General features: G+C 70.8%; 52 protein-coding genes, 1 tRNA gene and 1 pseudogene. 24 read left to right on the forward strand and 30 right to left on the reverse strand.

The features are described from left to right. Positions 1 to 284 precede the first annotated feature (284 nt). Together rsmA and QYS60_RS07290 are read right to left on the reverse strand one after the other, a co-directional pair. On the reverse strand, positions 285 to 1127 hold the full coding sequence (gene rsmA / locus QYS60_RS07285) for a 16S rRNA (adenine(1518)-N(6)/adenine(1519)-N(6))-dimethyltransferase RsmA (RefSeq protein ID WP_371382818.1): 843 nt from the start codon (positions 1125 to 1127) through the stop codon (positions 285 to 287). Positions 1128 to 1543: 416 nt separating this feature from the next. After that, a complete protein-coding gene (locus QYS60_RS07290) occupies positions 1544 to 2671 on the reverse strand; it encodes a resuscitation-promoting factor (protein ID WP_289377344.1) in 1128 nt (375 codons plus the stop codon). A gap of 285 nt (positions 2672 to 2956) precedes the next feature. On the opposite strand from QYS60_RS07290, the gene QYS60_RS07295 reads away from it, so the two are divergent. Both QYS60_RS07295 and QYS60_RS07300 read left to right on the forward strand, forming a co-directional pair. Further along, complete coding sequence (locus tag QYS60_RS07295) at positions 2957 to 4357, forward strand: amino acid ABC transporter substrate-binding protein/permease (protein ID WP_289377376.1); 1401 nt, start codon at positions 2957 to 2959, stop codon at positions 4355 to 4357. Beyond that, complete coding sequence (locus QYS60_RS07300) at positions 4354 to 5124, forward strand: amino acid ABC transporter ATP-binding protein (RefSeq protein WP_371382803.1); 771 nt, start codon at positions 4354 to 4356, stop codon at positions 5122 to 5124. Before QYS60_RS07295 ends, QYS60_RS07300 begins: the two co-directional genes overlap by 4 nt. A gap of 40 nt (positions 5125 to 5164) precedes the next feature. Here QYS60_RS07300 and QYS60_RS07305 read toward each other — a convergent pair whose 3' ends face one another. Continuing rightward, positions 5165 to 5590, reverse strand: a complete 426-nt coding sequence (locus QYS60_RS07305) for a DoxX family protein (RefSeq protein ID WP_289377346.1) — start codon at positions 5588 to 5590, stop codon at positions 5165 to 5167. A 191-nt stretch (positions 5591 to 5781) separates the two neighbouring features. Between QYS60_RS07305 and QYS60_RS07310 the strand changes: the two genes are divergently transcribed. Together QYS60_RS07310 and QYS60_RS07315 are read left to right on the forward strand one after the other, a co-directional pair. Then, complete coding sequence (locus QYS60_RS07310; RefSeq protein WP_289377347.1) at positions 5782 to 6291, forward strand: VOC family protein; 510 nt, start codon at positions 5782 to 5784, stop codon at positions 6289 to 6291. Continuing rightward, positions 6292 to 7269, forward strand: a complete 978-nt coding sequence (locus QYS60_RS07315) for a pirin family protein (RefSeq protein ID WP_289377348.1) — start codon at positions 6292 to 6294, stop codon at positions 7267 to 7269. Between the two features lie 58 nt (positions 7270 to 7327). Here QYS60_RS07315 and QYS60_RS07320 read toward each other — a convergent pair whose 3' ends face one another. Further along, positions 7328 to 8395: a maleylacetate reductase gene (locus QYS60_RS07320; RefSeq protein ID WP_328517599.1), complete on the reverse strand. Its 1068-nt coding sequence runs from the start codon at positions 8393 to 8395 to the stop codon at positions 7328 to 7330. A 43-nt stretch (positions 8396 to 8438) separates the two neighbouring features. Continuing rightward, on the reverse strand, positions 8439 to 9269 hold the full coding sequence (locus QYS60_RS07325) for a TatD family hydrolase (protein WP_289377350.1): 831 nt from the start codon (positions 9267 to 9269) through the stop codon (positions 8439 to 8441). 36 nt (positions 9270 to 9305) lie between these two features. Between QYS60_RS07325 and metG the strand changes: the two genes are divergently transcribed. The 5 genes from metG to QYS60_RS07350 all read left to right on the forward strand — a co-directional run bounded on the left by metG (position 9306) and on the right by QYS60_RS07350 (position 15588). Then, complete coding sequence (gene metG, locus QYS60_RS07330; protein ID WP_054371892.1) at positions 9306 to 10853, forward strand: methionine--tRNA ligase; 1548 nt, start codon at positions 9306 to 9308, stop codon at positions 10851 to 10853. A 42-nt stretch (positions 10854 to 10895) separates the two neighbouring features. Further along, positions 10896 to 12074 carry a DUF2786 domain-containing protein gene (locus QYS60_RS07335; protein ID WP_371382804.1) on the forward strand — a complete coding sequence of 393 codons (1179 nt, stop codon included), beginning with the start codon at positions 10896 to 10898 and terminating at the stop codon, positions 12072 to 12074. Between the two features lie 87 nt (positions 12075 to 12161). Next, positions 12162 to 13307: an NAD(P)/FAD-dependent oxidoreductase gene (locus QYS60_RS07340; protein ID WP_289377352.1), complete on the forward strand. Its 1146-nt coding sequence runs from the start codon at positions 12162 to 12164 to the stop codon at positions 13305 to 13307. Further along, complete coding sequence (locus QYS60_RS07345; RefSeq protein WP_371382805.1) at positions 13304 to 14224, forward strand: RNA polymerase sigma-70 factor; 921 nt, start codon at positions 13304 to 13306, stop codon at positions 14222 to 14224. Before QYS60_RS07340 ends, QYS60_RS07345 begins: the two co-directional genes overlap by 4 nt. Positions 14225 to 14274: 50 nt before the next feature. Beyond that, a complete protein-coding gene (locus tag QYS60_RS07350; RefSeq protein ID WP_371382806.1) occupies positions 14275 to 15588 on the forward strand; it encodes an aminodeoxychorismate synthase component I in 1314 nt (437 codons plus the stop codon). Here QYS60_RS07350 and QYS60_RS07355 read toward each other — a convergent pair. The 3 genes from QYS60_RS07355 to rsmI form a co-directional block, all read right to left on the reverse strand. Then, positions 15527 to 19510, reverse strand: a complete 3984-nt coding sequence (locus QYS60_RS07355; protein WP_371382807.1) for an AAA family ATPase — start codon at positions 19508 to 19510, stop codon at positions 15527 to 15529. The two genes, QYS60_RS07350 and QYS60_RS07355, sit on opposite strands and share 62 nt — an antisense overlap. Positions 19511 to 19882: 372 nt before the next feature. Beyond that, positions 19883 to 21277 carry a sodium:alanine symporter family protein gene (locus tag QYS60_RS07360; protein ID WP_054371896.1) on the reverse strand — a complete coding sequence of 465 codons (1395 nt, stop codon included), beginning with the start codon at positions 21275 to 21277 and terminating at the stop codon, positions 19883 to 19885. A 33-nt stretch (positions 21278 to 21310) separates the two neighbouring features. Then, positions 21311 to 22171, reverse strand: coding sequence for a 16S rRNA (cytidine(1402)-2'-O)-methyltransferase (gene rsmI / locus QYS60_RS07365; protein WP_371382808.1), 861 nt, complete (start codon positions 22169 to 22171; stop codon positions 21311 to 21313). A 71-nt stretch (positions 22172 to 22242) separates the two neighbouring features. Here rsmI and QYS60_RS07370 point away from each other — a divergent pair, with 71 nt between their 5' ends. Next, positions 22243 to 23751 carry a dolichyl-phosphate-mannose--protein mannosyltransferase gene (locus QYS60_RS07370; RefSeq protein ID WP_289377377.1) on the forward strand — a complete coding sequence of 503 codons (1509 nt, stop codon included), beginning with the start codon at positions 22243 to 22245 and terminating at the stop codon, positions 23749 to 23751. Here QYS60_RS07370 and QYS60_RS07375 read toward each other — a convergent pair. Next, on the reverse strand, positions 23702 to 24262 hold the full coding sequence (locus QYS60_RS07375; RefSeq protein ID WP_235157438.1) for a class I SAM-dependent methyltransferase: 561 nt from the start codon (positions 24260 to 24262) through the stop codon (positions 23702 to 23704). The two genes, QYS60_RS07370 and QYS60_RS07375, sit on opposite strands and share 50 nt — an antisense overlap. Before the next feature lie 26 nt (positions 24263 to 24288). Further along, positions 24289 to 24651: a GntR family transcriptional regulator gene (locus tag QYS60_RS07380; protein WP_003937811.1), complete on the reverse strand. Its 363-nt coding sequence runs from the start codon at positions 24649 to 24651 to the stop codon at positions 24289 to 24291. A gap of 115 nt (positions 24652 to 24766) precedes the next feature. Between QYS60_RS07380 and arsC the strand changes: the two genes are divergently transcribed. Continuing rightward, the gene (gene arsC, locus QYS60_RS07385) at positions 24767 to 25114 is read left to right on the forward strand and encodes an arsenate reductase (glutaredoxin) (RefSeq protein ID WP_371382809.1); all 348 of its coding nucleotides are present in this window, start codon (positions 24767 to 24769) and stop codon (positions 25112 to 25114) included. Between the two features lie 23 nt (positions 25115 to 25137). Here arsC and QYS60_RS07390 read toward each other — a convergent pair whose 3' ends face one another. Further along, the gene (locus QYS60_RS07390; protein ID WP_371382810.1) at positions 25138 to 26343 is read right to left on the reverse strand and encodes an arginine deiminase; all 1206 of its coding nucleotides are present in this window, start codon (positions 26341 to 26343) and stop codon (positions 25138 to 25140) included. 114 nt (positions 26344 to 26457) lie between these two features. Between QYS60_RS07390 and QYS60_RS07395 the strand changes: the two genes are divergently transcribed. Further along, entirely contained in the window at positions 26458 to 26925 is a 468-nt protein-coding gene (locus tag QYS60_RS07395) for an FABP family protein (protein ID WP_003937808.1), read from the forward strand. 3 nt (positions 26926 to 26928) lie between these two features. Here the strand turns inward: QYS60_RS07395 and QYS60_RS07400 are convergent, their stop codons facing one another. Continuing rightward, a complete protein-coding gene (locus QYS60_RS07400; protein WP_003937807.1) occupies positions 26929 to 27546 on the reverse strand; it encodes a response regulator transcription factor in 618 nt (205 codons plus the stop codon). Then, the gene (locus QYS60_RS07405) at positions 27543 to 28724 is read right to left on the reverse strand and encodes a sensor histidine kinase (protein ID WP_371382811.1); all 1182 of its coding nucleotides are present in this window, start codon (positions 28722 to 28724) and stop codon (positions 27543 to 27545) included. The genes QYS60_RS07400 and QYS60_RS07405 overlap by 4 nt, the downstream gene beginning before the upstream one ends. Positions 28725 to 28836: 112 nt before the next feature. Between QYS60_RS07405 and QYS60_RS07410 the strand changes: the two genes are divergently transcribed. Together QYS60_RS07410 and QYS60_RS07415 are read left to right on the forward strand one after the other, a co-directional pair. Next, complete coding sequence (locus QYS60_RS07410) at positions 28837 to 29907, forward strand: FtsX-like permease family protein (protein WP_371382812.1); 1071 nt, start codon at positions 28837 to 28839, stop codon at positions 29905 to 29907. Between the two features lie 56 nt (positions 29908 to 29963). Next, positions 29964 to 30626 (forward strand): ABC transporter ATP-binding protein, encoded by a 663-nt coding sequence (locus tag QYS60_RS07415; protein ID WP_371382813.1) that lies wholly within the window; start codon positions 29964 to 29966, stop codon positions 30624 to 30626. Positions 30627 to 30629: 3 nt separating this feature from the next. Here QYS60_RS07415 and QYS60_RS07420 read toward each other — a convergent pair whose 3' ends face one another. From QYS60_RS07420 to QYS60_RS07430, 3 genes are all read right to left on the reverse strand, one after another. Next, on the reverse strand, positions 30630 to 31490 hold the full coding sequence (locus tag QYS60_RS07420) for an SDR family oxidoreductase (protein ID WP_371382814.1): 861 nt from the start codon (positions 31488 to 31490) through the stop codon (positions 30630 to 30632). A 111-nt stretch (positions 31491 to 31601) separates the two neighbouring features. Then, positions 31602 to 31745, reverse strand: a complete 144-nt coding sequence (locus QYS60_RS07425; protein ID WP_155621893.1) for a hypothetical protein — start codon at positions 31743 to 31745, stop codon at positions 31602 to 31604. Positions 31746 to 31854: 109 nt separating this feature from the next. Next, a tRNA-Ala gene (locus QYS60_RS07430) sits at positions 31855 to 31930 on the reverse strand. A gap of 99 nt (positions 31931 to 32029) precedes the next feature. Between QYS60_RS07430 and QYS60_RS07435 the strand changes: the two genes are divergently transcribed. Beyond that, positions 32030 to 33679 carry a LuxR family transcriptional regulator gene (locus QYS60_RS07435; protein WP_289377365.1) on the forward strand — a complete coding sequence of 550 codons (1650 nt, stop codon included), beginning with the start codon at positions 32030 to 32032 and terminating at the stop codon, positions 33677 to 33679. After that, positions 33676 to 34467, forward strand: a complete 792-nt coding sequence (locus tag QYS60_RS07440; protein WP_289377366.1) for a class I SAM-dependent methyltransferase — start codon at positions 33676 to 33678, stop codon at positions 34465 to 34467. Before QYS60_RS07435 ends, QYS60_RS07440 begins: the two co-directional genes overlap by 4 nt. Before the next feature lie 30 nt (positions 34468 to 34497). Here the strand turns inward: QYS60_RS07440 and glpR are convergent, their stop codons facing one another. The 4 genes from glpR to QYS60_RS07460 form a co-directional block, all read right to left on the reverse strand. Then, positions 34498 to 35346 carry a gephyrin-like molybdotransferase receptor GlpR gene (gene glpR, locus QYS60_RS07445; RefSeq protein ID WP_289377367.1) on the reverse strand — a complete coding sequence of 283 codons (849 nt, stop codon included), beginning with the start codon at positions 35344 to 35346 and terminating at the stop codon, positions 34498 to 34500. A 225-nt stretch (positions 35347 to 35571) separates the two neighbouring features. Further along, a complete protein-coding gene (locus QYS60_RS07450) occupies positions 35572 to 36207 on the reverse strand; it encodes a GNAT family N-acetyltransferase (protein ID WP_003937799.1) in 636 nt (211 codons plus the stop codon). Further along, positions 36207 to 37466, reverse strand: coding sequence for a gephyrin-like molybdotransferase Glp (gene glp / locus QYS60_RS07455; RefSeq protein ID WP_003937798.1), 1260 nt, complete (start codon positions 37464 to 37466; stop codon positions 36207 to 36209). Before glp ends, QYS60_RS07450 begins: the two co-directional genes overlap by 1 nt. A 32-nt stretch (positions 37467 to 37498) precedes the next feature. Beyond that, the gene (locus tag QYS60_RS07460; RefSeq protein ID WP_003937797.1) at positions 37499 to 38410 is read right to left on the reverse strand and encodes a UTP--glucose-1-phosphate uridylyltransferase; all 912 of its coding nucleotides are present in this window, start codon (positions 38408 to 38410) and stop codon (positions 37499 to 37501) included. A 61-nt stretch (positions 38411 to 38471) separates the two neighbouring features. On the opposite strand from QYS60_RS07460, the gene QYS60_RS07465 reads away from it, so the two are divergent. From QYS60_RS07465 to mscL, 4 genes are all read left to right on the forward strand, one after another. Further along, positions 38472 to 39077, forward strand: a complete 606-nt coding sequence (locus tag QYS60_RS07465; RefSeq protein ID WP_289377368.1) for a 5-formyltetrahydrofolate cyclo-ligase — start codon at positions 38472 to 38474, stop codon at positions 39075 to 39077. A 69-nt stretch (positions 39078 to 39146) separates the two neighbouring features. Further along, on the forward strand, positions 39147 to 39455 hold the full coding sequence (locus QYS60_RS07470; RefSeq protein WP_289377369.1) for an FmdB family zinc ribbon protein: 309 nt from the start codon (positions 39147 to 39149) through the stop codon (positions 39453 to 39455). Positions 39456 to 39552: 97 nt separating this feature from the next. Then, positions 39553 to 40242 (forward strand): RcpC/CpaB family pilus assembly protein, encoded by a 690-nt coding sequence (locus QYS60_RS07475; protein WP_371382815.1) that lies wholly within the window; start codon positions 39553 to 39555, stop codon positions 40240 to 40242. Between the two features lie 97 nt (positions 40243 to 40339). Then, positions 40340 to 40771, forward strand: a complete 432-nt coding sequence (gene mscL, locus QYS60_RS07480; protein WP_140188363.1) for a large-conductance mechanosensitive channel protein MscL — start codon at positions 40340 to 40342, stop codon at positions 40769 to 40771. Positions 40772 to 40862: 91 nt separating this feature from the next. Here the strand turns inward: mscL and QYS60_RS07485 are convergent, their stop codons facing one another. From QYS60_RS07485 to mrf, 9 genes are all read right to left on the reverse strand, one after another. Beyond that, a complete protein-coding gene (locus QYS60_RS07485) occupies positions 40863 to 41501 on the reverse strand; it encodes an MspA family porin (protein ID WP_010593010.1) in 639 nt (212 codons plus the stop codon). A 52-nt stretch (positions 41502 to 41553) separates the two neighbouring features. Beyond that, complete coding sequence (locus tag QYS60_RS07490; RefSeq protein ID WP_371382816.1) at positions 41554 to 42315, reverse strand: MspA family porin; 762 nt, start codon at positions 42313 to 42315, stop codon at positions 41554 to 41556. Positions 42316 to 43101: 786 nt separating this feature from the next. After that, positions 43102 to 43599: a molybdenum cofactor biosynthesis protein B gene (locus QYS60_RS07495; RefSeq protein WP_026137469.1), complete on the reverse strand. Its 498-nt coding sequence runs from the start codon at positions 43597 to 43599 to the stop codon at positions 43102 to 43104. Positions 43600 to 43673: 74 nt separating this feature from the next. Next, complete coding sequence (locus tag QYS60_RS07500) at positions 43674 to 44921, reverse strand: trypsin-like peptidase domain-containing protein (protein ID WP_371382817.1); 1248 nt, start codon at positions 44919 to 44921, stop codon at positions 43674 to 43676. 102 nt (positions 44922 to 45023) lie between these two features. After that, the gene (locus QYS60_RS07505) at positions 45024 to 46412 is read right to left on the reverse strand and encodes a HAMP domain-containing sensor histidine kinase (protein WP_235157445.1); all 1389 of its coding nucleotides are present in this window, start codon (positions 46410 to 46412) and stop codon (positions 45024 to 45026) included. 38 nt (positions 46413 to 46450) lie between these two features. After that, positions 46451 to 47137 (reverse strand): response regulator transcription factor, encoded by a 687-nt coding sequence (locus QYS60_RS07510; protein ID WP_003937786.1) that lies wholly within the window; start codon positions 47135 to 47137, stop codon positions 46451 to 46453. Positions 47138 to 47234: 97 nt separating this feature from the next. Further along, complete coding sequence (gene rpmF, locus QYS60_RS07515; RefSeq protein ID WP_003937785.1) at positions 47235 to 47408, reverse strand: 50S ribosomal protein L32; 174 nt, start codon at positions 47406 to 47408, stop codon at positions 47235 to 47237. A 23-nt stretch (positions 47409 to 47431) separates the two neighbouring features. After that, on the reverse strand, positions 47432 to 47686 hold the full coding sequence (locus QYS60_RS07520) for a type B 50S ribosomal protein L31 (RefSeq protein WP_289379372.1): 255 nt from the start codon (positions 47684 to 47686) through the stop codon (positions 47432 to 47434). Beyond that, entirely contained in the window at positions 47683 to 48897 is a 1215-nt protein-coding gene (gene mrf, locus QYS60_RS07525) for a ribosome hibernation factor-recruiting GTPase MRF (protein ID WP_010593016.1), read from the reverse strand. Before mrf ends, QYS60_RS07520 begins: the two co-directional genes overlap by 4 nt. A 117-nt stretch (positions 48898 to 49014) precedes the next feature. Between mrf and rpmB the strand changes: the two genes are divergently transcribed. From rpmB to rpsR, 4 genes are read left to right on the forward strand one after another with little or no spacing between them, the layout of a single operon-like run. Beyond that, positions 49015 to 49251 carry a 50S ribosomal protein L28 gene (rpmB, locus tag QYS60_RS07530; protein ID WP_003937782.1) on the forward strand — a complete coding sequence of 79 codons (237 nt, stop codon included), beginning with the start codon at positions 49015 to 49017 and terminating at the stop codon, positions 49249 to 49251. Continuing rightward, the gene (gene rpmG, locus QYS60_RS07535) at positions 49251 to 49415 is read left to right on the forward strand and encodes a 50S ribosomal protein L33 (RefSeq protein WP_003937781.1); all 165 of its coding nucleotides are present in this window, start codon (positions 49251 to 49253) and stop codon (positions 49413 to 49415) included. Before rpmB ends, rpmG begins: the two co-directional genes overlap by 1 nt. A 3-nt stretch (positions 49416 to 49418) precedes the next feature. Next, positions 49419 to 49724, forward strand: coding sequence for a 30S ribosomal protein S14 (gene rpsN, locus QYS60_RS07540; RefSeq protein WP_003937780.1), 306 nt, complete (start codon positions 49419 to 49421; stop codon positions 49722 to 49724). 10 nt (positions 49725 to 49734) lie between these two features. Continuing rightward, positions 49735 to 49995 carry a 30S ribosomal protein S18 gene (rpsR, locus tag QYS60_RS07545; protein WP_003937779.1) on the forward strand — a complete coding sequence of 87 codons (261 nt, stop codon included), beginning with the start codon at positions 49735 to 49737 and terminating at the stop codon, positions 49993 to 49995. Positions 49996 to 50059: 64 nt separating this feature from the next. Here the strand turns inward: rpsR and QYS60_RS07550 are convergent. Further along, positions 50060 to 50159 (reverse strand): annotated as a pseudogene (locus tag QYS60_RS07550) (30S ribosomal protein S18); the annotation flags it as partial.

Here is a 50159-nt window from a genome sequence, read left to right on the forward strand (position 1 = left end):
GAAGCCCTTCTCGCCGTTGAACCACTTCACGGTACCTTCAACCATTTTCAACCTCATACATCTCGGAAAGCCTCGAGGCCTTCACGTTTCGTCGAACGACACGACGTCGCCCGGGCCTGTCACTCGACGGCTGAGAAGGATTCCGTGGGAATTTCGCATCCGCTCGCAACTAGAAAATGTGCGAGGGGTAAACCACGAACACACTACCTAACGACCGTGTACCAGTAGAGCACAGATCCGCCCGTCTGCCAAGCGTTGCGTGGGAACCGGTTTGCGCAGCGCCGTCACGACGTGCCGGCAATCCGCACGAAGGCGGCGGCGTCGAGCTTCTCGCCCCGCGTCGACGGATCGATCCCGGCGGCGAGCAGGCGACGTTCGGCTTCGGCAGCCGAGCCGGCCCAGCCGCTCAGGGCTGCGCGCAGTGTCTTGCGACGCTGCGCGAAGGCGGCATCGACGACGGCGAACACCTTGCGGCGGTGCGCTTCGTCCGTGGGCCACGGCGGCTCGGTGTAGCGGTCGATGCGCACCAGTCCCGATTCCACCTGGGGCACCGGCCAGAACACGGCCCGGCCGACCGAGCCGGCACGACGGACGTCGCCGAAGAACCCGGCTTTGACGCTGGGCACGCCGTATACGCGGCTGCCGGGCCGGGCGGCGAGCCGGTCGGCCACCTCGGCCTGCACCATCACCAGAGCGGTACGCAACGAGTCGAATTCGGCGAACAGGTGCAGCAGGACGGGGACCGCGACGTTGTAGGGCAGGTTCGCGACGAGCGCAGTCGGGGCGACCGGCAGGTCGGCGGGCTGCACCCGCATGGCGTCCTTCAGGACGACGTCGAGTCGGTCGGCGAGATCGGGTGCGCGGTCGGCGACCGTGGCGGGCAGCCGCTCGGCGAGCCTGGGATCGATCTCGACGGCGACGACGCGGTCGACCACGTCGAGCAGGGCGAGCGTCAGCGAGCCGAGGCCCGGGCCCACTTCGAGGACCACGTCGTCGCGGCCGACACCGGCGACGGAGACGATGCGGCGCACCGTGTTGGCATCGTGCACGAAATTCTGGCCGAGTTGTTTCGTCGGCCGGACGCCGAACTCCTCCGCGAGCGCGCGCACCTCGGCGGGGCCGAGCAGGGCGGCACGACCGCGAGCGGTCCCGTCGGAACCGTCGCGAGCGGTCGCGTCGGAACCGTCGCGAGCGGTCGCGTCGGAACCGTCGCGAGCGGTCACATCGGAACCGTCGCGAGCGGTCACATCGGAACCGTCGCGAGCGGTCACGTCGGAACCCTCGCGAGGGGCCGAGCCGGGATCGCCGGATGAGTGGTCTGGCACGTGCCGAACCTAGCGCACGCCGGGGCGGACGAGTAGGACGGCCACGCTCCCCGGCCCTGGGTGTGCCGTTCCCCGTCGATCGTCACGGTCTCGCGCCGGACGAGCGTCGTCGCGGCACTCCCGGCGACGAATGTCACCGGAAGCGCCGCGACGACGACGTGCGACAGCACGGAACGTGAGTCGTCGATCCTCGTCACCGAGGACACGAGCCGGAATTCCTACCGCAAGCCCATCTTGCTGGTGCACGACGGCCAGGCTCCCCAGCCCTGCGCGGCCTGGACCTTTTCGGCGACGGCGATCTGCTGCTCGCGACTGGCCAGGTCGGCGCGCGGCGCGTACTCGGTGCCGCCGAACGCGGCCCAGGTCTGCTGGGTGAACTGCAGGCCGCCGTAGAAACCGTTACCGGTGTTGATGGCCCAGTTGCCGGTGGCCTCGCACTGCGCGAGGGCGTCCCAGGTGGAGGCGCGGCCGGAAGCGGGCACGGCCGGCGCGGGCTTGGTGCCGACGCGGACGACTGCCGGGGCCGGCTCGCGGAGGGTCGTCGACGCCTTCTCGGTGCGGCCGACCTCGACCCCGTCGATCGTGTGCACATCGAGGGTCACGGTGCGCTCACCGGGAGCACCCGGGGTGTCGACGGCGGTCTCGCCCTGGGGCATGTTCGGGTCGTCGACGCGCTGCTCGGGGGCCGGCACCGGCTGGTTCTCGATGCGGGTCTCGATGCGGTCGCGGGTGACGCGGATATCGAGCCCCTCGGTCAGCGCCGCGTCGACCGGGGGCACCACCGAATCGGCCTGCTCGAGCGCCACGCCGTGCGCGGACAGGAACTCCCCGACCGTCGGTGCCGCCATCCGCACCTCCACGGCCGGAGCGCCACCGTCGAGCAACCGCACCGTCTTCGGGCTCACCACGTCGAGCTCGGCACCTTCGAGCGGCAACCGGTGCGACCGCGACGCCGAGGTGTACACGTCCGCGGCCAGCTCGAACTGTGCCAGCGCCTCGTCCACCGTCGACGCCGTCGTCCACACCGTGCGCTCGACACCGTCGACACTCAACGCCACCTCACGGGCCCGCCGCAGCACCACCGTGTCCCCGTCCGAGACCTCGGCGTCGACGGCCGGGGCCACCACGTCGTGCTCGCCGACCGGGTAGCCGGCGCCGGCGAGAACGTCACCGACCTCGGAGCTCATGGTGCTGAGCGCGATGTGCTCACCGTCCACGTCGAGGGTGAGTTCCTTGTGCTGGATCAGCGCGGCGATTCCGCCGGCCGCCAGGGTGAGAAAGAGCGCGGCGACGACCACGTACAGCGTCGGCGATTTCGCTCTGTTGATCTTGGTGAAAGGTGACACGGTAATTCCTGGACTGTCGACAACTTCGATCACGGCACGGTAACGAATCGGCATTGATACGGCAACTGCACCGTTTCTAACTGCAGTTTCTCGGTAACGAGACAGGTGACGATTCGTAATTTTCGATCAATAGCGGGCCGCGACCGAAGGTGCGGGCTAGCGTCGATTCGACGCTCGGGAAGACGTGCCGCACGACGCGCGAATTACAGAGGTGGGATTACTTTGGGTGACCGAATTCACCGTCCTCCGGCGCGGCGGAGTGCGGCGCTGCTGACCCTGCTCGGCATGCTCGGCGCGCTGCTGCTCGCTGCCACCCCGGCGGCCCTGGCGCAGTCCCCCGCCGCCGGCCGCACCTACGTCATCGCCACCGACGTGACCTTTGCACCCTTCGAATTCCAGAACGAGCAGGGCGACTTCGTCGGCATCGACATGGACCTGATCCGGGAGATCGCGGAGGACCAGGGCTTCACCGTGGAGGTTCGTCCGCTGGGCTTCGATGCCGCGCTGCAGGCGGTGCAGGCCGACCAGGCCGACGGCGTGATCGCGGGCATGTCGATCACGGAGGAGCGCAAGCAGGTCTTCGACTTCTCGGATCCCTACTTCGAGTCCGGCGTGCAGATGGCGGTCCTCGCCGGCAACGACGAGGTCGCGTCGTACGCCGATCTGGCAGGCAAGCGCGTCGCGGTCAAGAACGGCACCGAGGGCGCCGCGTTCGCCGAGTCCATCAAGGACGAGTACGGGTTCACCACGGTCTACTTCGCCGACTCGGCGAGCATGTACGACGAGGTCCGCACCGGGAACTCGGTCGCGGTCTTCGACGACTACCCGGTGCTGGCGTACGGCATCGCCCAGGGCAACGGGCTGAAGACGGTCACGGAGAAGGAGGCCGGTGCGAACTACGGGTTCGCGGTGAACAAGGGCCGCAATCCCGAGCTGCTCACCGCGTTCAACGCGGGCCTGCAGAATCTGCGGGACAACGGCCGCTACGACGAGATCGTGGAGAGTTACCTCGGCGAGGGCGCCGTGCAGGCCGACAACTCCATCCCCGGCCTGCTCCGCAGCACCTGGCAACTGCTGCTCGAGGGGCTGTGGCTGACCCTCGTGCTGTCGGTCGTCTCGATCGCGATCGCGCTGGTGCTCGGCGCGCTGTTCGGCCTCATGCGGGTCTCACGCAACATCGTTCTGCGCGGGATCGGCACCGCCTACGTCGACGTCTTCCGCGGCACCCCGCTGCTGGTGCAGGCCTTCTTCATCTACTTCGGCATCCCGGCCGCGGCCGGATTCCAGATGTCGGCGTTCACCGCGGGCATCATCACGCTCTCGCTCAATGCGGGCGCGTACATGGCCGAGATCGTGCGTGGCGGCATCCTGTCCGTGGACAAGGGGCAGATGGAGGCCGCCCGCAGCCTCGGCATCGGCTACCTGCCCGCGATGCGCAAGGTGGTCATGCCCCAGGCGGTGCGCACCATGATCCCGTCGTACATCAATCAGTTCGTGATCACGCTGAAGGACACCTCGATCCTGTCGGTGATCGGCATCGCCGAGCTCACCCAGACCGGGCGGATCATCATCGCCCGCAACTTCCAGTCGTTCCAGATGTGGCTGATCATCGGGGTGATCTACTTCGTCGTCATCATGGCGCTGACCAAATTGTCGGACCGACTCGAGAAAAGGATCAACCGTTGACCGAGGCAGCCGCGGCCCAGCCGCTCGAGGACGGTCGCGAGGTGAAGATCCGCGTGCGCGGCCTGAAGAAGTCGTTCGGCGAGAACGAGGTGCTCAAGGGCATCGATGTGGACATCCTCGCCGGCGAGGTGGTGTGCGTGATCGGCCCCTCCGGTTCGGGCAAGTCGACGTTCCTGCGGTGCCTGAACCGGCTCGAGGACATCAGCACCGGTTCGGTGGTGGTGCACGGGTTCGACCTTGCCGACCGGAAGATCGACATCGACCGGGTGCGCCGCCATATCGGGATGGTGTTCCAGCACTTCAATCTCTTCCCGCACATGACGGCCCTCGAGAACATCGTGCTCGCGCCGGTGCTGACGAAGCGGGCGACCAAGGAGGAGGCACGGGCACGGGGGCTCGCCCTGCTCGACCGGGTGGGGCTGAGTGAGAAGGCCGACGCGAAGCCGGCCAACCTGTCCGGCGGGCAGAAGCAGCGCGTCGCGATTGCACGGGCGCTGGCCATGAATCCGGACATCATGCTGTTCGACGAGGCGACCAGCGCCCTCGACCCGGAGATGGTGGGCGAGGTGCTGCAGGTGCTGCGCGACCTGGCGGCCGAGGGCATGACCATGGTCGTGGTCACGCACGAGATGGGTTTCGCCCGGGAGGTTGCCGACTGGGTGCTGTTCATGGCCGACGGGTACGTCCTCGAGGAGGGCACGCCGAAGGAACTGTTCGGGAGCCCCCGCCAGGAACGGACCCGCGACTTCCTCGCGAAGGTGCTCTGAGGCCGGCGCCCGGTTCCCGGGCGCCGGGCCTCACCCACGGCTACGCGGTCTGCAGGAACCGCACCCGGCGGCCGAGCAGGGCGTCGATGCTGTACGCGCCGGCACCGACGACGGCGAGCACCAACGCTCCCGCGCCGAGCGCCCCGACGAGCTCCCATCCGCCGTCGGTGACGTAGATGCCGTTGCCGATGTGGACGAAGAAGAACGCACCGAGCATGTTCACCAGCAGCAGGACGCCGAAGACCGGCACGAGCAGGCCGATGATCAGGGCGATGCCGCCGAGTGTCTCCACCCAGGTGGCGTAGAAGGCGGACAGTGCGGGCACGGGCACGTCCATGCCCTCGAATCCAGCCTTGGTGGCGGAGTATCCCTGGTTCACCTTCTGCAGCCCGTGGGCGAGGAAGACGATGCCGATGACCACTCGGGCGACGAGCAGCCCGACGTTGCGCAGGACGGGGTTGTTCATGGGGGACCTTTCGGTGCGGGCGGTGGGGGCTCGTCCTTCGATCGAAGCCGCCCCTACGGTAGCGGCACAAGGTTGAAGGTTCAACCTAGCCGGACGCGGAGAGCGCGATGCCCCGAAAAGTAGTTGATTGATCAATCACATGGAGTATGCTTCTCACCGAAGGCGCAACCACCGGTCGAAGGAGCCCCATCGTGAGCACCAGCGTGGAAGAGGAACGCAGCCGCCGCTCCGCGACGCTGCGGGAAGAACTCCGCACCCGATACCTCCGGCCCGTCGGCGAACGACCCACGTCGTCGGCGCGCGGGTTGCACCACACCGCACTCGTCAGCAGCGACGTCGAGCGCACGGTGCGCTTCTACCAGGACGTGCTCGAGTTCCCGCTCACCGAGTTGATCGAGAACCGCGACTACCCCGGTTCGTCGCACTTCTTCTTCGACATCGGAAACGGAAACCTGCTGGCCTTCTTCGACTTTCCCGGGCTCGACGTCGGCCCCTACCAGGAGGTCCTCGGCGGGCTGCACCACATCGCGATCAGCGTCGAGCCGGGCCGCTGGGAACACTTGCGCACCAAACTGACCGAGGCCGGCGTCGACCTCGTCGAACACAGCGAGGTCTCCCTGTACTTCCGCGACCCCGACGGTGCCCGCATCGAACTCATCGCCGATCCCCTCGGCGAGATGTACGGAAGCAAGGTCTTGTAGATGAGCAACGTCGACGCCGAGCCCGCCGAGATCGTCTGCGAGTCCGAGCCGGCACCCACCCGCGTGCAGATCATCACCTCCCGTGAGGTTCCGCTCGGCGGCCCGCGCGCGATGCCGGTCCGCCGCACGCTGCCGCAGCGAGCCCGGTCTCTCGTCGGAGCCTGGTGCTTCGCCGACCACTACGGGCCCGACGACGTCGCCGCCACCGGCGGAATGGACGTCGCGCCGCACCCGCACACCGGCCTGCAGACGGTGAGCTGGCTGTTCGCCGGCGAGATCGAGCACCGCGACAGCCTCGGCAAGCACGCGTTCGTCCGTCCCGGCGAACTCAATCTCATGACGGGCGGCCACGGCATCGCCCATTCGGAGGTCTCCACGTCCGCCACGACGGTCCTGCACGGCGTCCAGCTGTGGGTGGCCTTGCCCGACGCGCACCGCGACGCCCCTCGTGACTTCCGGCACTACGTGCCCGAACCGGTCCGGATCGCGGGCGCGACCGTCGCCGTCTTCCTCGGCTCCCTCGCCGGATCCACGTCGCCCGTGCCCACCTTCACCCCTCTGCTCGGCGCCGAGATCACCCTCGACCCGGGCGCGAGCGTCGAACTGGCCGTCGATCCCGAGTTCGAGCACGGCCTGCTCGTCGACACCGGCAGCGTCCGGCTCGCCGGCACCGTCCTGACCCGTTCCGCGCTCGGCTACGTCGGCACCGGGGTCTCTACGCTCGCGCTGACGAATCTCACCGACGAACCCGCACGCGCCGTGTTGCTCGGCGGTACGCCGTTCGGGGAGGAGATCGTCATGTGGTGGAACTTCGTCGGTCGCAGCCACGACGAGATCGCCGCGTTCCGCGACGAGTGGCAGCGCGAGGGAGAACGCTTCGGCCGGGTCGAGGGCTACACCGGGAAGGTGGCGCGGCTACCCGCACCGGCGCTGCCCAACGCCCGGATCCGGCCACGCCGCAATCCCCCCACCCACTGAGGAAGCGCCTGGACAGGGCCCCGAGGGGCACCCTCACCGATGCCACCGAGGGGCACCCTCACTCGGGGCGGATCCCGGCATAGGCATCGCCCAGCAGGCGCCGCACCCCCACCCGGGTCACCTCGCGCGGGTTGGGGTACTGCCGTTCGGTGGCCAGGTGTGCCGCCTCGTCCAGGTCCCCCTCGGACATCCCCAGTTCGGCCAGTGTCGTCGGGCCACCCGCGGCCGCCACCAGGTCGAAGACCCCGGCCGGAGCGGTGGGCGTGCCGAGGGCATCGGCGATGCGGCTCATCACGGCCGGCACCGACGGCGCGTTGAACGCCATCACGTGCGGCAGCACCACGGTGTGCGTCGCCGCGTGCGGCAGGTCGAAACTGCCGCCCAGGACGTGGCACAGCTTGTGGTGCAAGCCCATTCCCCCCGCGCTCAGGCACGTGCCGGCCAGCCACGCCGCGAGCAGCAGGTCCGAGCGTCCCTCCCGGTCCGCGGCGTCGGCACCCAGGACCGGCACACCCCGGGCGATCGCGCGGATCGCCTCGAGCGCCAGCGTGTCGATGATCGGGTTGGCGTGCTCGGCGTACAACGCCTCCACGGCATGCGCCATCGCGTTGATCGCGCTGGTCAGTGCCATCGGGATCGGCATCGACAGGGTGAACTCGACGTCGTAGATGACGGTCTCGGGCAGGATGGCCGGCGACGAGTGCGTGGTCTTCACACCGTCCGCGGTCTCCCCGAGGACGGGAGTCACCTCGGATCCGGCGTAGGTGGTCGGCAGGATCAGCTGGTCGACGCCGGTGCGCACTGCGATCGCCTTCGACAGCCCCGTCGTCGACCCTCCGCCCACGGCGACGACGGCGTCGATGTCGTGTTCGGAGACCAGGCCCAGCACCTTCTCGGTGACCGCCACGGGGGTGTGCATGACGGCCCCGTCGAACCGGGCGACCTGTAGGCTCCCGAGGGCCTTCTCGACCAGCTCGGCCTGCGGACGGACGTGTTCGCCGCCGAGCAGCAGGACCCGCGAGCGATCGAGGCGGCGCACCTCGTCGGCGACCCGCGCCGCGGTTCCCGGACCGAAGACCACCCGTGACGGCTGAGCGTTGTAGACGAAACTGTGCATGCCACCCATTGTCCCGGCCACCTGCTCCGGGCGCCTCGGAACGGGGACACCGTTACGAAAGTCCGTAGACCCGTTCGGCATTCGCGGTGGTCGTAGCGGCCAGCTCGGCCGGGTCCGCACCGCGCACCTCCGCCAGCGCCCGCACCGTGTAGGGCAGGCAGTACGGCTCGTTGGGGGCCCCGCGGAACGGATGGGGCGTCAGGAAGGGAGCGTCGGTCTCCACGAGTACCAACTCGGGCGGCACCAACGGGGCTGCGGCACGCAGCGCCTTCGCGTTCTTGAAGCTCACCGTCCCGGAAAAGCTGAGCAGGTAGCCGGCGTCGACGCAGGCCCGCGCCATGTCCGCGTCCGACGAGAAGCAGTGGAAGATCACCGTCTCCGGCGCGCCCTCGTCGTGCAGCACGCGCAGCAACTCGGCATCGGCGTCACGATTGTGGATCATCAGGGTCTTGCCGAGCCGTTTGGCCAGGTCGATGTGCCAGCGGAACGCGTCCTCCTGCTCGAGCGGGTCGGCGCAGCCGTCGAGCTTGCCGGGCCAGTACAGGTCGAGGCCGGTCTCCCCCACCGCGACGACGCGCGGGTCGGCGGCGAGCTTCTCGATCTCGGTGCGCGTGGCGTCGTCGAGCGCGTTCGCCCGGGTGGGGTGGAGCGCCACGGCGGCGTAGACCCGTGCGTCCCAGTGCGCGGCGTCGACGGCGAAGCGGGCTGCGGCGATGTCGTCGGCGACGGTGACGACGCGTCCGACGCCCACCGCCGCCGCCCGGTCGAGGACGGCCGCCACCGACTCGGCATCGCGGGCGCCGCACGCGTCGAGGTGCGTGTGGGCGTCGACGAGCGGCGAGAGCGGCTGCGGAGGCTCGGGCGCGGGACGGGTTCGGCTCACGGCCCATACACTATCTACCTATAAAGTGGACGCACCATGACTGCTCCTGCCGCCTCCCGCCCGCCGTTCTATCTGACGACCGCGATCGCTTATCCGAACGGCGCACCGCACATCGGCCACGCCTACGAGTACATCTCCTCGGACGCGATCGCCCGGTTCAAGCGCCTCGACGGCTTCGACGTGTACTTCCTGACCGGCACCGACGAGCACGGTCTGAAGATGCAGCAGACGGCGGCGAAGGAGGGCCTGGACGTGCGGGACCTCGCGGCCCGCAACTCCGGCGTGTTCGAGGCCATGGACAAGTCGCTGAACATCTCCTTCGACCGGTTCATCCGCACCACGGACGCCGACCACCTCGAGGCGAGCAAGGCGATCTGGCAGCGGATGGCCGACAACGGCGACATCTACCTCGACACCTACTCGGGGTGGTACTCCGTTCGCGACGAGGCGTTCTACGCGGAGGCCGAGACGACCGCGCTCGAGGACGGCTCGCGTATCGCGACCGAGTCCGGGACCCCTGTGGAGTGGACGGAGGAGTCGACGTACTTCTTCCGGCTCTCGGCGTATCAGGACAAGCTGCTGAAGCTGTACGAGGAACGGCCGGACTTCATCGCGCCTGCCACCCGGCGCAACGAGATCGTCAGCTTCGTCTCGGGCGGACTGAAGGATCTGTCGATCTCCCGCACCACCTTCGATTGGGGCGTGCCTGTGCCGGACCATCCCGAGCACGTGATGTACGTGTGGGTCGACGCGCTCACCAACTACCTGACCGGTGCGGGTTTCCCCGACACCGGGTCGGAGTCGTTCCGCCGCTACTGGCCTGCGAACCTGCACATCATCGGTAAGGACATCACCCGCTTCCACACCGTGTACTGGCCGGCGTTCTTGATGTCGGCCGGGATCGAGCTGCCCGAGCGGGTGTTCGTGCACGGCTTCCTGTTCAACAAGGGCGAGAAGATGTCCAAGTCGGTCGGCAACGTCGTCGACCCGCTCGAGATGGTCGAACAGTACGGCCTCGATCCGCTGCGCTTCTTCCTGCTGCGGGAGATCTCCTACGGCCAGGACGGCAGCTACAGCCACGAGGCGATCGTGACCCGCATCAACGCGGACCTGGCGAACGAACTCGGCAACCTGGCGCAGCGCTCGCTGACGATGGTCGCCAAGAACCTCGACGGTGTGGTGCCGGACCCCGGTGAGTTCACCGAAGACGACCGAGCGCTCCTCGCGCAGGCGGACGCGCTGCTCGACAAGGTCCGCGCCGAGTTCGACGTGCAGGCGTTGCACCTGGCCCTCGAGTCGATCTGGCACGTCCTCGGCGAGACGAACCGGTACTTCTCCGCCCAGGCGCCGTGGGTGCTGCGCAAGACCGACCCGGCCCGGATGGCCACGGTGCTGTACGTGACGCTCGAGGTCGTGCGGATCGTCGGCCTGCTCGTGCAGCCGGTGATGCCGGACTCCGCCGCGAAGATCCTGGATCTGGTGGGGCAGGATCCGCAGGCGCGGCAGTTCGCGGACATCGCCACGCGCCTCGCGCCGGGCACGCAGTTGCCGGCTCCGGCCCCGGTGTTCCCGCGGTACGAGTAGCGCGTCACGCCGCCTGTCGGTGGCCTCGTGCACACTCCGCGCATGGGGCGAGATAGAACATACTTTCGACAGGCGGCTGGCGGGTCCGGCGCATCCGAGGAGGCCTTCCACCTCGGGATCCGGCCGCTTCTCGACGAACTGGGCGCCGCGTACGAGCGCGGCTGGCAACCGGTCGACGTGCTGCACGTGACGGCCCGTTCCGGTGACACCACGGACGTTCCGCTGGCGGCCGCGGCGGTGCTGTTCGACGCCCGCCGCAGTGACGCGGCCGAGCGGGCACCCCTCGACTGGGTGCGCCAACTCGGCGCGGTCGCGCAGCGCTGCCCCTCGGCCGCGCGGATCGCCGACCGGGTGCCACCCGATGCACCCGCACGACGGTTGGGCGCGGAACTGCTGCGCGAGCTGCCCGGCCTGTCCCGCTTCCAGGTGATGGGGCTGGCGTTCGCCTGGAAGTACCTGCCGCAGTTCGCCCCACTCCTGCCGCTGCCCTCGCAGTGGCCGCCGCTGCGACCGGCGCCTGCGGCCGGCGAGGCCGCGACCCCGGATCCGAGGGTGCTCGCACGGATCCGCGGCCTCCTGGCGAAGGCCGAGTCCACGGACTATCCGGAGGAGGCCGAGACCCTCACCGCCAAGGCCCAGGAACTGATGACCCGGTACGCGATCGGCACGGCCCTGGTCACCCGCGCCGGCGCGGACACCACGCGCGGGCGCCGCGTGCACGTCGACAATCCGTACGCGAAGGAGAAGGTGCTGCTGCTCACCGCGATCGGGAACGCGAACCGCACGCGCACGGTGTGGTTCACCAAGGTCGGAATCGCCACGATCGTCGGGGCCGAGGTCGACCTGCAGCAGGTCGAAGTGCTGTTCGCGTCGCTGTCGGTGCAGGCCGCCCGGGCCGTACGCGCCGCCGGACCAGAGGGCCGCACCGGCGGTGCGGCGACGGCGTTCCGCCGTGCCTTCCTGACCGGGTACGCATACCGGATCGGCGAACGGTTACGGCAGGCCGACGCAGGTGCCACCGCGGCCGCCGCGGCCGACGCGAGTATGTCCGTCACGCAACTCGCGCCGCTGCTGGCCCGTCGCTCCGAGGCCGTGGACGCGGAGTTCCGCCGGCTGTTCCCGACGACCCGGTCGACCCGCACGCGCAGCGTCGATGCCGAGGGGTGGTTCGCCGGCCGCGACGCCGCCGAGACCGCCTTCCTCGCGCCCCCGCCCGGGTGAGCACCGCCACCGCCTGTCACGTTCCCGGGCCGGCCGGTGTCCCATCTACGACCGCGGACATCGTCGACAACAGAAGGGGTGGTCAGGATGGCAACCGACGTGGTGGTACTCGGAGCCGGGTACGCGGGAGTGATGGCAGCGAACCGTCTGCTCGCCGCGCATCCGGAGGTATCGGTGACGGTCGTCGCGCCGCGACCGGTGTTCGTCGAGAGGGTGCGGCTGCATCAGCTCGCGGCCGGCTCCGGCGGTGCCACGCACGGCCTCGCCGACGTGCTGCATCCGGCGGCAGCCGTGCACCTCGGTACCGCGGTGCACATCGGTAGGGATCGGGTGCTGCTCGCGGACGGGACGGCGCTGCCGTTCCGCATCGCCGTCTACGCCGTCGGCAGTGGCGCCGCCGCGCCTGCGATCCCGGGCGCCGACCGGCTGCACTCGACGGCCGAGTTCGAACGCGCCCTGGACACGGCCGCCGCGCTCGGGGAACTCCAGGACGGGGCGGACGTGGTGATCGTCGGGGGCGGACTCACCGGCGTCGAAACGGCCGCCGAGATCGCCGAGGCACATCCCCGCCTGACCTGCACCCTCGTCGGGGATCCCGTCGCACATCTGCCCGGGGCCACCCGGCGGTTCGTCGCCGCGCGGCTGCGACGGCTCGGCGTCCGGATCCGGCCGGGCCGGGTCGTCGCCGTCGAAGACGACGCGGTGCTGCTCGCCGACGGCGACGCGATGCCGGCCGAGCTCACGATCTGGGCAGGCGGCTTCACGGTGCCCGACCTGGCCCGGCGCAGTGGCCTGCCGGTCGACGACGCCGGCCGGCTGCGGGTCGACGCGACCCTGCGGAGCGCGGACGGAGCGAACGTCGTGGGCGTGGGCGACGCCGTGACCGTCGACGGTCAGGATCACATCCGGATGAGCTGCCAGGCGGCGCTGCCGCTCGGCGCCCACGGCGCCGACACCACCTGGGCGTTGCTGACGGGCACGGATCCGCAGCCGCTGTCGCTGGGGTTCGCGGCGCAGTGCATCTCGCTGGGCCGCGCCTCCGGCGTCGTGCAGCGCACCCGCCCGGACGACACGGCCCGCAGCTTCGCGTTGCGCGGTACGTTGGGGGCGTTCGGCAAGGAGACGGTGGTGCGCGGGACGGTGTGGATGTTGCGACGACAGGCGCGAGGACACAGCTACCCGTTCCCGAAGGGACCGGCGCCCACGCCCGAGCCGCTCGCGGTCCGTCGATGACGCACGGCGACACGACACCCAGCGACATGACACCCGGCGAGACGACGCACGACGAACTGTTCACCCGGCATCGGGGCCTGCTGTTCGGCATCGCGTACGAGATCACCGGCAGCGTCGCCGACAGCGAGGACATCCTGCAGGACAGCTACCTGCGCTGGGCCGAGGTGGAGCTCGACGAGGTGGCGAACCCGCGGGCCTATCTGAGCCGCGTGGTCACCCGGCAGGCGCTGAACTCGCTGCGCACGGCGCAGCGGCGCCGGGAGGACTACGTCGGGCCGTGGCTGCCCGAACCGGTGCGGACCGCCCCCGATGCCGCCGAGGACGTGCTGCTCGCCGAATCGGTGTCGATGGCGATGATGCTGGTGCTCGAGACCCTCGGCCCGCTCGAACGGGCAGTGTTCGTGCTGCGCGAGGTGTTCGGCTTCGACCACGCCCAGATCGCCGCGGCCGTCGGCAGGCAGGAGGCGACGGTGCGGCAGATCGCGCACCGCGCCCGCAGCCACGTACAGGCGCGACGCCGGCGGTACGTCGCGTCCGACGAGCAGGCGCGCCGGGTAGTGGCGGAGTTGCTGTCCGCCGCTGCCGGCGGCGACGTGGAGGCACTCATGGCGGTACTCGCGCCGGATGTCGTCTACGTCGCCGACGGTGGCGGCAAGGTGACGGCCGCGCGGGTTCCGGTGTCCGGAGCGCGGAAGGTCGCACGCGTGCTGAGCGGCCTGAGCCGCAGGCCGCTGCCCGACATGCGAGTGGAGTTCGCCGCGTTCAACGGCCTGCCCGCGCTGGCCGTGTACTCGGGCGAGCGACTCGATCTGGTCATGCTGGTCGAGATGGACGCGGGCCTGGTCACCGGCCTGTATGTGGTGCGGAACCCGGACAAGCTCGGTGCGGCGGAGCGGGTGATGCCGCTCGTCCGCTGACCGCCCGGCGGGATTCGGTCCGTCCCGGGGCCGCGTGGGAAGCTGTGCCCATGCGGATGGAACGGCTCGGTCCCGGGGGCAGTCCGGCGCAGGTGCTGCGACTGCTGGGCGCCCGGGCCGAGGCGGCAGGCACCCCTCCACCGGCCGCACTGACCGGAACGTGGTTCGGCGCGGCGGCGGTCCTCGCGCCCCATGTCCGTGCCGTCGCCACCCCGCCGGCCGATGCCTTCGTCCTGCGGAGCCGCTCGGCCCGGGGCCGTGACGAACCGGGCCGTGACGAACCGGTCGTCGGTGGAGGGTGGATCGGCTGTCTCGCGTATCCGGACCGCGCGCCCACCCATCCGGCGCTGCCGCGTGCGGCCGGAGGATGGACGGACACCGTGCTGCGGCTCGACCACGACGGCTGCTGGTGGTACGAGAGCCTCACCGACGCGGCGTGCCCGGCCGGGCTCGCCGCCGTCGTCCGCGAGGCGCCCGAAACCGCCGCGCGGGCACCGTGGCGCATCGACTGGACCGCGCCCGATCGCGACGCCCACCGTCGCGGCGTGCAGCAGTGCCTCGAGGCGATCCGGGCCGGCGAGGTCTACCAGGCGTGCGTGTGCACTCGCTTCACCGGTGCCTGGTCGGGCAGTCCGCTGCACTTCTTCGCCGACGGGATCGAGCGCACCGCACCGGCCCGGGCCGCGTACGTCGCGGGCGACTGGGGTGCGGTCGCGTCCCTGTCACCGGAGTTGTTCCTCGCGCGCCACGACGACCGGGTCACATCGAGCCCGATCAAGGGCACGCTCCCGATCGGCGCCGACCCGGCCCTGTTGCGCGCGTCCGTCAAGGACGTCGCGGAGAACGTGATGATCGTGGACCTCGTGCGCAACGACCTCGGGCGGGTAGCCGAGACCGGGAGCGTCACCGTGCCGGAACTGCTCGGGGTGCACCCGGCCCCCGGGGTCTGGCACCTGGTGTCCACCGTCGCGGCCTCGTTGCGGGCCGGGGTGGACACCGCGCGGTTGCTCGAGGCAGCATTCCCACCGGCGTCGGTGACCGGGTGCCCCAAGCTCCGGGCGCGGGAGTTCCTGCAGGTCTGGGAGCCGTACCCGCGGGGCATGTACTGCGGCACGGTGGGCATGGCCAGTCCTGTCGCCGGGGTGGAACTGAACGTGGCGATCCGCACCGTCGAGTTCGGTCGCGGGGACGCGGACACGCCGGGCTCGTGCGGGCTCGGCGTCGGCGGCGGCATCACCATCGATTCCGATCCGGATGCCGAATGGCAGGAGTGCCTCGACAAGGCCGCCAGCATCCTGGCGCTCAGCCCTCGCACACCGTCCGGCCCGCCACCGGCAGATCGGACTGTGGCAACATCTCGGTGATCCGGCCCGTCGTCGAGGCGCAGATCCGCGCGACGATCGACTCGACGTCCAGGCTCCAGGTGCGCACCATTCCGTCGCCGCCTCCCGCGATCACGGCGTTGCTGCCCGGCAGGAAGCCGACCTGCCACCGCCCGACACCCATCTCGGTGATCGGACCGCCCACCGGGTGCATGCGCTCCGGATCGGCGACGTGCCACAGTCGCACCGTGCCGTCGTCACCGCCGCTGACCACCTCGCTGCCGTTCGGGGTGACGGACACCGAGTAGACGGTGCCGGTGTGCCCGCGCAGCGCGTCGGGCCGGACGGTGAACGATCCGTCGGGTCCTCGGTCCCACACGCGGACGGTGTGGTCGTCGCCGCCGGTGGCGAGGACGTTGCCGTCGGCGCTGAACGCGAGGGCGTTGACGCCGCCGGTGTGACCGTCCGACACCGGCACCGCGACGGGGGCGGACGGATCGGTGACGTCCCACGCGTAGAGCGAGCCGTCCGCACTGGTCGCGACCAGGTGCCGGCCGTCCGGCGTGAACGCGGCCGCCCGCACGAGATTCGTCGGGCCCCGCAGTGGTGCTCCCCGGCTCACCGGACGAGCCGGATCCGACACGTCCCACAGCACGAGGGAGTGGTCGTCGTGGCCGGTGACGAGGGTGGTGCCCCCGGGACCGAAGGCGAGTTCGGACGTGAACCGGGTCTCGGTCACGATCGGGTCCGCCCACAGCCGCGGGGCCGCAGGGTCGCGGACATCCCACAGGTGGATCTCGCCGTCGGTAGTCGAGGCGGTGACCAGAGTCGCGGCGGAGGGCGACAACGCGGTGGTCACCGCACCGCCCACCGGCCGGGGACGATGCACGAGACCGAGCGGCGCCCAGCGCCCGTCGGAGTCGATCCGCCACAGCGGCACGGCGGAGTTGTACCCGCCCGTGGCGACGACCGAGCCGGCACGGTCGATCGCCGGCAGCGTCAGCGCAGAGTCCGCGACCGCGACGCGTCCGCGTGGCAGCGTCCAGATCCGGATGTTGCCGTCGTGGCCGCCGGTGACCAGCGCGGTGCCGTCGGGGGTGAACGCGAGCGCGGGGACGCCGCCGCCGTTGCCGGCGAGAGCCGGTCGCATCTCGTCGATCGTCCGCGTCCTCGGGTCGAGCGCCCACAGCTTCGCGGTTCCGTCCCACGATGCGCTCGCGAGGGTGCGGCCGTCGGGTGCGAACGCGACGGTCCACACCCCGCCGGTGTGTGCCTGCACAGGTGGTCCGGTCGGGTGCACCGCCGCCGGGTCCGTGGTGTCGAACATCGTGAGGACGCCGTCGTCGCTGCTGACCGCGAGAGTCCGGCCGTCGGGCGCGAACGCGACGGAGTGCGCCACGTCGCGGAAACCGGTCAGGGCGCCGCCGACGGGCACGGCGGCGGCCGGGTCGGTCACATCCCACAACCGCACCGACCGATCGTCGCTCGACGTGGCCAGCACGGTGCCGCCGGGGTGGAATGCCACGGTCCGCACCGCCGCGCCGTGCGCGGGCAGAACGGTACGGGGAAATCCCCGCGTCCGGGGCTCGCTCGTGTCGACGAGCACGACCGATCCGTTGTCGTACGGCACCGCGAGCGACCGGCCGTCCGGACCGAAGCGCACGTTGTGGACGACCTCCGGCACGAACACCTCGGCGGTGAGCAGCGCGACGGGCCGGTCCCGGTCGGTGACGTCCCAGATCCATACCGCGCCTGACGCCCCGCCGGCCGCGAGCAGGGTGCCGTCCGGGCTGAAGGAGACCGAGGCCAGATACGCGGGCTCGTCGGACACCAGCGCTCCGAGCGGCCGCGGAGCAGCCCGGTCGGACAGATCCCACAGCCGCACGCTGCCGTCGTCGCTGGCCGAGGCCAGGGTCGTACCGTCCGGGGCGATCGCCAGCCCGTAGACGGGACCGCGGTGGCCGTCCAGTGGCAGGGCCAGCGGCATCTGCTCGGTCGCGACGAGCCGTGAGTACGCGACCTCGCTGTCCGGACGCAGGCGCCACGCCGCGAGCGCCAGATGCGCCGCGGTGGACGGGTCCCGCTCCCGCATGGAGTCGGCGAGCGCGACGACCTGCTGGAACTGGGCGGCGCTGCGCTCGGCCTCGGCGCGGCTCTTGCCCGCCCAGGCCAGCGTCCCCATCACCACCGCGACGACGGTGGAGAGCACGAGGGCGGCGACGGCCCCGTTGCGGACGCGGGTCCGGCGACGGATCTGCCGCCGCGACTCCTGGAGGAATGCCACCGCGGTCGGGCTGAGCGCGGCCTCGACGCCGGCGGCCGGAATCTGCCCCACGAGCTCCCGGTCCTCGTGCTCGGCGACGAGGTCCATCCGGCCCCGCTGGTACAGCAGGTCCGCGTGCCGGCGGGCCGCGACCCAGCTCGCCGCGTCCGCCTCGATCTGCTGGCGCAGCGCGGCGTACGAACGGTCGGCCCGGATCCACGACTTCAGGCGCGGCCAGGCGTCGATCACCGTGTCGTGGACCAGCTCGACGCTGCCCTCGTCGACGACGAGGACGCGGGCGGTGACGAAGTGGTCGATCACCCGGCGTCCCGCCTCGGCGTCGTCTCCGGCGACGGCGAGCAGCCGATCCAGTGGGCGCCGGATCTTCACGTCGGTGCCGGTGCCGGTCACGTAGACCAGGTGGACGAGCATTGCGCGCGCGAGTCGGCGGCCACGGTCGTCGAGCTCTCCCCACGCACGTTCCGCGCCCGCCGCGATCGATCCGCGCACCCCGCCGGTAGCGCGGTACCCGGCCACGGTCAGCTGACCGCCGCGCCGGCGTTCCCACAGGGCGTCGAGCAGATGCGACAGCAGGGGCAGCTCGGCCCCGCCGACGTCGTCGTCGGTCAGCACACCGAGGTCGTGCAGGATCAGTTCGACCAGGCCCGGCTCGAACCGCAGGCCGAGCAGCCGCGCCGGCGCGGTGATCACCTCGACCAGGTCGTCCCGGGTCAGGGGCTGGACCGTCTTGCTGTGCCGCTCCAGCGCCCGGGCCAGCACGGGATAGGTCACCGCTCGCTCGTAGAAGTCCGATCGCAGCGTGGCCACCACCGAGATCGGTGTATCGCCGTCGCCGACGGTCGCGGCCCGCTCGAGCAGCGCCAGGAATGCCGAGCGTTCGGCCGCATCCTCGCAGTGGGTGAACAGCTCCTCGATCTGGTCGACGACGATCAGCAGGCCCGCGCTGCCCTCTCGGGCGGCGGCGGCGCGCAGCCGAGCCACCGCGGCCGGCTCGTCCGCATCCGAGATGTCGGCGAGTTCGGGTACGCACTCGACGAGCTGCGCCACCGGGTGCCGTCCCGGGGTCAGGACCACCGGCCGCCAGCGGTGGTCACGGCACAGTTCCGGGACCAGGCCGGCCTGCACGAGGGAGGACTTGCCGACGCCGGAGGCACCGGTCACCACCACGACGCCGTGACCGTGGGCGGCGACGACGGTCTCGGCGAGTTCGCGCACGCTCCGGGTCCGGCCGAAGAACAGCTGCGCGTCCCGATCGCGGTACGTCTCGAGGCCCCGGTAGGGCCGCACGCCGGGGGGCAGTGCCGCGGCGGGCGGCTCGGTGGACTCCACCCGGGCCCGCCCGGCAGGTCCCCGGGCGTGTTCCCACCACCGCTCCCACTGCTTGATCGAGTAGAGGCCGGGCGTGGGCGGCTGCGCGTGCAGGGCCCGGGCGGAGCGGATCAGCACCACCAGGACCGGACGGACGGTCTCGAACGTGGCGGGTACCCGGGCACCGGATCGCCAGTCGCTGATCCGCTGCACGGACACGGTGCGCTCGCTGCCCACGGACCGAGCGACGCCCGAGGCCTCGGAGGCGACCTTCTTGAGGGCGGGGCGTCCCGCCGCCGCGAACAGCGTCCGGAGCTGGTCGGCGAACAGCTGCCGGGGCTCCGCCGCGGTCCGCTCGTCGGCCGGTTCCATCTCCGGCATCCTCCTGTTCCGCGCCACCTGATGTCCGCTGCGGAAAAATTCCTCACTGGCCCTGACCTGGGATGATATCGCGAGCGGGCAGCGAACCGGTTGGTCGCCCCGGAAGTACCCGACAGAGTGGTCTCCGAGCGGGACACCCCCGCGACGCGCTGCACCTCCGCACCGGCCGGAACCCGACGAGGGGTGGTTCCGCCCGATGCGGAGGGAAGGCGGCCCCCGACCCGAACCGAGGGATCGTGTACAAGCTCGTCGACCGGATCGTCCACGGGGTCCCACCCACTCTGGTCGCGGCCCTGATCGTCGCGGTGGCCGTACTGCTGATCCTGGCGCTCTCCACGGCCGCCCCGTAGCGCCCGAACGCGGCTACCGCGTCGGCGTGCGGCTGTCCTTCTCGCCGAGCAGGTACGGATCCCGGGCGAGGTACTCCTTCGTCTCGCGGGCGATGAGGCCCGACAGGATGAGCAGCCCGACCAGGTTGGGCAGTGCCATCAGACCGTTCATCACATCGGAGAAGTTCCACACCACTTCGAGTTCGGTGGTGGCGCCGATGTAGACGACCAGCACGAAGACCGCCCGGTACGGGAGCACGCCGCCCCGGCCGACGAGACGCTCGACGCAGCGGTCGCCGTAGTACGACCAGCCGAGGATCGTCGAGAAGGCGAAGAAGACCACGGAGATCGTGACGATCCAGCTGCCCCAGTCACCGCCGAGACCGTCCGAGAACGCGAGGGAGGTCATCGCCGCGCCCTGCTCACCGGACTTCCACGCGCCCGTGGTGATGATGACCATGCCCGTGAAGGTCACGACGATGATCGTGTCGATGAAGGTCTGGGTCATCGACACCAGGCCCTGCCGGACCGGGTGGGTGGTCTGCGCCGCGGCGGCGGCGATAGCGGCGCTGCCCATGCCGGACTCGTTGGAGAAGATGCCGCGGGCCACGCCGTAGCGCAGGGCGATCATGAACACCGAGCCGATGAAGCCACCCGTTGCGGCGGTGCCGGTGAACGCGTCGGAGAACACCAGGGCGAACGCCTCGGGGATGTCGGTGATGTTGACCGCGAGGACGATGATCCCGGCGCCGACGTACAGCAGGATCATCGCGGGCACGAACCCGGCGGTGACCTTGCCGATGGACTTGATGCCGCCGAGCAGCACCGCGGCGGCGAGCACCGTCATGACGACGCCGGACAGCCAGGTGGGCACCCCGAACGTGGAGTCCATCTGGGTGGCGACGGTGTTGGCCTGCGTCATGTTGCCGATGCCGAAGCTGGCGAGCACCGCGAACACCGCGAACATCAGGCTCAGCACCAGACCGAACTTGTTGGGGATGGCACGGGCCAGGTAGTACTGCGGGCCGCCGGACTGCTCGCCCTTGGCGTCGGTGACGCGGTACTTGACGCCGAGGAACGCCTCGGAGTACTTGCTGGCCATGCCGACGAGGCCGGTGATCCACATCCAGAACAGGGCTCCCGGCCCGCCGAAGTAGATGGCGGTGGCGACGCCGGCGATGTTGCCGACGCCCACGGTGGCGGCCAGGGCGGTCGTCAGTGCCTGGTACTGGGAGATGTCACCTTCGGTGGCGTCCGGGTCCTTGCGGATGATCAGCCCCAGCCGCAGGGCCGGCCACAGCTTGCGGAACTGCACCCCCCGCAGCCGCACCGTCAGGATCACGCCGGTGCCCAGCAGCAGCGGTATGAGCATGTACGGGCCCCATACCACCGACGCGACCTCGACGAGGAATTCGTTCACCGACTCCATCCGTACCTCCTGCTGCGCGGTAAGGGGCAGAGTCTACGACGACGACTCGTCCAGCCGCGCGGCCAGTACCGCGTCGTACAGTTCGCGTTTGGACACACCGGCGGTCGCGACCTGGGCGCACGCGTCCTTCAGCCGCACTCCGTCCGCCACGAGCCGTTCGACCGCGTCGACCAACTCGGCAGGCTCCGCTACCTGCGCCGACGCGCCCTCGAGCACGACGGTGATCTCACCGCGGGCACCCTCGGCGGCCCACTGCGCCAACTCCGCCAGCGTGCCGCGACGTACCTCCTCGTAGGTCTTGGTCAGTTCCCGGCACACCGCGGCGCGCCGCTGCCCGCCGAGCACGTCGACCGCGTCGGCGAGGCACGCGGCGAGGCGGTGCGGGGCCTCGAAGAACACCACCGCGCGCGGCTCGGCGGTCAGGGTCTGCAGCCAGGCGCGGCGGGCGCCGGCCTTGCGCGGCGGGAAGCCTTCGAAGCAGAACCGCTCGACCGGCAGACCGGACAGCGCGAGCGCGGTGGTCACCGCGGAGGGGCCGGGCAGGCACGTGACGGGCAGCCCGGCCGCGACGCACGCCGCCACCAGCCGGTAGCCGGGGTCGCTGACGGACGGCATTCCGGCATCGGTGACCAGCAGCACCGTCCGCCCCGCCGCGATGTCGGCGACCAGCGCCGGGGTCCGGGCGGACTCCACCTGGTCGTAGAAGCTGACCACCCGTCCGGTGACGGTGACCCCCAGCGCGGCGGCGAGCGACCGGGTGCGACGGGTGTCCTCGGCCGCGACGACGTCGGCGGTGCCGAGCGCGTCGCAGAGCCGTTTCGAGGCGTCGCCGATGTCGCCCATGGGGGTGGCGGCGAGCACGAGCCGGCCCTGTCCCGGATTGTCTGGCTGCATGCGTCTCAGCCTACGATCGGGACGTGACCGTGACGGACGAGCGCCCTGCCGAGGCAGCGGACCGTCGCCGGATGCACAGCCCGGGTCCGACGGTGCCCGCGCCGGACTTCGGTCCGGCCGACCGTGGCCGCGGCTGGGTGGTGACACTGTTCGTCACCGCGATCGCAGCGATCACCCGGTTCACGATGCTGCACTACCCCACCGACGCGAAGACGCCGGTGTTCGACGAGAAGCATTACGCCCCGCAGGGCTGGCAGGTGCTCAACGGCGGCTGGATCGAGGACAACCCCGGCTACGGCCTCGTCGTGCACCCGCCGGTGGGTAAGCAACTCATCGCGCTCGGCGAGGCGCTGTTCGGTTACAACGGGTGGGGGTGGCGGTTCTCGGCCGCCGTCGCCGGGACGGTGCTGGTCCTGCTCGTGGTGCGGATCGTGCGGCGTCTGACCCGCTCGACCCTGCTCGGCGGTCTGGCGGGGATCCTCCTGATCGCCGACGGCGTCACCTTCGTCTCGTCGCGCCTCGGGATGCTGGACATCTTCCTGGCGTTGTTCGCGGTCGCCGCGTTCGGGTGCCTGATCGTCGACCGGGACGAGGTGCGGGCGCGGATGGCGCGCGTGCACGCCGAGGGACGCATCGGCGACACGGTGTGGGGTCCCCGGCTGGGCGTGCGGTGGTGGCGCTTCGGGGCCGGTGTGCTGCTGGGTCTGGCGGTGGGCACCAAGTGGTCGGGGCTGTATCTGATCGCGTTCTTCGGGTTGATGTCGGTGGCGTTCGACGTCGCCGCGCGCCGCGCCTACGGCGTGCAGCGGCCGTGGCTCGGGACCGGTCTGCGCGACGTCGGGCCGGCCCTCTACGCGCTCGTGGTGGTGCCGCTGGGCGTGTACCTGGCGACGTTCTGGGCGTGGTTCGCCGGCGAGACCGGGGTGTACCGGCACGCGGTGGGGCGGCAGATCGGCACGGACGGGGCGTTCTCGTTCGTGCCGGACGCGCTGCGGTCGCTGTGGTACTACAGCGCCTCCGTGCTCGAGTTCCACTCGGGTCTGACGAACTCGGCCGGCAACGTGCATCCGTGGGAGTCCAAGCCGTGGACATGGCCGATGGGGCTGCGTCCGATGCTGTACTACTTCGCCGACGGCGAGCAGATCCGCGGGTGCGGCGGTGAGCAGTGCGTCAAAGCCGTCATGCTGGTGGGCACCCCGGCGATGTGGTGGCTGGCGCTGCCGATGCTCGTGTGGGGCGGATGGCAGCTGCTGGTGCGGCGGGACTGGCGATGGGCCGCGGTGCTCACCGGCTACGCGGCGACGTTGCTGCCGTGGTTCGCCACGCTCGACCGGCAGATGTACTACTTCTATGCGGTCCCGCTCGCGCCGTTCCTGATCATGGGGTTGACGCTGGTGCTCGGCGACGTGCTCGGCTCGCCGCGGGCCTCGGCCGAACGGCGTTCGACCGGTCTGCTGGTCGTGTGCCTCTACGTCGGCCTGGTGGTGGCGAATTTCGTGTGGCTGTGGCCGATCCTGACGGCCGCGCCGATCACCGTGGAGACGTGGCAGCAGCAGCTGTGGCTGCCGAGCTGGCGGTGACGTCCGCGGGCGCGGCCCGCACACCGACGGTCCGGCCACCCTCGACGATGTCGACGATCGCGTAACCGCAGCGCGCGAGCAGCGCGCTGATCCGCATCGACACCGGTCCGACGGCCAGACCCGGGGGCGGTTCGTCGAACACCCAGAGCTCGCCGGTGGGCCGCAGGAGCGACGCGACAGCCGTCGGCGCGGCCGGGTCGTCGCTGCGGAAGCTGGGGACGTTGACGGCGAAGACGAGATCGAACGACCCCGGCAGGTCGACGCCGGGGAACTCGCCGACGCGCAGTTCGGCGAGCCCGGCGTCGAGACCGTCCCGGTTGCGGCGACGCGCCCGGTCGATCTGCGTCGCCGAGCGGTCCACCCCGACGACGCAGCCGCGGCCGCGCAGCCGCTCGCACACGAGCGCGAGCGCGACGCCCCCGCCGCAGCCGATCTCGAGCACGTCGCTGCCCGGTTGCGGATCCATGGCCTCGACCGCGAACGCGATGCGTGCCGGCACGGTGCCACTCATGGAAGACTCCTCGTCGACGGATGGTTTCATGCGCCACGCAGCGCCGCGACGACGAACTCGAGCACCTCGTCGTCGGACATGCCGAGGGTGCGCAGTTCGCGGACGTAGCCGGTGGCGGCGCGCTGGGCGAGCGTGCGGGTCGGGTCACCGGACTCCGCGACGAATGTCCCGGCCCGGCCCCGGGTCTCGATGATGCCGAGTTGCTCGAGTTCACGGTAGGTCTTGGCCACGGTGTTCGGGGCGATGCCGAGGTGTTCGGCCAGCCCGCGGACAGTGGGCAGCTTGGTGCCGGCGATCAGTTCGTCGCGCCGCACCATCGTGACGATCCGCTGGCGCAACTGCTCGTACGGCGGGACCGGCGAGCCGGGGTCGATGACGATGTCGAGCATCGGGACGTCCTCAGGTGGGCTGATGGTGCGTCGAGGCTAACAGTGCCGGCCGACCGTGCCCGAATGCGCTGCGGTGCCCGCCGCACCCGACCCCACGGCACGGCAGAATGTGGCCATGGCAACGACCGCGACGATCTACCACAACCCCCGGTGCAGCACGTCCCGCAACACCCTGAAGGTGTTGCAGGAGGCGGGCCTCGAACCGACCGTCGTCAAGTACCTCGAGACCCCGCCGTCGCGCGACGGGCTGCGCAAACTGCTCGACGACGCCGGCCTGGTCCCGAGCCAGGCGATCCGGCGGAAGGAGTCGCTGTTCGGCGAGCTGAACCTGGCGGACGCCTCCGAGGACGAGTTGCTCGACGCGATGGTGGCCCATCCGATCCTCATCGAGCGGCCGATCGTGGTCACCGACAAGGGGACCGTCCTGGCCCGGCCCGCCGAGAAGGTGCACGAGATCCTCTAGATCCCGGGCTCGCCCGCGGTCGGTCAGCCGCGGGCGAGCGGGCAGGACATGCAGCGCGGCCCGCCGCGTCCGGAGCCCAGCTCGGACCCGGCGATGCGCAGCACCTCGATGCCCGCGTCCTCGAGGCGCGTGTTGGTCTCGAGATTGCGTTCGTAGGCCACCACCACGCCGGGAGCGAGGGCCAGGGTGTTGTTGCCGTCGTCCCACTGTTCCCGTTCGGCGACGACCGGGTCGAGGCCGGTGTCGATGACGCGGAGCTTCTCGATCCCCATCGCGTCGGCGGCCGCCTCGAGGAAGCCGCGCGGCCCACCGATCCGGACGTCACCGTTCTCCCGGTGGAGAGTGAAGGCCTGCAACGTCTCCCGCACCGCGGGGTACATCACCACGGCGTCGACGTCCACCATCGTGCACACGGTGTCCAGGTGCATCGAGGCCCGCTGCTGCGCGATCGGCACCGCCAGCACGGTGTGCGCGAGACCGTCCTCGAAGACGCTCCGGGCCAGCGCCTCCGCACCCGCCGGTGTCGTGCGCTCCCCCACGCCCACGGCCACGACTCCCGGCGCGAGCAGCAGCACGTCGCCGCCCTCGACCGGCGCCGTGTGCGATTCGTAGGCCCGCCGCACCCCCAGGAACCGCGGGTGGAACGCGTAGATCAAGTCGGTGAGCCCTGCCTCCCGGCGCCGGGCCGGCAGGGCCAGGGTGGGGATCGCGACCCGGGGGCCGATCCAGAACGACGAGTCGCGGGTGAACAGCAGGTTCGGCAGGGGCTCGATCACGAAGTCGGCTCCGTGATGCATCAACCGCACCAGCGACGGCGCGGCCCCGAGTCCCGCGGCCGGCAGTTCGTCGAATGTCATGCCCGCGACCAGGACGCGGGTGAGGTCCGCAGCGGACATCGCACGCAGGTGGGCGGCGAGTTCGTGCGCCAGCCCGTGCCCGAGCCGGCGCGGGTCCACCGCTGACGACACCCCCTGGACGCGAGCGGCGCCGCTGACCTCCAGGGTCTCGGTGAGCAGGTCGGACAGGAGCAGCACCTCCACACCCCGCCCGCGCAGCAACTCGACGAACGCATCGTGTTCCTCCTGCGCCCGCGCCACCCACGGCAGCGCGTCGAACAGCAACTGGTCGTTGTTGCGGGGAGTCAGGCGTTCGAGTTCCGCGCCCGGCCGGTGCATGAGCACCGCTCTCAATGCCCCCACCTCGGAATCCACACCCAGCTGAGCGTTCATGAATAGACCGTAATGCCGCGGGCCGCTTCACGGTGCGCCGAACCTCCGCGAACCCGACCCGGCGTCCACCTGCGGTGGCAGGATCGGCGGTGCCCGACGACCGAGGAGACATTCATGACCGACACCGACCCGCTCGGGGAACTCGCCGACTTCGCCGGCCGCTGGGTGGGCGGTGGCGACGGCCACTACCCCACCATCGAGGACTTCACCTACGACGAGACCATCGAGTTCACCGCCGTCCCGGGGAAGCCGTTCCTGATGTACGTCAGCCGCACGAAGAACCCCGGCACCGGTCAGCCCATGCACACCGAGAACGGCTACCTCCGTCTCGCCGGCCACGACGTGGAGCTGCTGGTCTCCCAGCCGACCGGATTCGTCGAGATCCAGCGCTCCCGGCTCACCCACGGCGTCCTCGACTTCACCCTCGTCCACCTCGAGCGCTCACCGCACGCCAAGCCGGTGCACGAGCTGCGGCGGCGGTTCGTCCTCGACGGCGACGAGCTGACCTACGACCTGTGGATGGCGCACGCGCAGACCCCGCTCACCCACCACCTGCACGCGACGCTGCGACGCGCCGGCTGACCCTCAGAGCAGGCCGCGCTCGCGCGCCGCCGCGACCGCCGCGGTGCGCGAGTCCACCCCCAGCTTCGAGAACGCATGCACCAGATGGGACTTGACGGTGGCTTCGCTCACGAACAGTTCCTTGGCGACGGCCCGATTGGACAGGCCGCGCGCCACCGCGGCGAGCACCTCGATCTCGCGGGCGCTCAACTCCACCCGGGGTGTCTGCATGCTGCGGTAGAGACGTTGCGCCACACCAGGATCCAGCACGGTTTCGCCCCTCGCGGCCCGGGTCACCGCGTCGACGAGCACGGCCGGGTCGGCGTCCTTGAGCAGATAGCCCGCCGCCCCCGCCTCGACCGCGCGAAGGATGTCGGAGTCGGTGTCGTACGTGGTCAGCACCAGCACCTTCGGCGGATCCGGCGCGGCGGCGAGTTCGGCTGTCGCGTTCGCCCCGTCCATCCCGGGTCCGAGCCGCAGATCCATCAGCACCACGTCGGGGCGGTGGGCGGCGTTCTGCGCGACGGCCTCCCGCCCGGACGCGGCCTCCGCCACCACCTCGAGGCCGGGCTCCGACGCGAGCAGCGCACGCAGGCCCGCCCGCACGACGGGATGGTCGTCGACGAGCAGTACCCGGATCACGACAGCATCCGCACGGGCAGCGTTGCGGCCACGGCGGTTCCGTCGCCGGGCGCCGACTCGACGACGACCGCGCCGCCGAGTTCGGCGAGCCGGTCCCGCATGGCGGTGAGCCCGAAGCCCCCGCCCGCACCGGCCGCGTCGACCTCGAACCCGGTTCCGTCGTCGACCACGTCGAGCCGGACCTCGTCCGGGGTGTAGGCGAGGGTCACCCGCACGCGACGCGCCCGCGCGTGCAGCCGGACGTTCGCCAGCGCGCTCTGCGCCACCCGCAGCAACGCCACGTCGAATCCCGTGGGCAGTGGCAACGGTTCACCGTCCACACGCAGCTCGGCGTCGATGCCGGTGTCGCCGCGCATCCGGTCCAGGATGCGGCCGAGGGCTGCCGCCAGCGGCGCGTCGTCGAGTTCGGAGGGACGCAGCTTGTCCACGACCCGACGGGCCTCGACGAGATTGCGTCCCGCGGTCTCCTCGATCCGGCCGAGCAACGCCGTCGTGTCGCCGCCGCTGCGCAGCCCGGCGCGGGCGAGCAGCAGGATCGACGAGAACCCCTGGGCCAGCGTGTCGTGGATGTCGCGGGCGAGGCGAGCCCGTTCGGCGGTGGCACCGGTCTCCCGCTGCAACCGCACCAGCTCGTCCTGGGCGTCGAGCAGTTCGCGGTGCGCCTCGGTGAGTTCGGTGAGCAGCGCGTCGCGTTGCTCCGCGTCGCGCACGAGCTGGCGGTAGATCAGGGCCGTGCCGGACGCCACCAGTGCACCGAACAGCGGTCCGAGCACGGCGGCCGTCGGGTTGGCGGTGCCGTGTCCCACGCTCGCGACGATCGCGACGGCCGTCAGCGCCGCGGTGGCCGCAATCGCGGCGACGGTGGGCAGCAGGTGGAAGCACAGGAAGAACAGCGCGAAGGCGAGCCACACGAAATCCGGCGCGAGCGACACCAGCGCCAGCCAGCCGGCCAGCAGCACCGCCAGCCAGATGCCGCCGCGGGATCCGCGCCGGGCGAACCACAGTCCCGAGACGTACCAGGCGAATTCGGCGCCCGCGAGGACCAGCACCCCCGCCGAGCCGCCACCGCGCAGCGCACCGACGAGCAGTAGCAGCACGAACAGCGCGTGCTGGCCCAGCTGCATCGCACGCAGCACCGGGACCGTCCCCTCGGGAGGGTGCGGTCGGACGGTCTGCATTGCACCGACGCTAACACCGCCGACCACGCCGCCGCCTCCTACTTTCGATTGATCCGCGAACCCATCCGCCGAGCGATGCGGCGGCATCTCCGCACCGGGCACGGTGGAACCCATGTTCCTCGCACTGCGCGATCTGCGCTTCGCCACGGGACGCTTCGCCGTCATGACGGCGGTGCTCGTCCTGGTCTCGTTCCTCGTCGTCATGCTCTCCGGCCTCACCGCCGGCCTGGGCAACCAGTCGATCGCTGCGATCCGCGGTGTCGGCGCCGAGCACTTCGCGCTCGACGGCGGCGGCACCGAGCCGTCCGACCTGTCGTTCGGCGAGTCCACCGTCACGGACGCGCAGCGCGCCGCCCTCGCCGCGCAACCCGGCGTCACCGACACCGCCGTGCTCGGGGTCGTTCCCGGACGCGTCGGGTCGGGCGGGCGCGAGGTGGCGGCGGCTCTGTTCGGAGCCGCTCCCGGTTCCTTCGCGGCACCGGCGGGCCTGCGCCCGGCGACGGCGGTCGTCGATGCGCAACTCGCCGACGACAACGGCTGGTCGTCGGGCACGATCCTGACCGTCGGCGGGCGAGAGGTCACCGTCGCCGCCCTCGTCGAGGACTCCTACTACAGCCATCAGCCGGTCGTGTGGCTCGACCTCGGCACCTGGCGCGAACTGCCCGCGACGGCCGGCGCCGACGGGACGGTGATCGCGCTGCGGACCGGGCCCGGGTTCGACGCGGCCGCAGTCGCGGCCGCGACCGGCACGAGTGTGCTCGACACGTCCGCGACCCTGGACACCATCGGCTCGTACACCTCCGAACGCGGGTCGCTGCTGCTGATGCAGGCCATGCTGCTCGTCGTGGGCGCCCTGGTGGTGGGGGCGTTCTTCACGGTGTGGACGGTCCAGCGCAGCCGCGACATCGCGGTGCTGCGCGCGATCGGCGCGTCCACCTCCTACCTGCTGCGCGACGCCCTCGGACAGGCGGCCGTGGTGCTCGTGCTCGGCACCTGGCTGGGCACCGTCGCCGCTACGGCCGCGGGGGCGGCCGCGGCCACCGTCGTTCCGTTCACGCTGAGCGCGGCGACGACCGTGCTGCCGTTCGTCGCCCTGGTCGGGCTCGGTCTCCTCGGTGCGGCTGCGGCCGTCGCCCGCATCGGCTCCGTCGACCCGCTGACCGCGCTCGCCGCGGCCCCCTGATCTGTAGAGACACCGGGCTGTCGAGACACCGATCCCGTTCGAGAAAGGCACCCACCATGAGCGTTCGGCTCACCGACATCGTCCTCACCTATCCCGACGGCGACGCCACGCTGCGCGTCCTCGACGGCCTGGACTTCCACGCCGAGCCCGGCGAGACGGTCGCCGTCACCGGCCCGTCCGGATCCGGCAAGTCGAGCCTGCTCGCCGTCGCGGGACTGCTCACCGCGCCCGATTCCGGCCGCGTCGTCCTCGACGGCGTGGATACCACGGGACTCGACGCGGCGACGCGGACCCGGCTGCGGCGGGACCGGATCGGCTTCGTGTTCCAGCAGGCGAACCTGCTGCCCTCGCTGACCGCCATGGAGCAGCTCGCGCTGGTCGCGCACCTGAGCGGGCGCCGGATCGACCGGGCCCGCGCGCGCGACCTGCTCGCCGCGGTGGGGCTGACGCAGCAGGCCGACCGCCGCCCCCACCAGCTCTCCGGCGGGCAGCGGCAGCGGGTCGCGATCGCCCGCAGTCTCGTCAACGATCCGGCGGTCCTGCTGGTCGACGAACCGACGTCGGCGCTGGATGCCGACCGCAGCCGCGAGATCGTCGAACTGCTCGAACGGACGGCGCGTGAGCGCGACATCGCTGTCGTGATGGTCACGCACGATCGGGAAGCGCTGCGGGCGGGATCGCGGATGCGCGAGTTCGCACTCGACAAGACCTCCGCCTGAGCGTCACCGGCGGGTGCGGACCGCCTCGAGGGTGCGGGAGAAGTAGTTGTTGGCCAGTTGCATCACCAGGTTGTACGGCGGGGCGAACTTGCGGGCCCACCAGTAGCCGAAGCGCACGTCGAACGACGTGTACACCAGGAAGCGATTCTTCCGGATGCCGGCGAGGATGCACCCGGCGACCTTCTCCGGCGACGCGGCGTGCCGCTCGAACCGGGCGGTGAGCTTGCGGGCGGCCGGATGGTCGCGATCGACACCGACGATCTGCACGGAGTTCACCAGCGGGGTGCGTACCGCGCCGGGTACAACGAGCGAGACCCCGATGCGATGCCGGTGCAGGTCGAACCGCAGCACCTCGGACACGCCGCGCAGACCGAACTTGCTCGCGCTGTACGCCGCGTGCCACGGCAGGGCCAGCAGTCCCGCCGCGGAGGAGACGTTGACGAGATGTCCCCCGCGACCGGCCTCGATCATCGACGGCACGAAGTTCTCGATGACGTGGATCGGGCCCATGAGGTTGACGTCGACCATCTGCTTCCAGTGCCGGTGCTCGAGCGCGTCGACCGTGCCCCACACCGACGTTCCGGCGACGTTGGCGACGACGTCGAGGGCACCGGCGCGCTGGTGGACGTCGGCGGCGAAAGCGGAGACGGCGTCGTAGTCGGAGACGTCGAGTGCCGCGGCGTGCAGCACCGAACCCCCGCGTTCGCGCACGGTGCGGACCGTGTCGTCGAGACCGTCGGCGGCGAGGTCGGTGAGCACCAGTTCGGCGCCTTCCGCGGCGGCGGCCAGGGCCAGCGCCCGGCCGATACCGCTGGCCGCTCCGGTCACGAGGAACTTCCTGCCCCGCAGGTCCTTGATCGCCATGCCCGTCCCCCGCTCTCGTCGTCTGCGGGCCACCTTAGCGCGGCGCGAAGTGCCGCGGCGCCGTGCAGGCGCCGTGGTGCAAGGTGCGCTCGTCCTCGCGCCCGCGGGGGGTCAGAGGCGCTGGGCCATTTCCTCCTGGTATTTGCGGATCGTCTCCTCGATGCCGTCGGCGTCGGCGTCGCGGCCTTCGCTGCGGGCGCTGTCGGCACGTTCGCGGAGCACTCGAATAGCGCGCCGCAACTCGTCGTCACTCATCCTGTGTTCCATGTCACACAGTGTCCCCGACCGGGCGACGGTTGGCCCGCAATCGGCCGCACGACATCGACGACGAAGGGCGCCTCCCGGCCTGGGAGACGCCCTTCGGTGGTGGAGCTGAGGGGAATCGAACCCCTGACCTCTTCGATGCGAACGAAGCGCGCTACCAACTGCGCCACAGCCCCGCGGGTTCCGTTCGGAACCGCCCGCAAACTGTAGCAAACCAGCGAGCCGGAGACGAAATTGCGGTATCGGCACAGGTCACGGCGGCGGACAATCGACCTGTGGATGCAGTGCGCCTCCGCGGGGAACAGGCCCTGCGGGAGGGTCGGTGGGCCGCTGCGCTGGCCGACCTGACGTCGGTGGCGGCCGCGACCGACGATCCGGCGGCGTGGCTCGGCATCGGCGAGGCGTCGTGGTGGCTCGGGCGCCTCGACCACAGCGTCGCCGCCTATCGCAGGGCCTACACGACGGCCCTCCGGAGCGGCGACCGAGAGAGTGCGGTTCGCAGCGCGGCGTGGCTGAGCATCAGCAACACGTCCGATTTCGGCAATCGGTCGGCGGCCCACGGTTGGGTCCGTCGTGCGCAGCGCCTGCTGCCCGAGGGCGCACCGGGCGCGTTGCACGCCCTGGTGTGGGTGACACACGCCCATCGCCTGCTTCCGGACGCCGCGGCGGCCGGGCCGTGGGCGTCGCGCGCCCTGGAGGCCGCACATCGATGCGGCGACCGCGACCTCGAACTGGTGGCACTCGCCCAGTCCGGTCACGTGGCCGTGGCCCGGGGCGACCGGGAACCCGGATTCGCGTTGCTGGACGAGGCCGCGGCAGCCGCCCTGAGCGATGCCGACCGCCGATTCGACACCGTCGTGTTCGTCTGCTGCGACATGCTCGGCGCGTGTGCGCTCGCCGGCGACACCCGTCGCGCCGGCGAGTGGTGCCGTGTCGCCGAGGACTTCACCTCCCGATGGGGGTGTCCCTTCCTGTACGTCGATTGCCGCACCCTCTACGGGGCATTGCTGCTCACCGCGGGCCGGTGGGCGGAGGCGGACCGGCTCCTGACGGCGGTTCTCACGCTCGACGAGAAGATCTGCCCCGCCGTCCACGCACGCGCCGTCGCGGCCCTCGCCACGCTCCGGGTCCGGCAGGGGCGGTTCGACGAGGCCCGGGCGATGCTGGACCGATCCCGCCGTCCGAGCGCAGAGCTGGACACTGCCCGCGCCGAGGTCGCCCTCGCCGACGGCGATCCCGCGACCGCCCGGCGGCTGCTCGAACGTCGCAGCACCCCGTCCCTGCTGTGTGCCCGGGCCCAGGCGGCCATGGGCGACCTGAACGCGGCGACGACCACCGCGGCGGCGCTCGACCCCGACGGTCCCGAGGTGGTGGAGGCGGCGGGGCTGGCTGCCGCAGCGCAGGGCCGCGTGGCGGCCGCGGTCGATGCCTTCGAGACGGCCGCTGCTCGCTGGGCGGACTGCTCGGCGCCGTTCGAGGAGGCCCGATGTCTGCTCGAACTGGCCGAGTCGGCGGTGAACGACGATCCTGTCCTCGCGGCCGCACGCGGGCGAACGGCGGTGACGATCTTCCAGGAACTCGGAGCCGTCGCCGCCGCGGACCGCTCCGCGGCCTTGTTGCGGCGTCTCGGGGTGCGCGGCCCCCGCATCCGCGCCACCACTCGCACCGGCCCGGACCTCGACCGCGGCCTCACCGCTCGCGAACGCGAAGTACTGGACCTGCTCGCGGTGGGCTTGACGAATCCGGAAATCGCCGGCCGGCTGTTCGTCTCCCGCAAGACGGTGGCACACCACGTGAGCCACATCCTCCGCAAGCTCGGCGTGCGGAACCGCTCGGAGGCCGCCGCGTATGCCGCCACCCACGGGGAAGATGGGTCACTTGCCCGATGCGCCGTACCCGGGCGCGGCGCCACCCTGGGTGCATGACGAACGCAACCGAGAACTTCGGGATCTCACCGACGGCCGCGGAGGTGTACGAGTCACGCTTCGTACCCGCGATCTTCGCGCAGTGGGCGCCACGGCTGCTGGACCAGGCTGCGATCATGACGGGCGCGCGGGTGCTGGACGTGGCGTGCGGAACCGGGATCGTGGCGCGCGTAGCCGCCGACCGGGTCGGCCCGTCGGGACGGGTAGTCGGTGTCGATGCCAGTGCGGCCATGCTGGCGGTGGCACATCGGTTGCGTCCCGACCTCGAATGGCACGGGGGTGACGCCGGAGCGCTGCCGTTCGCGGACGGTTCGTTCGACGCGGCGCTGTGCCAGATGGCGCTGATGTTCTTTCCCGATCGTGTACGGGCACTGCGCGAGATGCGGCGCGTGGCGACGGCGGTAGTCGCCGTGTGTGTGCCGGCCGCGCTGGACGAGCAGCCGGCATACCGGGACTTCGTCGACGTCGCGGTCCGGCACGCCGGCCCGCCCGCGGCGTCTCTCCTGGGCACCTACTGGAGTTGTGGGGACCGCGACGAACTGAGGGGATGGTTCCGCGACGCCGGACTCACCGTCGATCGGTTCACCACGCACACCGGAAGCGCGCGGTTCCCGTCCGTGGATGCGATGGTGGCGACGGAGATCGAGGGCAGCCCGTTGATCGAGCGGATCGACGCCGGAACGTACGAGGCGATCAGATCGGAGGCCCGATCGGTGCTGGCCCGGTTCACCGACCCGGAAGGCTCGGTGTCGGCGCCTCTCGTGGCACATATCGTCACCGCGCGCTGAATGCGCCCCCTCTCCCGGACGGGTCGGTGACTACTCGCCGGAGGCCCGGCGCGCCGGGTAGTCGTCGGCGTCGTAGCGGGGTTCGTACGTCTCGTAGACGGGTTCGTCGTCCGAGTAGTGGTCCAGGTGCTCGAACACCGGGTCCTCGTCGTCGGCCTCGAGCACGACCGCGCCGGGACGGCGCAGCCGCGCCGGGACGAGGCGTAACTCGTCGTCGCTGTGCGACTCGACGCCCAGGCGCGAGCGGTTCAGGCGGGCCATGCGACGACGGCGGATCTCCTGCTCGACGCGCACCTGGCGACGAAGGTAGATCAGGTAGCCGGCGAGGGCGGCCGTCGCCACCGCGCACAGCCACCACAGCGCCGACGAGAGGACGAGGGCGAGGGCGGCGGTCATGATCGCGGCGAACAGCAGGCCGAGCACGGTGCGCTGCCGGAACTCGTAGCGCGCGGCCCGGGCCATGGCGTCGGCCTGGGGATCGAATCCGCCGCGTCCGCGGCGCTGAGGCACGAACTCCCGGGCGGGAGCGCGTTCGGGACGGTCGTCGAAGTCGGTGTCGTGGTCGGTGTCGAGCTGTGTGTCCATGCGGTCCTCCGCTGGGTGGCGGTGTCTGCGGTCGTCCATCGTGCGGACGCGACCGGAGTCGTCGCCGGCAGTGGAACGGGCGGAATCCCGACTCGGACGCCAGTGGGGATCGCGGCGATGACCTGCGGCCGGCCCGCGCGGGGCGAGTGGCTCGTCGTCACCTCGGTGCAGAACCCGGGTTGCGAGTGCGGCGTCGGTCGTCTGACGGATACGGGGGCGCTTCGTGACCAGCATCGGCACCAGAACGAACAACCACACGGCGACCAACCCGATCCACAGGAGCGAGTTCGGCATTCGGTGGCCCTCCTCCCAGTCGTCGCCTACCAGTCCGTCGACGCCACTGACCCCGTCAGGTTAGCGGCCCGCAGGCCGTCACCAGGACAGAAACGCCGACTCAGATGACTACAGCTGTCACACGAGTCACGCGAATCATGTGACACTCTCTTCACTCTAGTCACACGCATATACCCACGTGTGGGTATTTCTACGCACCGGTACACGTAATCTGCGTTACAGGCGTCAGGCCCAGCTGGCGCGACCGCCCCGGATCAGCACATCGGACACGCTGCCGGGAACCTCCTCGACCGTCATTGCCACCAGCAGATGGTCACGGAAGCGCCCGTCGACGTCGAGGTAGCGCCGCAGCAGGCCCTCCTCGCGGAAACCCACGTTGCGCAGGACCGCGCGGCTCGCGACGTTCTCCGGCCGCACCGTGGCCTCGACCCGGTGCAGCCCCGCCGGGCCGAAGCAGTGGTCCAGCCCGAGCGCCACCGCCGCCGTGGCCACCCCCAGGCCGTTGACGTGCTTGGCCACCCAGTACCCGATCCACGCCGACCGCAACGCACCGCGCACGACGTTGCCCACGGTGATCTGTCCACAGAACTCGCCGTCGAGCTCGATCGCCATCGGCAGCATGTGGCCCCGGCGGGCCTCCGCCCGCAGACTGCGGTACAGCCCCGGCCACACGGTGATGTGATGACGCATCTCCCACGGCACGTCCCCGGTGGGCTCCCACGGCTCGAGGTGCGCCCGGTCCCGGATCCGCAGCCGGCTCCACGCCGCCGCATCGCGCAACCGGATCGGCCGCACTGCGACCAGTCCGCCGGCGACCCGCAGCGGACCCAGCTCCGCCGGCCATCCCGGATGACGGCTCATCAGCCGCGCTGTCCGAGGAAGGCGACGTCCACCGGATCGCCGGTGCGCACCTCGGTCACCTCCGGATCGATCAGCACCAGGCAGTTCGCCTCGGCCAGGGTCGCCAGCAGGTGCGACGACGCGCCCGCCGCACCACCGAGCGCCTGGACCATGTACTCGCCCGTCGCCTCGTCGCGCATCAGCTGCCCCCGCAGGAATCCCTTGCGGTCCGGGATCGAGGTGATGGGCGCGACGGTGCGGGCGGTGACGACGCGTCGCATCGGCTGCCGGCGGCCGAGCGCGATCCGGATCAGCGGCCGCACCATCACCTCGAACACGACGAGCGCGCTGACCGGATTCCCCGGGAGCAGGAAGGTGGGCACCTCGTCGCGGCCGAGCTGGCCGAACCCCTGCACCGAGCCGGGGTGCATCGCCACCCGCTCCACCTCGAGCTTGCCGAGATCCGCCAGCGCCTCGCGCACCTCCTCGAGCGCCCCACCGCCGACGGCCCCGGCGATCACGACGATCTCGGACCGGATCAGCTGGCCCTCGACGACCTCCCGCAGGCGCTTCGGGTCGGTGCTGGCGATCCCCACGCGGTTGACGTCCGCGCCTGCGTCGCGGGCGGCCGCCGCCAGTGCGTACGAGTTGACGTCGTACACCTGGCCGGGACCCGGGGTGCGGTCCACGTCGACGAGTTCGCCGCCGATGGAGATCACCGAGAGCCGGGGACGCGGATGGACCAGCACCTTGTCGCGGCCGACCGCCGCGAGCAGCCCCACCTGGGCGGCTCCGATGATCGTGCCGGCCCGGACCGCGACATCGCCGGGCTGGACGTCGTCGCCCGCCCGTCGGACGTACTCGCCCGACCGGACGGGATGCAGGACCTTGATACGCGCGCGGCCACCGTCGGTGCGGTCGAGCGGCAGGACGGCGTCGGCGAGGGTCGGCAGCGGCGCCCCGGTATCCACCCGCACGGCCTGTCGCGGCTGCAGCCGGATCGGCTGACGCGAACCGGCCGAGACCTCCCCCACCACGGGCAGCGTCAACTCGATCGGTTCGCCGTCGTCGCCGACCGCGTCGGTGCCCGCACCCTGGACGTCGACGCTGCGCACCGCGTAGCCGTCGATCGCGGCCTGGTCGAAGCCGGGCAGGGGCCGCTCGGTGACCACCTCCTCCGCGCAGAGCAGGCCCTGCGCTTCGGAAATGGCGACCCGGACCGGCCGGGGCGCCACCGCTGCCGCCGTGACCCTGGCCTGTTGATCCTCGACCGACCGCATACCGCTTCTCGTCCTCCCGACCTGACGCGCCGTCAGTGCTTCAGGCGCTCGACCAGCCACTCCCGCAGGGAGGGGCCGTACTCCTCGCTGTTCAACGCAGAGTCAACCGCAGCGCGCAGATAGCCGCCGGGATTTCCGAGGTCGTGTCGAGTGCCGCGATGCACCACCACGTGCACGGGGTGACCCTCCTCGATGAGCAGGGCGATCGCGTCGGTGAGCTGCAGTTCGCCACCCGCTCCGGGAGTGATCCGGCGCAGCGCGTCGAAGATCGCCCGGTCGAGCAGATAACGACCGGCGGCGGCGAACGTGGACGGCGCATTCTCGGGTGCCGGCTTCTCGACCATGCCCACGACCTTCAGCACGTCCGGGTTCACGGCGTCGGGTACCTCTTCGACGTCGAAGACACCGTAGGCGCTCACCTGGTCCTTGGGCACGTCGATCGCGCACAGGACCGTGCCGCCGCGCTTGGCCCGCACCCGCTGCATGGTCTCGAGGACTCCGCGCGGCAACACGAGGTCGTCCGGCAGGAGCACGGCGACGGAGTCCTCGTCGGGATCGAGGGCCGCCTCGGCGCACGCGACGGCGTGCCCGAGTCCGAGCGGCTGCTCCTGCACCACCGACTCCACTTCGAGCAGCCCCGGCGCCTTGCGGACCTTCTCGAGCAGGTGGTACTTGCCGCTCTCCTTCAGCTTCGACTCGAGAACCAGGTCCTCGACGAAATGGGCGACGACGCCGTCCTTTCCCGGCGCCGTCACGATCACCAGTCGCTCGGCACCCGAGTCCGCGGCCTCCCCCGCCACGAGCTCGATTCCCGGCGTGTCCACCACCGGGAGGAGTTCCTTCGGCACGGTTTTGGTCGCCGGCAGAAAGCGCGTACCGAGGCCCGCCGCGGGAACCACTGCCGTGCGGAAATGGCCCGCTGCACCGGTCGCATTGTTCGTCATAGATCCCACCCTAACTTTCGGCTACCACCCGGTAGATAGGTCAGATCCTAAGGTGACGGATATGAGCGCACTCTCCAAGCCACAATGGCGGGCCCGAATCGTTGCCGCGCGACGGGCCCGTGACGACGAGGAGCGCCGCGGTGAGGACGCCGCCCTCGCCGCGGCGGCACGGTCCCTGGCCCCCGCCCGGGCGACGGTGTGCGCCTACGTCCCGGTCGGGTCCGAGCCCGGCGCGCTGTCCCTGCTCGATGCTCTCTGCGAGGCCGGAAACCGGGTGCTGCTGCCGCTCACCCGTGCGGACAGCACCCTGGACTGGGCGCAGTACACCGGAGCCGGCGCACTCGCCCCCGCCGGGTACGGCCTGCTGGAGCCCACCGGACCGGCCCTGGGTCCGGAGGAGGTGCGCCGCGCGCACACCGTGCTGGTGCCGGCGCTCGCTGTGGACGAACGCGGCGTGCGGCTCGGTCGCGGGGCCGGCTTCTACGACCGGACGTTGCATCTCGCGGCCGGCGACGCCGTCCTCGTGGCAGTGGTCCGGGACGAGGAACTCGTACCCGAACTGCCGGAGGATCCCCACGACATCCGGATGGGCTGGGCCCTGACGCCCGGCCGCGGCCTGGTGCCGCTGAACGGGTCGACCGGGTCGGGGAATAGGGAGCCCAGGTAGCGATGTTGGCACTGTCGGCTGTAGAGTGCTAACGCTGCGGTCGCCAACCAACTCGCGGAGGATCCACCGGTGCCCACTTACTCCTATGCCTGTACGTCCTGCGACAACCGATTCGACATCGTGCAGTCGTTCACCGACGACGCCCTGACGGAATGCAACGAGTGCTCGGGCAAGCTGCGCAAGCTGTTCAATTCGGTCGGCATCGTCTTCAAGGGCAGTGGTTTCTACCGCACCGATTCCCGCAGCGGAGGCAGCACCGCCAGCGAGCCGGCCAAGTCCGACTCGTCGCCGGCCGCATCGTCGAGCACGTCGTCCTCGAGCGCGTCGTCGAGCAGCGCGTCGTCGAGCACCTCGGCACCGGCCGCAGCCGCGAGCTGACACCGTTCATCCACAAGCGGACGATTCATCCACACTCCGCCCCTGATCGGCGCTTCGACGGGCCGGCGGGTACGACCCGACCCCTAGGGTTCGGGCCATGCCCGCCGGCCCGTTCTCGTTCCCGCCCCTGCGCAATCCGCTCGACCCCACCCTGGCCGACCGGCTCACGGCGCTGACGCGGCCCGGCTGGGCGCGCTCCGTCACCGTGCGCCGCGCGATCGCGGCCGGCCTCGTCGGTGTCGCGGCGGTCTCCGCCGTCACCGGCGGAGCGTCGGACGACCGGACCCGCACGGTCGTCGCCGCCCGCGACCTGCGGCCCGGACAGACCCTCACCGTCGACGACGTCATCGTCATCGAACGCGACGCCTCCCAACTCCCGTCCGGGGCCCTCACCGACCCCGCCGAGGCCCTCGGCCACACCCTGGCCGGCCCGGTGCCCTCCGGCGAAGTCCTCGTCGGGGTGCGGATGCTCGGGCCGCGGCTCGCGGCGGCCACGACCGGCGACAGTGCGACTCGGGTCGTGCCCGTCCGATTGGCCGACCCCGGCGTCGGGGATCTGCTCCGCGAGGGCGACCTCGTCGACGTCCTCACCGTCGCCGACGCCTCTGCTCCGTCGGCACCGGAAGTGCGGGTGCTGGCCACGGGGGCGACGGTCGTGCTGGCTCAGGGAACGGAGGAGGCGAACACTCGCGGAGAGAAGGTGGTGCTGCTCGCGCTGCCGCCCGAGCCCGCCACAGCCGTGGCAGCGGCCTCCCTCGTCAGCGCACTGACGGTGACCTTGCACTGAGCCGGACGACGTCCCCGCATTTCGGGTTGAACATCATACCGGCTGGTTTATGGTGCGACTGCGAGCACGACGACAACACCTGCCTAGGAGACGCACCATGCTGAAGGGCTTCAAGGATTTCCTGCTCCGCGGAAACGTACTCGACCTCGCCGTCGCGGTCGTCGTCGGCACCGCGTTCACGGCCATCGTCACCGCCTTCACCAGCTACATCATCGAACCGCTCATCGCGGCGATCGGTGGGGACAACGAGATGGGCTGGGGCGTCCAGGTCCTGCCCGACAACCCCGAGACGTTCCTCAACTTCGGCGCCGTGGTGTCGGCGATCATCAACTTCATCATCATTGCGGCCGTCGTCTACTTCGTGCTGATCGTCCCGGCGAACGCCGCCAAGAAGCGGTTCGCCACCGAGAAGGACGACACCAAGGCGAGTGCCGAGGACCTGCTCATCCAGATCCGCGACATCCTCGAGGCGCAGAGCGGTCAGAGCGGTGCGCACGCCAAGCCGAGCCTCGAAGAGCAGGAGCGATAGGCACGCACTGCGCCGGACAACGAAAGAGGTTGGGCCCGCTCGGAATTCCGAGCGGGCCCAACCTGTTTCAGCCTGCGGCCGGAACGTCGTGTCAGACGGTCCAGGGCTTGCCGTAGGTGGTCACGTTGTCGCCGTTCGCGGTGATGGCGCGGACGAACGGACGGACCTGGACGGCGCCGATGACGCCGGAGGCGGTGCCGTGGACGTTGGAGAACTGGACGGTCTTGAAATCACCGTCGAACTCGCCCTCGGCGACGACGAGCTCCTCGATGCCCGGAGCCGGGGTCAGCTCGAGCTCGGCGTAGGCCTGCGGGAGGATGTCGGTCACGGTGGCGGTGGCACCGTCCGCAGCCGAGAGCTCGAGCTCCAGCTGCGGAGTGGAGTAGGTGACGCCGATGGCGCCGTCGATGCTGCCGGCCCACGCGAACTGGTAGCCGAACTGGAACGTGGTGCCCTCGGCGTCGGCAGCATCCTCACCGATCAGGTTCGCGGTGCCGCGGCCGTTGTGGAACCACTCGCGGTTGAAGGGGCTGCCACCCAGGGCCGGCACGCCGTGGATGAAGGTGTCCTCCTGGGTCACGACGACCTCGAGGCCGTCCGAGACGATCCGGTTCTGATCGTCGACCGCAGCCTGCGCGGAGCCGGTCGCACCGAGGACCAGGCCCAGGACGGCGGCACCGGACACCGCGGCGTTACGTGCGGCCTTGAAGCCACGCGACTTGATTCCCATGATTTCTCCGTATTTCTTGGTGGGGATTACTGCGGGGTGGGGCGGAGCAGGACTAGATCGTCCAGACCTTGCCGTAGGTGGTGACGTTGTCGCCGTTCGCGGTGATCACACGGACGAAGGGGCGGACCGAGACCGCGCCGAGGACCCCGGTCGCGGCGCCGTGGACGTTGGCGAACTGCACGGACTTGAAATCACCGTCGAACTCGCCGTCGGCGACCACGAGTTCCTCGATGCCCGGAGCCGGGGTGAGCTCGATACCCGCAGTGAACTGCGGCAGGATGCTCGAGACGGTGTTGGTGTTATCGATTGCGTCGACAACCCGGTAGGCCGGGACCGGCTCACCGTCGGCGTCGAGAATCGGATCACCGTTCTCGTCGTACTGGAACACGGGCTCGCCCTCTTCGTCGAGGATCGGCTCCTGCACCTGGGTCGTTGCGAACTCCGCTTCGAGCTCCGGGCTCGCCCACGCGATGCCGATCGAGCCGTCCAGGCTGCCCGACCACGCGAACTGGTAGCCGAACTGGAAGGTCGAGCCCTCGAAGTCCGCGGCGTCGGGGCCGACGATGTTGGCGATGCCGCGGCCGTTGTGGAACCACTCACGGCTGAGCGGGCTGCCGCCGATCGGGGGAACACCCTGGATGAAGGTGTCCTCCTGGGTCACGATGACCTCGTGACCGTCTGACACGATCCGGTTCTGGTCGTCGACCACAGCGCCGGCGGTCCCGGTCGATCCCAGAACCAGGCCGAACACGGCGGCCGCGGCCACCGTGACGTTGCGGGCGGCCTTCACACCGCGTCGCGTCTGCATCTTCATGAATGCCTCATCCATTCTCTGCGTGCCGGGTCACGCACACGCGTCCGACAACTGCCTTGTCGCCCGCGAGGCATGCCACACCATGAACACCGGCGGGCGCCCACCCGCCGGTGCGACGTGTGCGTCATCCGCACGGTTGCGTTTCCGATTCGTGATGAAGACCTCGACTTGTGCCGTTGATCTTGACCTCAGCGAACCACGACAGAGACTAGACCGTGACCTCGAACCCCAGCAACGGCTACGTCGGCGCCCGGAGTCGCCCTCCGACGGAAATGTTTCGGCTCAGTGAAACAACCGGTGACAGGCACTTGCCGCGGCACACAGAGACCGCGCGATGTCAAATCTTAGGCTCGGCTTATCTGCATTCGTGCATACCCACAGGTGACCCCCGCAAACCGGGTGTGAGGCGGTGCATTCGCCGGGTGCGACGGTGATCGACCTCACCGGAATCGGCGGAGATGATCAAGGCGAAACGCCGAGTGGAAGGGTTACGAAGAGATTTCGAACGGTCGGCCGCAAAATGAACGGCCGCCCCTGGAGAAACAACTGGAAGTGGGGTAGATCACACGCTGCCACCATGGTGAGGCGGGACCTGCCGACGCAGCCATTCGTCCGAGTCGGACGACTCGTCGCCCGGCGAACGCTCGTCGCGAGTCGTCTCGGGAAGCACGTCACCGAAGACGCGGCGGAGCCGGGCCCGGTCGATCCGGGCCCGGCTCACGTCGTCGCGCTGCGGTGCGTCGTCCGGCGACGCACCGGCCGCGTTCTCGTTCGTACCGGTGATGGCTATCCCTCCACTCGCGACAGTTCCTCGATCACGTGCGAGGCGAGCGGCAGCAGCGTGGCCATGCCGTCACGGATGGCGGCGCGCGACGAAGCCAGATTGGCGACCAACGTGGACCCGGACAGGCCGACCAGACCACGGGACAGCCCGGCATCCATCGCGCCGGCGGAGAAACCGGACGAGCGCAACGCCTCGCCGATCCCCTGGAGCTCCCGGTCGAGCACGTCGGACGTGGCGTCCGGCGTCACGTCGCGCGGCGACACCCCGGTCCCACCGACGGAGATCACCAGGTCCACGCCGCCGATGACGGCGGTGTTGAGGGCGTTGCGGATCTCCACCTCGTCGGCCGACACGGTGACGACACCGTCGACGGCGAACCCCGCCTCTGCGAGCAGTTCGGTCACCAACGGTCCGGCGGAGTCCGGGTTGTCGCCGTGCGCTACCCGGTCGTCCACGATCACCACGAGGGCTCGTCCGGTCCTGGGGGTTTCGAATTCCATGATGCCCACCGTAGTTCCCCTGTCCGTCGAACGAGCTGTATGTCCGAGAATGAACCCGGCGGTCGATTCTGCTCTCATCGGCCACCCGCCTCCGCCTCCGCGAGCTGCACCTCGACGGTCTTCTCGCCGCCACCCTGGGCGTCGGTGTAGGTGATGCGCACGGTATCGCCGGGCGCGTACGAGCGCACGGCCGCGATCAGGGAGTCCCCGTCCGTGACGAGCCGGTCGTCGACCTTGGTGATGATCACGCCGCTCGGAATTCCGGCCCGTTCCGCCGGGCCGCCCGCGGTGACCTCCATGACGCGCGCGCCACGCACGTCGCTCTGCGACGGCACCTGCACGCCGATGATGGCGTGGGTGGCCTTCCCGGTGTCGACGAGCTGGTCGGCGATGCGACGGGCCTGATCGACCGGGATGGCGAAGCCGAGACCGATGGATCCGGACTGTCCACCGGCGGTGGCGATGGCCGTGTTGACGCCGATCAACCGGCCGTCCATGTCCACGAGCGCGCCACCGGAGTTGCCGGGGTTGATCGCGGCGTCGGTCTGCAGCGCGTCGATGACGGTGTTCTGATTCCCGGTCTCCCCGCTGGTCGACACCGGCCGGTCGAGGGCCGAGACGATCCCGGTGGTCACCGTGCTCTCGAGCCCGAGCGGTGAGCCGACCGCGACGACCTGCTGGCCCACCTGCACGGCGGCGGAATCGCCGAGCTCGATCGGCGTGAGGTCGGTGCGGCCCTCGGCCCGGATCACGGCGATGTCGGAGATCGGATCGGTCCCCACGACGGTGGCCGGGGCGGAACTTCCGTCGGAGAAGTATGCGGTGAGCTGCGCGTCGGCGCCGCCGCCGGCGACGACGTGGTTGTTGGTGAGGATCAGGCCGTCGGAGGACAGGATCACCCCCGAGCCCTCGCCCTGTGCCGCGCGGCCGACCACCTCGATGCGCACGACGCTCGGCACGACCTTCTGCGCGACGGCCTGCACCGAGCCCGCGGGCGCGGCGGCGACCGTCGTCGTGGACTGCCTCGGCGCGTCGAGAGCATTGGTGACGGACGCGCCGCCGGTCGACTGTTGCGTGGTCCACGCGCCGACCGCACCGCCGATGCCGCCGCTGACCAGTGCCAGCGCGACGGCGCCGAGGGCGAGCAGGCCCCGCGCGGACCGCGGCGAGCCCTGGGGCCTCGGCGCGGGCTGGCTCGGGGCGCCGAACGGCGCGGTGTATCCGTATCCGGGACCGGCGGGAGCCTGGTAGGGATTCGGCTGGGGTGGTGTCGGCTGGTGGGGCTCTCGGTGGCCGCCACCCTGGGTGGGGTCCTCGCTCATCTCATCGCTTTCGTGTACACGGCCGCCGGGTCGGTGGCTCGTCGGCTTCCAGCATGCCCGCGGCGGCTGAGAGTCCGCTTAGACCCGGCGCCGATTTTCCTGTCAATCCGCCGGGTGTTCGAGGTGCGGCGCGCCGGGCAGCACGATCCGGACGAGGGCACCCCCGCGCGACGAGGCGTCGACCGCGATGGTGCCGCCGTGCTTCATCACCACCTGCCGCACGATCGCGAGGCCCAGGCCGGATCCGGGCATCGATCGCGACGCGGTCGAACGGTAGAACCGCTCGAACACCAGCTCGCGGTCCTCTTCGGGGATTCCGGGCCCGGCGTCGTCGACGGTCAGTTCCATCAGGCCGGGCCCGAGCTGGTGCATCGACACCAGCACCTCGGCGTCGGCGGGACTCCACTTGGCGGCGTTGTCGAGGACGTTGAGCACCGCCCGCGAGAGCGCGGCCTGGTCGCCGTAGACGAACCACGGTTCCGTGTGAGCCGTGAAGTCGATGTCGGAGCGGCGGCGCCGGGCACGTTCGAGGCTGCGCTCGACGACCTCGGAGATGTCGACGGGCTCGAACACCGTCTCGGGTGCGTCCTCGCGGGCGAGGTCGACCAGGTCCCCTACGAGGGTGGACAGCTCCTCGATCTGCGCCACCACGTCGGCGCGCAGTTCCGCCATGTCCTCCTCGGGCAGGTTCGGCGCGTCGGGCCGGCTCGCCGCGATAAGCAGCTCCATGTTCGTGCGCAGCGACGTCAGCGGGGTGCGTAGCTCGTGGCCGGCGTCGGCGACGAGCCGGCTCTGCCGCTCGCGCGACTCGGCGAGCGCGCGCAGCATCGTGTTGAAGCTCTCGGTGAGGCGGGCCAGCTCGTCGTGCCCGGTCACGCGGATCGGCCGCAGGTCGTCGGTGCGGGCGACCCGCTCGGCCGCCGCGGTGAGACGCGCGACGGGGCGCAGGCCGGTGCGCCCGACCGTCGCACCGGCGGCCGCGGCGAGCACCACTCCGCACCCGCCGACGACGAACAGCACGCTCGCGAGCCGTTTCAGGATGTCCGCGGTGGGCTGCAGTCGCTGCGCGATGACGATGGTGCTGCCGTCCGGGATGCGCTGCGCGAGCACCCGCTGATGCCCGACGGTGCGCAGCGACGACTCCCGTTCGCCCTTGGCGACGGCGAGTTCGGCGTTGCCGATCGGGACGGAGGATCCGGGCGGCACGTACTGACCCAGGTCGGGATAGACGAGCGCCACGCTGATATCGGAACTGTAGAGCTGGGCGCCACCGATGTAGCGGGGGTCGTAGGTGATCAGGGTGCTGCTCTCGACGAGTGCGGCGGCGCGCGCCCGCAACTGCTTGTCGACGTCGGAGTAGAGAGCGCGCGCGACCACCGCGTACGCCGCGATGGAGGTCACTGCGACGGCGATCGCCACCGCGCCGGCCGCCAGCAGCGTGACACGACGGCGCAGCGGCACCGACCGGGTCAGCAGCAGCGGGGGCCGCATCGGGCGCCCGGCATCCGAGTCGGCGCCTTCGCGCCGGGTCACGGCGGGGTTTCCCGCAGGACGTAGCCGACGCCGCGGACCGTGTGGATCAGGCGCGGCTCACCCTCGGCCTCGGTCTTGCGGCGCAGGTACCCGACGTAGACCTCGAGGGCATTGCCCGAGGTGGGAAAGTCGTAGCCCCACACCTCCTCGAGGATTCGGCTGCGGCTCAGGACGCGGCGGGGGTTCGCCATGAGCATTTCCATGAGAGCGAACTCGGTGCGGGTGAGACTGATCGACCGGGCACCGCGAGTGACCTCACGGGTGGAGGGGTTCAGGGTCAGGTCCGCGAAGCGCAGCGTCTCCTCCGACTCGGTCGGGTCGGGTGAGGCGCGGCGGAGCAGCGCGCGCAGCCGGGCGAGCAGCTCCTCGAGCGCGAACGGCTTGGGCAGGTAGTCGTCGGCGCCGGCGTCCAGGCCGGCTACGCGTTCGGAGACGGAATCCCGGGCGGTGAGTACGAGGATCGGGAGGTCGTCGCCGGTGCTGCGCAATCGTCGGCACACCTCGAGGCCGTCGACCCGCGGCATCATCACGTCGAGGACCATCGCGTCGGGCCGTTCGGCCGCGACCTGTTCGAGGGCGTCCTGCCCGTCCGTCGCGAGCTCGACGCTGTATCCGTTGAAGCTCAGTGATCGGCGCAGGGACTCCCGCACCGCCCGGTCGTCGTCGACCACCAGAATGCGCATGGCTTCCAGTGTGGACCCGACCGCTGAGAGGTGTCTGAGAGGACGACGGCGTGTCCGGCGAGGGAACCGCAGGGCGCTGCGGTTCCCTCGCCGGGCGTCACACGTCGTTCGGGTCGATCACCCCGAGCTGCACGGACTTGACGAGGCGTCGCGGAACGTGGTGGGTGACACCGGCGACGGTGACCGGCACCAGGGCCGGGACCTGCGCGTTCCACTGCGAGCGGCGGCTGCGGGTGTTGGACCGGGACATCCGGCGCTTCGGTACTGCCATGGTGGTTCTCCTCGGGGGGTCGGTCAGCGGCGACGGCGCGTGCCGTACTTGCGTTCGAACTTCTCGACGCGGCCGGCCGCGTCGAGCACGCGGGCAGTTCCCGTCCAGAAGGGATGGGACTCGCTGGTGACGTCGACGACGATCAGCGGGTAGGTGTTGCCGTCGGACCATTCGACCGTGCGGTCGGCGGTGACGGTGGAGCGGGTGAGGAACGCCGATCCGGTGTTCGCGTCCTGGAACACCACGGGGTGGTAGTCGGGGTGGATGCCGGGCTTCATGCTCGTCCTTCTCCTTCTGTCGGTGCGGCGTCGGCGGTCGGCGCCGGGAGGTCGTCGCACGGGTCTTCGTGGTAGTCGCCGAACGGGTCGTCCCACGTCGGCCAGGCCGCCGGGTCGGCGAACTCCTCGTCGGTGAGCAGCGCCCACTCCAGGACGCGACGAATCTCGTCGGGGTCGGCGTCGTGGGTGAGAATCACCATCGAGGTGTCGCGGTCTCCGTAGGTGTCGTCCCAGCGCAGCGCCGCCATGGCGCGCCGTTCGCCGGAGACTCGTTGCTGCTGCTCGGGAGTCATCGCGACGAGCCACGGTCCGGCGTGGGCGACGCGCAGCCCCTCCCCGGCGGACTCGATCAGCAGCGCGGTGTCGGGCTGCGTCGCGACCCAGGCCCGGCCGCGGGCCCGGACCACGCCGTCGAGGAGGACGTCGATCGCCTCGTGCAGGCGCTGCGGATGGAAGGGTCGGCGGGCACCGAACTCGAGCAGCCGGACGCCGCAGTCCTCGCCGAGCGGTGGCTCGCCGCGCAGCAGCGGCGAGTGGGCGTCGGAGACCACCCCGCGCCGCGCCCCGGCGGGTATCTGCCGGAGTAGGTGTTCGACATCGACGTCCTCGCCCCACGCGACGGGGGCATCGGGCGCGAGCCGCGCGAGCACCGCATGCAGCTTCGCCTGGTGCCAGCCGTCGGCGCCGGGCCGGACGACGAGAGCGTCGGCGAATTCGACCTGGCCCACGACGACCTGGGCGACGGTGCGGTCGTCGTCGAGTTCCTCGTCGCCGGTGGCGTCGGCGAGCCAGGTGGCAGCGTCGATGCAGGTGACGGTGGCCTCGATCCGCACGTCGTGGGCGGCGGGTCCGTCGAGCTGCCCGACGACGCCGGAGACGACGACGTGCTCGACGGCCCAGCACAGGGCCTCGGGCTCGAGCCGGGGGTCGAGCAGCAGGACGATGCGATCGACGTTGCTGCGGGCATGCAGGCGCCGCAGCAGCGGGAGCAGATCCTCGCGGAGGGTGCAGGAGACGCAGCCGTGGGCGAGTTCGAGCACGTCGAGGCGGTGATCGTGCTCGGTGGTGAGGGTGCGGCGCACGACGCCCTCACCAACGTGGTCGAGGTCGTGGTGCACCACGACGGTCCCCGGACGCAGCAGGGCCCGCGCGGTCCGTTCGGTGGGTCCGCGCCGGCCGGCGACGACGATCAGCGGCGTTCTGGTGTCCACCGGAACCCCTTTCGGTAACGATTGTCATTAGCTCGAAGAGAGCGTACAGTCGCATGGGCCATTTGTCGAAAACGATTGTCGTTACGCCCTGAGGGCGCCGACAGAAGGGAGCCCGCCGTGTCGGCGCACTGCCAGGTGACCGGACGCAAGCCCGGCTTCGGGAAATCCGTCTCCCACTCCCACGTCCGCACCAACCGGCGCTGGGACCCGAACATCCAGCGCAAGACCTACTACCTGCCCTCCGAGGGACGCCGCGTCACCCTGACGCTCTCCGCGAAGGGCATCAAGACCGTCGACCGCGACGGCATCGAAGCCGTCGTCGCCCGGCTCCGCGCCCGAGGAGAGAAGCTGTAGTGGCCCGCAACGAGATCCGCCCCATCGTCAAGCTCCGCTCCACCGGCGGCACCGGCTACACGTACGTCACCCGCAAGAACCGGCGCAACGATCCCGACCGGCTCGTCCTGCGCAAGTACGATCCCGTGCTGCGCCGCCACATCGACTTCCGCGAGGAGAAGTAGGCCATGGCCAAGAAGTCGAAGATCGCGCGCAACGAACAGCGGGCGCTCGTCGTCGCCCGCTACGCGGAACGTCGCGCGGAACTGAAGGAGATCGTGCGGCGCCCGTCGAGCACCGCCGCGCAGCGCCTCGCCGCACAGACGGCCCTGCAGCGTCTGCCGCGCGACGCCAGTCCGGTACGATTGCGCAATCGAGACGCTGCGGATGGACGTCCGCGCGGCCACCTGCGGAAGTTCGGGCTCTCACGCGTGCGCGTGAGGGAACTCGCGCACCGCGGCGAGCTGCCCGGCGTCCACAAGTCGAGCTGGTGAGGAGCGAGTCATGGCAGTCAAGAGGGGCCCGTCGAAGAAGTCGCGTGCCGTGGAGGGCCGCAAGCCCAAGAAGAACCCGCTGTTCGCGGCGAAGATCGAGTACGTCGACTACAAGGACGTGAACCTGCTCCGCACGTTCATCTCCGATCGCGGCAAGATCCGCAGCCGTCGCGTGACCGGCCTGACCCCGCAGCAGCAGCGGCAGGTGGCCACCGCGGTGAAGAACGCCCGCGAGATGGCCCTGCTGCCCTTCACCACCACCAGCAAGTAGAGCTCCACTCGCGGCGAGGGCCGCGCGGGCACGTGCCCGCGCGGCCCTCGCCGCGAGTGGAGCTCTACTTGCTGGTGGTGGTGAAGGGCAGCAGGGCCATCTCGCGGGCGTTCTTCACCGCGGTGGCCACCTGCCGCTGCTGCTGCGGGGTCAGGCCGGTCACG

The sequence above is a fragment of the Rhodococcus sp. GXMU-t2271 genome (assembly GCF_041414735.1).
GTDB lineage: Bacteria > Actinomycetota > Actinomycetes > Mycobacteriales > Mycobacteriaceae > Rhodococcus > Rhodococcus indonesiensis.

Coding starts and splice junctions, on each gene's coding strand:
- QYS60_RS07295 (WP_289377376.1), top strand. CDS start 2,957: ATGCTCGGCGCGCTGCTGCTCGCTGCCACCCCGGCGGCCCTGGCGCAG.
- QYS60_RS07305 (WP_289377346.1), bottom strand. CDS start 5,590: ATGAACAACCCCGTCCTGCGCAACGTCGGGCTGCTCGTCGCCCGAGTG.
- QYS60_RS07315 (WP_289377348.1), top strand. CDS start 6,292: ATGAGCAACGTCGACGCCGAGCCCGCCGAGATCGTCTGCGAGTCCGAG.
- QYS60_RS07320 (WP_328517599.1), bottom strand. CDS start 8,395: ATGGGTGGCATGCACAGTTTCGTCTACAACGCTCAGCCGTCACGGGTG.
- metG (WP_054371892.1), top strand. CDS start 9,306: ATGACTGCTCCTGCCGCCTCCCGCCCGCCGTTCTATCTGACGACCGCG.
- QYS60_RS07335 (WP_371382804.1), top strand. CDS start 10,896: ATGGGGCGAGATAGAACATACTTTCGACAGGCGGCTGGCGGGTCCGGC.
- QYS60_RS07340 (WP_289377352.1), top strand. CDS start 12,162: ATGGCAACCGACGTGGTGGTACTCGGAGCCGGGTACGCGGGAGTGATG.
- QYS60_RS07345 (WP_371382805.1), top strand. CDS start 13,304: ATGACGCACGGCGACACGACACCCAGCGACATGACACCCGGCGAGACG.
- QYS60_RS07350 (WP_371382806.1), top strand. CDS start 14,275: ATGCGGATGGAACGGCTCGGTCCCGGGGGCAGTCCGGCGCAGGTGCTG.
- QYS60_RS07355 (WP_371382807.1), bottom strand. CDS start 19,510: ATGGAACCGGCCGACGAGCGGACCGCGGCGGAGCCCCGGCAGCTGTTC.
- QYS60_RS07360 (WP_054371896.1), bottom strand. CDS start 21,277: ATGGAGTCGGTGAACGAATTCCTCGTCGAGGTCGCGTCGGTGGTATGG.
- rsmI (WP_371382808.1), bottom strand. CDS start 22,171: ATGCAGCCAGACAATCCGGGACAGGGCCGGCTCGTGCTCGCCGCCACC.
- QYS60_RS07370 (WP_289377377.1), top strand. CDS start 22,243: ATGCACAGCCCGGGTCCGACGGTGCCCGCGCCGGACTTCGGTCCGGCC.
- QYS60_RS07375 (WP_235157438.1), bottom strand. CDS start 24,262: ATGAGTGGCACCGTGCCGGCACGCATCGCGTTCGCGGTCGAGGCCATG.
- QYS60_RS07380 (WP_003937811.1), bottom strand. CDS start 24,651: ATGCTCGACATCGTCATCGACCCCGGCTCGCCGGTCCCGCCGTACGAG.
- arsC (WP_371382809.1), top strand. CDS start 24,767: ATGGCAACGACCGCGACGATCTACCACAACCCCCGGTGCAGCACGTCC.
- QYS60_RS07390 (WP_371382810.1), bottom strand. CDS start 26,343: ATGAACGCTCAGCTGGGTGTGGATTCCGAGGTGGGGGCATTGAGAGCG.
- QYS60_RS07395 (WP_003937808.1), top strand. CDS start 26,458: ATGACCGACACCGACCCGCTCGGGGAACTCGCCGACTTCGCCGGCCGC.
- QYS60_RS07405 (WP_371382811.1), bottom strand. CDS start 28,724: ATGCAGACCGTCCGACCGCACCCTCCCGAGGGGACGGTCCCGGTGCTG.
- QYS60_RS07410 (WP_371382812.1), top strand. CDS start 28,837: ATGTTCCTCGCACTGCGCGATCTGCGCTTCGCCACGGGACGCTTCGCC.
- QYS60_RS07415 (WP_371382813.1), top strand. CDS start 29,964: ATGAGCGTTCGGCTCACCGACATCGTCCTCACCTATCCCGACGGCGAC.
- QYS60_RS07420 (WP_371382814.1), bottom strand. CDS start 31,490: ATGGCGATCAAGGACCTGCGGGGCAGGAAGTTCCTCGTGACCGGAGCG.
- QYS60_RS07425 (WP_155621893.1), bottom strand. CDS start 31,745: ATGAGTGACGACGAGTTGCGGCGCGCTATTCGAGTGCTCCGCGAACGT.
- QYS60_RS07440 (WP_289377366.1), top strand. CDS start 33,676: ATGACGAACGCAACCGAGAACTTCGGGATCTCACCGACGGCCGCGGAG.
- glpR (WP_289377367.1), bottom strand. CDS start 35,346: ATGCCGAACTCGCTCCTGTGGATCGGGTTGGTCGCCGTGTGGTTGTTC.
- QYS60_RS07450 (WP_003937799.1), bottom strand. CDS start 36,207: ATGAGCCGTCATCCGGGATGGCCGGCGGAGCTGGGTCCGCTGCGGGTC.
- glp (WP_003937798.1), bottom strand. CDS start 37,466: ATGCGGTCGGTCGAGGATCAACAGGCCAGGGTCACGGCGGCAGCGGTG.
- QYS60_RS07460 (WP_003937797.1), bottom strand. CDS start 38,410: ATGACGAACAATGCGACCGGTGCAGCGGGCCATTTCCGCACGGCAGTG.
- QYS60_RS07465 (WP_289377368.1), top strand. CDS start 38,472: ATGAGCGCACTCTCCAAGCCACAATGGCGGGCCCGAATCGTTGCCGCG.
- QYS60_RS07475 (WP_371382815.1), top strand. CDS start 39,553: ATGCCCGCCGGCCCGTTCTCGTTCCCGCCCCTGCGCAATCCGCTCGAC.
- mscL (WP_140188363.1), top strand. CDS start 40,340: ATGCTGAAGGGCTTCAAGGATTTCCTGCTCCGCGGAAACGTACTCGAC.
- QYS60_RS07485 (WP_010593010.1), bottom strand. CDS start 41,501: ATGGGAATCAAGTCGCGTGGCTTCAAGGCCGCACGTAACGCCGCGGTG.
- QYS60_RS07490 (WP_371382816.1), bottom strand. CDS start 42,315: ATGAAGATGCAGACGCGACGCGGTGTGAAGGCCGCCCGCAACGTCACG.
- QYS60_RS07495 (WP_026137469.1), bottom strand. CDS start 43,599: ATGGAATTCGAAACCCCCAGGACCGGACGAGCCCTCGTGGTGATCGTG.
- QYS60_RS07500 (WP_371382817.1), bottom strand. CDS start 44,921: ATGAGCGAGGACCCCACCCAGGGTGGCGGCCACCGAGAGCCCCACCAG.
- QYS60_RS07505 (WP_235157445.1), bottom strand. CDS start 46,412: ATGCGGCCCCCGCTGCTGCTGACCCGGTCGGTGCCGCTGCGCCGTCGT.
- QYS60_RS07510 (WP_003937786.1), bottom strand. CDS start 47,137: ATGCGCATTCTGGTGGTCGACGACGACCGGGCGGTGCGGGAGTCCCTG.
- rpmF (WP_003937785.1), bottom strand. CDS start 47,408: ATGGCAGTACCGAAGCGCCGGATGTCCCGGTCCAACACCCGCAGCCGC.
- QYS60_RS07520 (WP_289379372.1), bottom strand. CDS start 47,686: ATGAAGCCCGGCATCCACCCCGACTACCACCCCGTGGTGTTCCAGGAC.
- rpsN (WP_003937780.1), top strand. CDS start 49,419: ATGGCCAAGAAGTCGAAGATCGCGCGCAACGAACAGCGGGCGCTCGTC.
- rpsR (WP_003937779.1), top strand. CDS start 49,735: ATGGCAGTCAAGAGGGGCCCGTCGAAGAAGTCGCGTGCCGTGGAGGGC.